General features: G+C 67.6%; 51 protein-coding genes, 1 tRNA gene and 1 other RNA gene (1 of these 53 running past the window's edge). 30 read left to right on the top strand and 23 right to left on the bottom strand.

Translation table 11 applies throughout. The annotated features are described in order from the left end of the window. Both A5701_RS00355 and A5701_RS00350 read left to right on the top strand, forming a co-directional pair. Positions 1–5464, top strand: part of the annotated coding region (locus A5701_RS00355; protein ID WP_156669844.1) for a non-ribosomal peptide synthetase (this coding region is incomplete at its 5' end). The annotated region extends 23 nt beyond the left edge of the window; 5464 of its 5487 annotated nt are in view. 38 nt (positions 5465–5502) lie between these two features. After that, complete coding sequence (locus tag A5701_RS00350) at positions 5503–6225, top strand: class I SAM-dependent methyltransferase (RefSeq protein ID WP_067747263.1); 723 nt, start codon at positions 5503–5505, stop codon at positions 6223–6225. Here A5701_RS00350 and A5701_RS00345 read toward each other — a convergent pair. Further along, a complete protein-coding gene (locus A5701_RS00345; RefSeq protein ID WP_067747234.1) occupies positions 6222–6659 on the bottom strand; it encodes an SRPBCC family protein in 438 nt (145 codons plus the stop codon). The two genes, A5701_RS00350 and A5701_RS00345, sit on opposite strands and share 4 nt — an antisense overlap. Before the next feature lie 67 nt (positions 6660–6726). Between A5701_RS00345 and A5701_RS00340 the strand changes: the two genes are divergently transcribed. Next, a complete protein-coding gene (locus tag A5701_RS00340; protein ID WP_067747232.1) occupies positions 6727–8118 on the top strand; it encodes an FAD-binding oxidoreductase in 1392 nt (463 codons plus the stop codon). Next, positions 8115–9422: a class I SAM-dependent methyltransferase gene (locus A5701_RS00335; RefSeq protein ID WP_197499007.1), complete on the top strand. Its 1308-nt coding sequence runs from the start codon at positions 8115–8117 to the stop codon at positions 9420–9422. Before A5701_RS00340 ends, A5701_RS00335 begins: the two co-directional genes overlap by 4 nt. A gap of 61 nt (positions 9423–9483) precedes the next feature. Here A5701_RS00335 and A5701_RS00330 read toward each other — a convergent pair whose 3' ends face one another. The 3 genes from A5701_RS00330 to ffs all read right to left on the bottom strand — a co-directional run bounded on the left by A5701_RS00330 (position 9484) and on the right by ffs (position 13000). Beyond that, a complete protein-coding gene (locus A5701_RS00330) occupies positions 9484–11316 on the bottom strand; it encodes a DNA polymerase III subunits gamma/tau (protein ID WP_067747258.1) in 1833 nt (610 codons plus the stop codon). Positions 11317–11478: 162 nt separating this feature from the next. Then, positions 11479–12771 (bottom strand): aminotransferase class I/II-fold pyridoxal phosphate-dependent enzyme, encoded by a 1293-nt coding sequence (locus A5701_RS00325; RefSeq protein WP_067747231.1) that lies wholly within the window; start codon positions 12769–12771, stop codon positions 11479–11481. A 134-nt stretch (positions 12772–12905) separates the two neighbouring features. Next, positions 12906–13000, bottom strand: an RNA gene (ffs, locus tag A5701_RS00320) — signal recognition particle sRNA small type. 65 nt (positions 13001–13065) lie between these two features. Between ffs and A5701_RS00315 the strand changes: the two genes are divergently transcribed. Then, a tRNA-Ser gene (locus tag A5701_RS00315) sits at positions 13066–13151 on the top strand. A 93-nt stretch (positions 13152–13244) separates the two neighbouring features. After that, the gene (locus A5701_RS00310) at positions 13245–14045 is read left to right on the top strand and encodes a hypothetical protein (protein WP_067747230.1); all 801 of its coding nucleotides are present in this window, start codon (positions 13245–13247) and stop codon (positions 14043–14045) included. A gap of 10 nt (positions 14046–14055) precedes the next feature. Here A5701_RS00310 and A5701_RS00305 read toward each other — a convergent pair whose 3' ends face one another. Both A5701_RS00305 and A5701_RS00300 read right to left on the bottom strand, forming a co-directional pair. Beyond that, complete coding sequence (locus A5701_RS00305; RefSeq protein WP_067747256.1) at positions 14056–14799, bottom strand: enoyl-CoA hydratase/isomerase family protein; 744 nt, start codon at positions 14797–14799, stop codon at positions 14056–14058. A gap of 14 nt (positions 14800–14813) precedes the next feature. Further along, complete coding sequence (locus A5701_RS00300; RefSeq protein ID WP_067278284.1) at positions 14814–15194, bottom strand: hypothetical protein; 381 nt, start codon at positions 15192–15194, stop codon at positions 14814–14816. A gap of 146 nt (positions 15195–15340) precedes the next feature. Between A5701_RS00300 and A5701_RS00295 the strand changes: the two genes are divergently transcribed. The 3 genes from A5701_RS00295 to A5701_RS00285 all read left to right on the top strand — a co-directional run bounded on the left by A5701_RS00295 (position 15341) and on the right by A5701_RS00285 (position 18958). Continuing rightward, positions 15341–15820: a lipoprotein LpqH gene (locus A5701_RS00295; RefSeq protein WP_067747255.1), complete on the top strand. Its 480-nt coding sequence runs from the start codon at positions 15341–15343 to the stop codon at positions 15818–15820. 94 nt (positions 15821–15914) lie between these two features. Then, entirely contained in the window at positions 15915–17615 is a 1701-nt protein-coding gene (locus tag A5701_RS00290) for a hypothetical protein (RefSeq protein ID WP_067747229.1), read from the top strand. Further along, on the top strand, positions 17612–18958 hold the full coding sequence (locus A5701_RS00285) for a CHAT domain-containing protein (RefSeq protein ID WP_067747254.1): 1347 nt from the start codon (positions 17612–17614) through the stop codon (positions 18956–18958). The genes A5701_RS00290 and A5701_RS00285 overlap by 4 nt, the downstream gene beginning before the upstream one ends. 3 nt (positions 18959–18961) lie before the next feature. Here A5701_RS00285 and A5701_RS00280 read toward each other — a convergent pair whose 3' ends face one another. Further along, positions 18962–19300 carry a hypothetical protein gene (locus A5701_RS00280; RefSeq protein ID WP_067747228.1) on the bottom strand — a complete coding sequence of 113 codons (339 nt, stop codon included), beginning with the start codon at positions 19298–19300 and terminating at the stop codon, positions 18962–18964. Between the two features lie 44 nt (positions 19301–19344). Here A5701_RS00280 and A5701_RS00275 point away from each other — a divergent pair, with 44 nt between their 5' ends. From A5701_RS00275 to A5701_RS00260, 4 genes are read left to right on the top strand one after another with little or no spacing between them, the layout of a single operon-like run. After that, on the top strand, positions 19345–20658 hold the full coding sequence (locus tag A5701_RS00275; RefSeq protein ID WP_067747227.1) for a hypothetical protein: 1314 nt from the start codon (positions 19345–19347) through the stop codon (positions 20656–20658). Next, positions 20655–21785: a hypothetical protein gene (locus A5701_RS00270; protein WP_067747222.1), complete on the top strand. Its 1131-nt coding sequence runs from the start codon at positions 20655–20657 to the stop codon at positions 21783–21785. Before A5701_RS00275 ends, A5701_RS00270 begins: the two co-directional genes overlap by 4 nt. Positions 21786–21814: 29 nt before the next feature. Further along, on the top strand, positions 21815–22882 hold the full coding sequence (locus tag A5701_RS00265) for a dihydrodipicolinate reductase (protein WP_067747219.1): 1068 nt from the start codon (positions 21815–21817) through the stop codon (positions 22880–22882). After that, on the top strand, positions 22879–23517 hold the full coding sequence (locus tag A5701_RS00260) for a cutinase family protein (RefSeq protein WP_082969643.1): 639 nt from the start codon (positions 22879–22881) through the stop codon (positions 23515–23517). The genes A5701_RS00265 and A5701_RS00260 overlap by 4 nt, the downstream gene beginning before the upstream one ends. Here the strand turns inward: A5701_RS00260 and A5701_RS00255 are convergent. Both A5701_RS00255 and A5701_RS27855 read right to left on the bottom strand, forming a co-directional pair. Further along, a complete protein-coding gene (locus A5701_RS00255; protein ID WP_067747218.1) occupies positions 23512–24786 on the bottom strand; it encodes a serine hydrolase domain-containing protein in 1275 nt (424 codons plus the stop codon). The genes A5701_RS00260 and A5701_RS00255 overlap by 6 nt on opposite strands. Before the next feature lie 69 nt (positions 24787–24855). After that, complete coding sequence (locus A5701_RS27855; RefSeq protein ID WP_197499110.1) at positions 24856–25008, bottom strand: hypothetical protein; 153 nt, start codon at positions 25006–25008, stop codon at positions 24856–24858. 60 nt (positions 25009–25068) lie between these two features. Between A5701_RS27855 and A5701_RS00250 the strand changes: the two genes are divergently transcribed. The 5 genes from A5701_RS00250 to A5701_RS00230 all read left to right on the top strand — a co-directional run bounded on the left by A5701_RS00250 (position 25069) and on the right by A5701_RS00230 (position 29695). Beyond that, on the top strand, positions 25069–25242 hold the full coding sequence (locus A5701_RS00250; RefSeq protein WP_055403166.1) for a CsbD family protein: 174 nt from the start codon (positions 25069–25071) through the stop codon (positions 25240–25242). Beyond that, entirely contained in the window at positions 25242–25949 is a 708-nt protein-coding gene (locus tag A5701_RS00245) for a cutinase family protein (protein WP_369807373.1), read from the top strand. Before A5701_RS00250 ends, A5701_RS00245 begins: the two co-directional genes overlap by 1 nt. Positions 25950–25976: 27 nt before the next feature. Continuing rightward, positions 25977–26960 carry an NAD-dependent epimerase/dehydratase family protein gene (locus tag A5701_RS00240; protein WP_067747214.1) on the top strand — a complete coding sequence of 328 codons (984 nt, stop codon included), beginning with the start codon at positions 25977–25979 and terminating at the stop codon, positions 26958–26960. A gap of 155 nt (positions 26961–27115) precedes the next feature. Further along, positions 27116–28519 (top strand): wax ester/triacylglycerol synthase family O-acyltransferase, encoded by a 1404-nt coding sequence (locus A5701_RS00235; protein ID WP_067747212.1) that lies wholly within the window; start codon positions 27116–27118, stop codon positions 28517–28519. Positions 28520–28531: 12 nt separating this feature from the next. Further along, entirely contained in the window at positions 28532–29695 is a 1164-nt protein-coding gene (locus A5701_RS00230; protein ID WP_067747210.1) for a zinc-binding dehydrogenase, read from the top strand. Here the strand turns inward: A5701_RS00230 and A5701_RS00225 are convergent. Then, positions 29679–30065 (bottom strand): PPOX class F420-dependent oxidoreductase, encoded by a 387-nt coding sequence (locus A5701_RS00225; RefSeq protein WP_067747251.1) that lies wholly within the window; start codon positions 30063–30065, stop codon positions 29679–29681. The genes A5701_RS00230 and A5701_RS00225 overlap by 17 nt on opposite strands. Before the next feature lie 110 nt (positions 30066–30175). Here A5701_RS00225 and A5701_RS00220 point away from each other — a divergent pair, with 110 nt between their 5' ends. Further along, the gene (locus A5701_RS00220; protein WP_067747208.1) at positions 30176–30757 is read left to right on the top strand and encodes a TetR/AcrR family transcriptional regulator; all 582 of its coding nucleotides are present in this window, start codon (positions 30176–30178) and stop codon (positions 30755–30757) included. On the opposite strand, the gene A5701_RS00215 is transcribed toward A5701_RS00220, so the two are convergent. Continuing rightward, on the bottom strand, positions 30737–31939 hold the full coding sequence (locus tag A5701_RS00215; RefSeq protein ID WP_067747206.1) for a cytochrome P450: 1203 nt from the start codon (positions 31937–31939) through the stop codon (positions 30737–30739). The genes A5701_RS00220 and A5701_RS00215 overlap by 21 nt on opposite strands. A gap of 8 nt (positions 31940–31947) precedes the next feature. After that, a complete protein-coding gene (locus A5701_RS00210; protein ID WP_067747249.1) occupies positions 31948–32781 on the bottom strand; it encodes a mycofactocin-coupled SDR family oxidoreductase in 834 nt (277 codons plus the stop codon). A gap of 110 nt (positions 32782–32891) precedes the next feature. Here A5701_RS00210 and A5701_RS00205 point away from each other — a divergent pair, with 110 nt between their 5' ends. The 3 genes from A5701_RS00205 to A5701_RS00195 all read left to right on the top strand — a co-directional run bounded on the left by A5701_RS00205 (position 32892) and on the right by A5701_RS00195 (position 35669). Further along, entirely contained in the window at positions 32892–33521 is a 630-nt protein-coding gene (locus A5701_RS00205; RefSeq protein WP_067747204.1) for a cysteine hydrolase family protein, read from the top strand. 73 nt (positions 33522–33594) lie between these two features. Next, a complete protein-coding gene (locus tag A5701_RS00200; RefSeq protein WP_067747201.1) occupies positions 33595–34911 on the top strand; it encodes a diaminopimelate decarboxylase in 1317 nt (438 codons plus the stop codon). After that, entirely contained in the window at positions 34911–35669 is a 759-nt protein-coding gene (locus tag A5701_RS00195; RefSeq protein WP_067747247.1) for a rhomboid-like protein, read from the top strand. The genes A5701_RS00200 and A5701_RS00195 overlap by 1 nt, the downstream gene beginning before the upstream one ends. Before the next feature lie 3 nt (positions 35670–35672). Here A5701_RS00195 and A5701_RS00190 read toward each other — a convergent pair whose 3' ends face one another. Both A5701_RS00190 and ligD read right to left on the bottom strand, forming a co-directional pair. Then, positions 35673–37673 (bottom strand): glycoside hydrolase family 172 protein, encoded by a 2001-nt coding sequence (locus tag A5701_RS00190; RefSeq protein ID WP_082954815.1) that lies wholly within the window; start codon positions 37671–37673, stop codon positions 35673–35675. 1526 nt (positions 37674–39199) lie between these two features. Beyond that, a complete protein-coding gene (gene ligD / locus A5701_RS00180; RefSeq protein WP_067747197.1) occupies positions 39200–40237 on the bottom strand; it encodes a non-homologous end-joining DNA ligase in 1038 nt (345 codons plus the stop codon). Between the two features lie 26 nt (positions 40238–40263). Between ligD and A5701_RS00175 the strand changes: the two genes are divergently transcribed. Further along, the gene (locus tag A5701_RS00175; protein ID WP_067747193.1) at positions 40264–41334 is read left to right on the top strand and encodes an ATP-dependent DNA ligase; all 1071 of its coding nucleotides are present in this window, start codon (positions 40264–40266) and stop codon (positions 41332–41334) included. A 25-nt stretch (positions 41335–41359) separates the two neighbouring features. Here A5701_RS00175 and A5701_RS00170 read toward each other — a convergent pair whose 3' ends face one another. Then, positions 41360–41650 (bottom strand): hypothetical protein, encoded by a 291-nt coding sequence (locus A5701_RS00170; RefSeq protein ID WP_067747192.1) that lies wholly within the window; start codon positions 41648–41650, stop codon positions 41360–41362. A 151-nt stretch (positions 41651–41801) separates the two neighbouring features. Between A5701_RS00170 and A5701_RS00165 the strand changes: the two genes are divergently transcribed. Continuing rightward, a complete protein-coding gene (locus tag A5701_RS00165; RefSeq protein ID WP_067747243.1) occupies positions 41802–42170 on the top strand; it encodes a hypothetical protein in 369 nt (122 codons plus the stop codon). Positions 42171–42396: 226 nt separating this feature from the next. On the opposite strand, the gene A5701_RS00160 is transcribed toward A5701_RS00165, so the two are convergent. The 5 genes from A5701_RS00160 to A5701_RS00140 form a co-directional block, all read right to left on the bottom strand. Further along, positions 42397–43446 (bottom strand): hypothetical protein, encoded by a 1050-nt coding sequence (locus A5701_RS00160; RefSeq protein ID WP_067783090.1) that lies wholly within the window; start codon positions 43444–43446, stop codon positions 42397–42399. Positions 43447–43585: 139 nt separating this feature from the next. Further along, positions 43586–44812, bottom strand: coding sequence for a cytochrome P450 (locus A5701_RS00155; protein WP_067747188.1), 1227 nt, complete (start codon positions 44810–44812; stop codon positions 43586–43588). A 45-nt stretch (positions 44813–44857) separates the two neighbouring features. Then, the gene (locus A5701_RS00150; RefSeq protein ID WP_067747186.1) at positions 44858–45343 is read right to left on the bottom strand and encodes an NUDIX domain-containing protein; all 486 of its coding nucleotides are present in this window, start codon (positions 45341–45343) and stop codon (positions 44858–44860) included. 7 nt (positions 45344–45350) lie between these two features. Beyond that, complete coding sequence (locus A5701_RS00145) at positions 45351–46706, bottom strand: wax ester/triacylglycerol synthase family O-acyltransferase (protein WP_067747184.1); 1356 nt, start codon at positions 46704–46706, stop codon at positions 45351–45353. 42 nt (positions 46707–46748) lie between these two features. Further along, entirely contained in the window at positions 46749–47825 is a 1077-nt protein-coding gene (locus A5701_RS00140) for an SDR family oxidoreductase (protein WP_067747182.1), read from the bottom strand. A 338-nt stretch (positions 47826–48163) separates the two neighbouring features. Here A5701_RS00140 and A5701_RS00135 point away from each other — a divergent pair, with 338 nt between their 5' ends. Further along, a complete protein-coding gene (locus A5701_RS00135; protein ID WP_067747180.1) occupies positions 48164–48661 on the top strand; it encodes an adenosine-specific kinase in 498 nt (165 codons plus the stop codon). Between the two features lie 25 nt (positions 48662–48686). On the opposite strand, the gene A5701_RS00130 is transcribed toward A5701_RS00135, so the two are convergent. Then, the gene (locus A5701_RS00130; RefSeq protein WP_082954814.1) at positions 48687–49079 is read right to left on the bottom strand and encodes a DUF1330 domain-containing protein; all 393 of its coding nucleotides are present in this window, start codon (positions 49077–49079) and stop codon (positions 48687–48689) included. A gap of 2 nt (positions 49080–49081) precedes the next feature. After that, complete coding sequence (locus A5701_RS00125; protein WP_067747177.1) at positions 49082–49939, bottom strand: SDR family NAD(P)-dependent oxidoreductase; 858 nt, start codon at positions 49937–49939, stop codon at positions 49082–49084. A gap of 100 nt (positions 49940–50039) precedes the next feature. Between A5701_RS00125 and A5701_RS00120 the strand changes: the two genes are divergently transcribed. From A5701_RS00120 to A5701_RS00105, 4 genes are read left to right on the top strand one after another with little or no spacing between them, the layout of a single operon-like run. Continuing rightward, positions 50040–51119 carry a dihydrodipicolinate reductase gene (locus A5701_RS00120; RefSeq protein WP_067747174.1) on the top strand — a complete coding sequence of 360 codons (1080 nt, stop codon included), beginning with the start codon at positions 50040–50042 and terminating at the stop codon, positions 51117–51119. Then, the gene (locus A5701_RS00115; RefSeq protein WP_067747171.1) at positions 51116–51616 is read left to right on the top strand and encodes a VOC family protein; all 501 of its coding nucleotides are present in this window, start codon (positions 51116–51118) and stop codon (positions 51614–51616) included. The genes A5701_RS00120 and A5701_RS00115 overlap by 4 nt, the downstream gene beginning before the upstream one ends. Further along, positions 51613–52386, top strand: a complete 774-nt coding sequence (locus A5701_RS00110; protein WP_067747169.1) for an SDR family NAD(P)-dependent oxidoreductase — start codon at positions 51613–51615, stop codon at positions 52384–52386. Before A5701_RS00115 ends, A5701_RS00110 begins: the two co-directional genes overlap by 4 nt. Then, the gene (locus A5701_RS00105; protein WP_067747168.1) at positions 52383–52985 is read left to right on the top strand and encodes a TetR/AcrR family transcriptional regulator; all 603 of its coding nucleotides are present in this window, start codon (positions 52383–52385) and stop codon (positions 52983–52985) included. Before A5701_RS00110 ends, A5701_RS00105 begins: the two co-directional genes overlap by 4 nt. On the opposite strand, the gene A5701_RS00100 is transcribed toward A5701_RS00105, so the two are convergent. Beyond that, positions 52986–53972 carry a D-2-hydroxyacid dehydrogenase family protein gene (locus tag A5701_RS00100; RefSeq protein ID WP_067747163.1) on the bottom strand — a complete coding sequence of 329 codons (987 nt, stop codon included), beginning with the start codon at positions 53970–53972 and terminating at the stop codon, positions 52986–52988. A gap of 235 nt (positions 53973–54207) precedes the next feature. Between A5701_RS00100 and A5701_RS00095 the strand changes: the two genes are divergently transcribed. Beyond that, positions 54208–57591 carry a pyruvate carboxylase gene (locus tag A5701_RS00095; protein WP_067747239.1) on the top strand — a complete coding sequence of 1128 codons (3384 nt, stop codon included), beginning with the start codon at positions 54208–54210 and terminating at the stop codon, positions 57589–57591. Positions 57592–57671 lie beyond the last annotated feature (80 nt).

Raw genomic sequence — 57671 nt, 5'->3', positions numbered from 1 at the left:
GTTCTTCGACTTGGGCGGCGACTTCTTCTTTTCTATGCTGGTGGTGTCGCGGGCCCGCGCGGCCGGCCTCAGCTGCCGGCCGCGCGACATCTTCGTCGAGCAAACCGTGGCCGGACTGGCCCGGGTGGTCGGCGTGGCCGACACGCACCGGCCCATCGACGAGGGAATCGGCGACGTGGCGGCGACACCGATAATCCGCTGGCTGAGCAGCGTCGACGGCCCCGTTGACCAGTTCAACCAGACCATGGTGTTGCAGGCACCCGCGGGTGTCGAACTGGCCGACGTCACGGTCGTGCTGCAGGCCCTGCTGGACCGGCACGCCATGTTGAGACTGCGCGTCGACGACGGGCCCGGCGGCTGGAAATTGACCGTGCCAGAACCGGACTCGGCGCACGCCGCAGCGCTACTGCACACCGTCGACGCGCTCACCGACGAGACGATCATCGCCGCCCGGTCCCGGCTCAGTCCGGCCGGCGGGGTCATGCTCAGCGCCGTGTGGGCGAGCACCACCAGGCAGTTGGCCCTGATCATCCACCACCTGGCCGTCGACGCGGTGTCGTGGCGGATCCTGCTCGAAGACATCAACATCGCCTGGGCCCAACACCACAGCGGGCACCCGATAGCCCTCCCCCCGGTGATGACGTCATTCCAACGGTGGGCCGCACTCCTCGCCCAACATGCCGACGACCCAACGGTATTGGCGCAGAGCGAAGCCTGGCAGCAGGTATTGGCGGCGCGACCCGCCCTGCCGGAGGCGCCAGACACCTACGCGAACGCCGGGCACCTGACCGCGTCGCTGGACGGTGAGACCGCCCGCCAGCTGATGAGCGACGTGCCCGCGGCGTTCCACGCGGGAATCCAGGACATCCTCCTGATCGCGTTCGCATTGGCCTGCGCCGAGTTCCTGGGCACCGGCGACGCCGCGATCGCTCTCGACGTCGAAGGCCATGGCCGCGACGAAGAGCTGGCCGCCGACGTGGACCTGTCCCGCACCGTGGGCTGGTTCACCACCAAATACCCCGTCGCGCTGAGCTCCGGCGCGCTGCCCTGGGCGCTGGTGGTGGCCGGCGACGCCGACCTCGGCCCGATCATCAAGCGCGCCAAGGAACAACTCCGCGCGCTCCCCGATCCCCTGACCTATGGGCTGCTGCGCTACCTCGACACCACGCTCATGGGCGCCGAACCCACGATCGGATTCAACTATCTGGGACGTCTTGGCGCACACGGCTCCGAGCGGTCGGACGATCTGTGGCTGATCAGCGCGGACGGATCTGCGTTCACCGCGGCCGCGTCTGCGGTGAACATGCCGATGATGCACACCGTAGAGCTCAGCGCCGTCGCCGTCGAAACCGATTCCGGCCCTGCGCTGAACGCCACCTGGACCTGGGCGCCCTCAGCGCTCGACCACGCCGGCGTCAGCCGACTCAACCGGTTGTGGTTCGAGGCCCTGGCCGGTGTCTGCGCCCACGTCGCGCGGGGTGGCGGCGGTCTGACCCCCTCCGACATCGCACCCGCGCGGCTCACCCAGCGGGAGATCGACGCCCTCCAACAGCAGTATTCGGTCGCCGACATTCTGCCGCTCACCCCGCTGCAGCAGGGCCTGTTGTTCCATGCCAGCACCACCCAGGGTCTCGACGATCTGGCCGAACTCTATTCCGTCCAACTGGATTTCACCGTGACCGGGCCGCTGGACCCCGACCGGATGCGCGCCGCGGCACAGACCGTGGTCGATCGCCACCCCAACCTTGCGGCCCGCTTCTGCACCCAAGGCGAACCGGTTCAACTCATCCCTGCCGATCCCGCGGCGGCATGGCAGTACGTCGAACTGGACAACATCGACGACACCGATACCCGAATCCGGCAGCTGTGCACGGCCGAGCGCGTCGCCGTCTGTGACCTGGCGAATCCGCCGGCCTTCCGGGTGGCGCTCATCCGCACGGCACCGGACCGGCATCGGATCGTGGTCACCAATCACCACATCGTGCTCGACGGCTGGTCGACGTCGATCCTGTTGCAGGAGATGTTCGCCGCCTACTACGGGCAGCGGCTCCCGGCGTCCACCTCGTATCGCAGGTTCGTCACCTGGCTGGCCGATCGCGACCTCGATGCCGCCCACACCGCATGGCGCGAGGTTCTCACCGGATTCGAAACCCCCACCCTCGTCGGCTCCGCAAACAGGACGGGGCCCGGGCGCCGAGGCGAGGCCTCGTATCGGTTCTCGGAGCGGACGACTCACGCGCTCACCGAACTGGCGCGCTCGCATCACACCACCGTCAACACCGTGTTGCAGGCCGGTTGGGCGCAACTGCTGATGTGGCTGACCGGCCAACACGACGTCGTCTTCGGCGCCGCGGTCTCCGGACGCCCGACCGAGCTTCCCGGCGCGGAATCGGTTGTCGGGCTGTTGATCAACACGGTGCCGGTGCGCGCCACCATCGGCGCGGACACCACCACCACGCAGTTGTTGCACCACCTCCAGCAGGCCCACAACCAGACGCTGGATCACCAGCACCTGGCGCTCACGGCGATCCACCACATCACCGGCCACGACCAATTGTTCGACACGCTCTTCGTCTACGAGAACTATCCCGTCGACACCAGCGCGATGGCGGGTGCCCGTGAGTTCGCGGTCACCGACATGACCACACACGAATCCACCCATTACCCGCTGACATTGGAAGCTCGCACGGGTGAGCAGCTCGGCGTGCGCCTGGAATACGACACCGGCATCTTCGACGCCGACACCATCCACATACTCATCACGCAGCTGGAACGCGTGCTGAAGGCCATGACCGCCGACCCGACCGCCCGACTGTCCACCTTCGACCTACTCGACGAGCCGGAACACGCCCGCCTCCGTGACTGGGGCAACCTGGCAACGCTGGACCGGCCCGCGACACCGGTCTCCATTCCGGCGTCCTTCGCCGCTCAGGTCGCGCGCACCCCCGATGCCGTGGCGGTCACCTGCGCCGGTTGCTCGATGTCCTACCGCGAACTCGACGCGTCGGCGAACCGCTTGGCGCACCTGTTGACCGAACGGGGGGCGGGACCCGGACGTTGCGTGGCGCTGCTGTCCGCCCGCACGGCGGACGCGATCGTCGGCATCCTTGCGGTGTTGAAGGCCGGTGCGGCCTATCTGCCGATCGACCCGGCGCTGCCGCGGGACCGGATCGAGTTCATGATCGCCGATGCCGCACCGGTCGCCGCGATCACGACCGGAGGCTCGGCAGACCGGCTGGACGGGTCCGCGCTGCCGGTCATCGACGTCAACGACCCCCGGGTCTCGACATGCCCCATCACCGCCCTGCCGCTGCCGGATCCCGATGAGCTCGCCTACATCATCTACACCTCGGGAACGACCGGCGTACCCAAAGGGGTGTCGATCACCCACCACAACGTGACGCAGCTGGTCGGGTCGCTCGATCCCGATCTGGCCGCGCCACAACAGGTATGGACGCAATGGCACTCCTACAGCTTCGACATCTCGGGCTGGGAGATATTCGGCGCCCTGCTCAATGGCGGACGGCTGGTCGTGGTGCCGGAGTCGGTGGCCGCATCCCCGGCCGACTTCCACCAGCTCCTGGTCACCGAAGAGGTCACGGTGTTGTGCCAAACGCCGACGGCGGTCAGCACGCTCGCGCCCGAAGGATTGGAGTCGGTGGCGTTGCTGGTCGGCGGTGAGCCCTGCCCGCCCGACGTCGTGGAGCGGTGGGCACCCGGCCGGGTGATGATCAACGAATACGGCCCGACCGAGACAACCATGTGGGTGACCTTGAGCGCGCCCCTTACCGCCGGATCGGATGTCGTACCGATCGGTGCGCCGGTGCCCGGCGCCGCGCTCGTCGTTCTCGACGGCTGGCTGCGCCCGGTCTCGGCCGGTGTCGTCGGCGAACTCTACGTGGCCGGGCGCGGTGTCGGAGTGGGCTATTGGCGTCGGCCCGGACTGTCCGCTTCGCGGTTTGTGGCGTGCCCGTTCGGACCGCCCGGAACGCGGATGTATCGCACGGGGGATAGGGTGCGCTGGCGCGCCGACGGGCAACTCGAGTATCTCGGACGCACCGACGATCAGGTCAAGATCCGCGGCTACCGGGTCGAACTCGGCGAAATCCGCACCGCGCTAGCCGAACTCGAGGGCGTCGAGCACGCGGCCGTGATCGCCCGCGAGGACCGCCCCGGCGAAAGGCGCTTGGTCGGTTACATCACCGGCACCGCCGACCCGGCCGCCGTGCGCGCGGAACTGGCCCGACGGCTACCGGCCCACATGGTCCCGGCCTCGGTCATGGCACTGCAGGCGCTGCCCCTGACCGTCAACGGCAAGCTGAACACGCGGGCGCTGCCGGCGCCCCGGTACGCGGACGGCGACCGGTACCGGCCCCCGGCGAATTCGGTCGAGAAGGTCCTGGCTGACATTTACGCGCAGGTGCTCGGTGTGGAACGAGTCGGGGTCGACGACTCGTTCTTCGACCTGGGCGGTGACAGCATTTCGGCGATGCGGGCAACCGCGGCGATCAATGCGGCCCTGGGCGCGGGCCTGGCGGTGCGCACCCTGTTCTACGCGCCGTCCGTTCGGCGCCTGAGCCGGCAACTGGGCACGCCCGCGAGCGCCGAGGAGTTGGTGCCCGTCGAGACCCTCAACGAGGGCAGCGGTGTACCACTGTGGTGCATCCATGACGGCTTCGGACTCAGCTGGCCGTACCGAGCGTTGGGCCGGTACCTGGATTGCCCAGTCATCGGAATCAACCGCGTCCCACAAAACGGCGAGGGCGAACCCGAATCGATTCGGGCGATGGCGGCCAGATACGCCGACACGCTCCAAGCGCTCTATCCCGACGGGCCGTACAAGCTGCTGGGCTGGTCCTTCGGCGGCGTCGTCGCCCAGGAACTCGCGATCGAGCTCCAGAGACGCGGATGCGTGGTCCAAAGCCTGGTGTTGCTCGACGCTCCCTATTCGGCTACCAAGGGCGTAACCAGGCTCGGCGCCAACAAGATTCGCGCATCGGCCGAGAGTCAGATCCTTCAGCGAATTCTCCGCGCCAACGGCATAGACGCTCAGCCGGGTCCCCTCACCTATCAGCGCGCCGAAGAATTGATTCGCCAGAAGCTGGGCAGCTCCATCCTGCCGCCGAAAGAGCTGTTGGAGTTCATGGTCAAAAGCGCCAACGCCAGCCAATCGTTCCTGGCCGAGCACGTGCCGGAGGTGTTCGACGGCGACATGGTCGTGTTCTCCGCCGCCCGCAACGGACACCGAAATGGCGGCGACCCAACGCTATTGGCGCAAATGCACAAGATGGGAACTCACCTGGCGGCCAGGTCGCGGCTGAAGAAGTGGAAATCGCATACCGCCGGTTCCTTCACGGCATACTCGATCGACTGCTCGCACTACGACATGTTGAGCACCGCGTCGCTCAACATGTATGGCGAGCACCTCAAATTTGCTCTGGAGAACGCGAGGCGGTCACGGTGAAGAAACGGCAAACGGTTGATTCGGTCGACTTTGCGCGCATGCCCAGGGGCGGGCCGGACGCCTCCTGGCTGGACCGGAGGTTACAAACCGACCGGCTTGAATACCTGGACCGCGACGACGTCGACGATCTCAAGCGCAGGGTGATCGCCGCGCTCGACCGCGCCGAACGACGACGGTCGCGCGCGCACGAGGGGTTGGCCCGGGTGGCGCTCGCCGAGGTGGCTGATGTGCCCTCCCCGAAGATCCTCGAACTCGGGGCCGGATTCGGCGGTCTGTCGCGCAGGCTGCTGGCCAACCACCCCACGGCGCATGTCACGGTCACCGACGTCGATCCCGCGTTCGTCGCCGAGGTCGCCGCCGGCGACCTGGGCGCACACCCGCGGGCGACGGTGCGGCAGATGGACGCCACCGCGATCGACGCCCCGGACGGCCACTACGACCTCGCGCTGTTCGCGCTGTCGCTGCACCATTTACCCCCCGAGCAGGCCGCCCGGGTGTTCGCCGAGGGAACCCGCGCCGCGAAGAAGTTGCTGATCATCGACCTCCGCAGGCCTCCGGCGCCGCTCCACGTCATGGTGCTGGCGGCGGTGCTCCCGTTCACTCGGCTGATCCCGTTGGCACACGACGGGGTCATCAGCTCGTTGCGGGCGTACAGCCCGTCGGCGCTGACGGCGCTCGCAAGGCATGCGGATCCGTCGATCAATGTCGAGTTCCGCACTCGGGCGCTCGGGCCGACGGTGGCGGTCGCCAGTCGCGCCTAGCCCTCCAATTCCCGCTTGAGGTTGGCCAAGACCTCGCCCTGAATCCTCTTCAGTCCCAATGGTGCAAACGTCTTCTCGAAGAATCCCTTGACGCCGCCCGCGCCGGTCCAGGTGGTCTTCACGGTGACGCTCGAGCCGGGCCCGGCGGGCGCCACGGTCCAGTTGATGATCATCGACGAGTTCGCGTCCTTCTCGATGACCGAGTGGCCGGCGACGTCGACGTTGACCTGCACGTCGCGGACTCGGGACTTGGTGGCCTGCAACTTCCACTTGGCGACCGTGCCGGCCCCCTGGCCGCCCTGTAACACCTGGTAGCCGCTGTACTGCGGGGACAGAATTTTCGGACGGACCGTCTCATAGTCCGCAACCGCCGCCAAGGTGGCGGCCGGCTCCACATTGACCAAAATCGTGCTGGCAGCACTCACCTGTCCCAAAACAACTCCTGAAGCTATGCCCGCCCGCGCTCGGGTGCACGGGCTGTGGTCGAAGACTAGGGTATATGTGGTGCCTGTCCCTGGATCTGCACTGTCGGCGCACAAGTCGGGCGTTGACCGGTTGATGGCGAGTTATCGATCCATCCCCGCGACGTCCGCCGTCCGGCTCGCCAAACCAACGTCAAATCTGTTCCGCGCCCGCACCAAACGTGACGCCCCGGGCCTGGACACATCGGGGCTGACCGGCGTGCTGGGTGTGGATCCCGAATCCCGCACCGCCGACGTCGCCGGCATGTGCACCTATGAGGACTTGGTCGCCGCGACCTTGCCTTTTGGCCTTTCGCCGCTGGTCGTCCCGCAGCTGAAGACCATCACGCTGGGCGGAGCGGTCAGCGGCTTGGGCATCGAGTCGGCGTCGTTCCGCAATGGCCTGCCGCACGAATCGGTGCTGGAGATGGACATCCTCACCGGTGCCGGCGAATTGCTGACCGCATCCCGCACCGAGCACGCCGATCTCTTTCGCGCCTTTCCCAATTCCTATGGGACGCTCGGCTATTCGACCCGGCTGCGGATCGAGCTGGAGCCCGTCGCGCCGTTTGTGGCGTTGCGGCATGTCCGCTTCCGCTCGTTGCCCGAGCTGGTCGCGGCCATGGAACGCATCATCGACACCGGCGGCCAGGGCGGCACACCCGTCGACTATCTCGACGGCGTGGTGTTCAGCGCGGACGAAAGCTACCTGTGCGTGGGCCGGCGAACCACCAACCCGGGGCCGGTGAGCGATTACACCGGGAAAAACATCTACTACCAATCGATTCGGCACGACTTCCCAGGCGTGGAAGCCACCAAGGACGACCGGCTGACGATGCACGACTACTTCTGGCGCTGGGACACCGACTGGTTCTGGTGCTCGCGGGCATTCGGTGTGCAGAACCCCCGATTGCGGCGCTGGTGGCCGCGCCGCTACCGGCGCAGCAGCGTCTACTCGAAGCTCGTCGCCATGGACCAGCGGTTCGGTATCGCCGATCGGATCGAGAAACGCAAGGGGCGTCCGCCGCGGGAGCGGGTGGTCCAAGACGTGGAGGTTCCCGTCAAACGGACCTGCGAATTCTTGGAGTGGTTCCTGGGCAGCGTGCCCATCACCCCCCTCTGGCTGTGCCCGCTGCGGCTGCGCGACCACGAGGGCTGGCCGCTGTATCCGATGCGGCCCGACCACACGTACGTCAATATCGGCTTTTGGTCTTCGGTGCCGGCGGGCACCACGGAAGGTGGAACCAACCGGAAGATCGAAGCGAAGGTGAGCGAATTCGACGGGCACAAGTCGCTATATTCCGACTCGTACTACGCCCGCGAGGAATTCGACGAGTTGTACGGCGGCGAGGCCTACAACACGGTCAAGAAAACCTACGATCCCGATTCCCGTCTCCTCGACCTCTACGCAAAGGCGGTACAACGGCGATGACGACGATCAAAGAACCCCACCGCACCACCGGCAAGCTCAGCATGGCGGAGATCCTGGAGATCTTCGCCGCGACCGGCCACCATCCCCTGAAGTTCACGGCCTACGACGGCAGCATCGCGGGCAGTGCGGACGCCGAACTGGGCCTGGACCTGCGAACCCCGCGCGGCGCCACCTACTTGGCCACCGCTCCAGGCGAACTCGGCCTCGCCCGCGCGTATGTGGCGGGCGACCTGGACCTCTACGGCGTCCACGCCGGTGATCCCTACCAGCTGCTCAAGACGCTCACCGACCGCGTCCAATTCAAGCGGCCGCCGGCTCGCGTCCTCGCGAACGTGGTGCGTTCGATGGGGCTCGAGCGGCTGGTGCCGGTCGCCCCGCCGCCGCAGGAGACGCCACCCCGGTGGCGCCGGATTGCCGACGGGCTGATGCACACCAAGACCCGCGACGCCGAGGCCATCCACCACCACTACGACGTCTCCAACACCTTCTACGAGTGGGTGCTCGGCCCGTCGATGACGTACACGTGCGCGGTCTACCCCGACGCCGACGCGACGCTGGAGGAGGCCCAGGACAACAAGTACCGGCTGGTCTTCGAGAAGTTGAGGCTGCAGCCGGGCGACCGGCTGCTCGACGTCGGCTGCGGGTGGGGCGGCATGGTCCGCTTCGCCGCCCGACGCGGCGTCCGGGTGATCGGCGCCACCCTGTCGAGTGAGCAGGCCAGGTGGGCGCAGCGGGCGATCGACGAGGAGGGACTCGCGGGCCTCGCCGAGGTCCGCCATTCCGACTACCGCGACATCGCCGAAGGCGGGTTCGACGCAGTGTCCTCGATCGGGCTGACCGAACACATCGGCGTGAAGAACTACCCGGCCTACTTCGGGTTCCTGAAGTCGAAGCTGCGCACCGGCGGCCTGCTGCTCAACCACTGCATCACCCGCCACGACAACAAGTCGACGTCGTTCGCGGGTGGTTTCACCGACCGCTACGTCTTCCCGGACGGCGAGCTGACCGGCTCGGGCCGCATCATCACCGAGGTCCAGGACGTGGGCTTCGAGGTGCTGCACGAGGAGAACTTCCGGCACCACTACGCGATGACGCTGCGGGACTGGTGCCGCAACCTGGTCGAGCACTGGGACGAAGCCGTCGACGAGGTCGGCCTGGCCACCGCCAAGGTGTGGGGCCTGTACATGGCGGCCTCGCGGGTGGCCTTTGAGCAGAACAACCTGCAGCTGCACCACGTGCTGGCGGCCAACGTCGACGCGTGCGGCGACGATCACCTGCCGCTGCGGCCCTGGTGGGCGCCCTAGCCTTATGGCGGCGACCCTCCGCGCCCGGCCCCGCCGCGCTTGCGATCGCCGCTAGCCGGCGTCAGGCGTTATCGATCCGGCGCGCGCCCAGCTCGTTCTGTAGCAGCTCGAGCGCGACCTCCTCGGGGTCGCGGCGCGGCTCCGACGCCTCCGTGCGGCCGGCTTCGGCGAGCATGTGCTCCTCTTCGTCGCGCTGGGCCAGGTCGGGCGGGGGCTCGGCCGCCGGCGGTGCCGGCGGCGCCGACTCGACCGGTGTCGCGGCGCCCACCTCGCAGCGCACCCGCCAGTTGACGCCCAGGGCATCCTTGAGCGCTTCGGCGATGACGTCGGCGTTGCGCTGTTCGCACAGCCGCTTGGCCAGCGGCGCCGACGAATGCGTCAGCACCAGCGTGTTTTCCTCGATCGCCCGGACGGTCGCGCCCGCCAGCATCACCTCGGTAGTGCGGCTGCGCTGACGCACCTTTTCGCGCACGGTCGGCCACATGGTTCGCACCGCGGCGGCGTTGAGTTCGCCCGGCGCGGCCACCGGTTCGGCGACAGGCGGCGCCGGGACCGGCTCGGGGACCGCGGGCGCCGGGACCGGTTCGGGGACGGCCTCCGGCATGGGTACGGGCGGCGCCGACCTGGGCGGGGCTGCCTCCCGGGGCCGGGCGGCCTCCCTGCGCGGCCGCACTGGAGCGGCGACCGGCGGCGGGTGCGCGACGGCGGCCTCGGAGGCGGGAATGGACATGTCAAGCCGGGTCTCGATCCGCTCGACGCGCTGCAGCAGGGCCGACTCGGTGTCGCTGGCCGAGGGCAGCAGCAGCCGCGCGCAGACGACCTCCAGCAGCAGGCGCGGGGCCGTCGCCCCCCGCATCTCGCCCAGCCCGGCCTGCACGACCTCGGCGTAGCGGGTCAGGGTAGCCGACCCGAGGCGGGTCGCCTGGTCGCGCATCCGGTCGAGCACGTCCTCGGGGGCGTCCACCACGCCGCGGCTGACGGCGTCCGGAACGGCTTGGAGCACGAGGAGATCGCGGAACCGCTCCAGCAGGTCGGTCGCGAAGCGCCGCGGGTCGTGGCCCGCGTCGATCACCGATTCCACCGCACCGAACAGGGCCGCGGCGTCCGACGCGGCCAGGGCGTCCACCGCGTCGTCGATCAGCGCGACGTCGGTGGCCCCCAGCAGTCCGAGCGCGCGTTGGTAGGTGACGTGGGGCCCCCCGGGACCAGTCTCAGAGCCCGCCAGCAGCTGATCGAGCACCGAGAGCGTGTCGCGCGGTGAGCCACCGCCGGCACGGATCACCAGCGGGTACACCGCGTCGTCGACGACGACGCCCTCCTGTTCGCAGATCCGGCCGATCAACGCCCGCATGGTCTTCGGGGGTAGCAGCCGGAACGGATAGTGGTGGGTGCGCGACCGGATCGTCGGCAACACCTTCTCCGGTTCGGTGGTGGCGAAGATGAAGATGAGGTGCTCGGGCGGTTCTTCGACGATCTTGAGCAGGGCGTTGAAACCCGCGGTGGTCACCATGTGCGCCTCGTCGATGATGAACACCCGATAGCGCGACTGCGCCGGCGCGTAGAACGCGCGGTCCCGTAGTTCGCGCGTGTCGTCCACCCCGCCGTGGCTGGCGGCGTCCAGCTCGACCACGTCGATGCTGCCGGGGGCGTTCGGGGCCAGCGCCGTGCACGATTCGCAGACCCCGCACGGGTTGGCGGTGGGACCCTGCGCGCAGTTCAGCGACCGGGCCAGGATGCGCGCCGAGGACGTCTTCCCGCAGCCCCGGGGGCCGGAAAACAGGTAGGCGTGGTTTATCCGGCCGGCCTCCAGGGCGATCGACAGCGGTTCGGTGACATGCTCCTGCCCCACCACTTCGGCGAAGGTTGCCGGACGGTACTTGCGGTAGAGGGCCACGGTCAGCAGGCTACCGGCGCGGTCCGACCACGATGCGGGCACGGCAGGGCCCGCTGAGACGCCGGACAGTAGGCCCGGTGACTAGAGCGCGACGGGCTTTGAGTGTGCATCAGCGGCTTTCGGTGTGAGCCCTGGGCGATCCGGCTCGGCGTGTCGTCGCCCTCAGCTCACACTCGATGCGGCGGAGACGAGCAGCGACTCCGAGGCCGCCAGCAGCGCGCAGGTGGCCAGCCCGTCGACCGCGTCGCGCAGGTCGGGCAGCGACGGGAATGTCGGCGCGATCCGGATGTTCTTGTCCTCCGGGTCTTTCCGGTAGGGGAACGACGCCCCCGCCTCGGTCACCGCGATGCCCGCGTCCTTCGCCAGCGCCACGGTCCGGCGCGCCGTCCCGGGCCACACGTCGAGGCTGATGAAGTAGCCACCCTGGGGTTCGGTCCACGTGGCGATCTTGGAATCGCCCAGCCGCTTGTCCAGGATGTCCAGCGCCAGCTCGAATTTGGGCGAAAGTATCTGCTGGTGCCGCAGCATGTGCAGGCGCACGCCGTCGGCGTCGCGGAAGAAGCGCAGGTGCCTCAGCTGGTTGACCTTGTCCGGGCCGATCGACTTCTTGCCCGCGTATTGCAGGTACCACGCGATGTTGCCCAGCGAGCCGCCCAGGAAGCTGACGCCGGCGCCGGCGAAGGTGATCTTGGAGGTGGACGCGAAGACGTAGGGCCGGTTCGGGTTGCCGGCCTTGGCCGCCAGCCCGAGCACGTCGACCTGCCGGATGAAGTCGTGCGTCAGGGTGTGCACCGCGTAGGCGTTGTCCCAGAACAGCCGGAAGTCCGGCGCGGCCGTGCGCATCTGCACCAGCCGGCGCACGGTTTCCCACGAGTAGGTGATGCCGGTGGGGTTGCCGAACACCGGCACCGACCACATGCCCTTGATCGCCGGATCGGCGACCACCAGCTCCTCGATGAGGTCGACGTCGGGCCCGTCGGCCAGCATCGGGACGGGGATCATCTCGATGCCCATCGTCTCGGTGATGGCGAAGTGCCGGTCGTAGCCGGGAACGGGGCACAAGAACTTGACGCTCGCCTCGTCCTTCCAGGGGCGCTGCGAGTCGACGCCGCCGTACAGCATCGAGAAGGCGACCAGGTCGTGCATCAGCTCCAGGCTGGAGTTGTTGCCGGCGATCAGGTTGGGCACCGGGATACCGAGCAGCTCGCCGAAGATGGCGCGCAGCTCGGGCAGGCCGTGCAGACCGCCGTAGTTGCGGGTGTCGGTGCCCTCGCTGTCGCGGTAGTCGTCGCCGGGCAGGCTCAGCAGCTGGTTGGACAGGTCGAGTTGCTCCGGCGCCGGTTTGCCGCGGGTCAGGTCGAGGGCCAACTTCTTGGCCTGCAGAGCCGCGTAATCCTGCTGGTTGCGCGCGTGCGCGGCGGCGAGCTCTTCCGGGCTGAGGGAATCCAGCGACACGGCGGACCCTTTCGCTGTTCCTGGCGGCGATCGCACGCGCGGCTAAGCCGGGCGCAGCGGGTCGCCACTCATCAAACCTGGCGGCGATCGCAAGCGCGGCGGAGCCGGGCGAAGCGGGTCTGCCACTCAATGGACATAGGGGACCCCGCGCACCCGACAGAGCCCATTGACCCTTGCTGCCTTCCGGCCCTGGGGGAGTTCACAGGATAGACGCCGCGCGGGGTCCACCGCGAGTGTAATACCTGGCGCGGAGCGCGTGGTGGCCGCTATGGCGGCCTCGGTTACCATGGCCACGGAGGATTCGCCTAGTGGCCTATGGCGCTCGCCTGGAACGCGGGTTGGGTTAACAGCCCTCGCGGGTTCAAATCCCGCATCCTCCGCAATTGGTCCGCCATGCGGACAAAGCACGAATTGGTATGGATTCGGGTTGGCCGCCTTTAGGCTGGCGTGAACTCAACAGCACGAGGAGGGGTATGGGGCGCAAGATTGCCGTGCCGTGGCACCTGCTGTTCTCCCTCGTCGCCGGCGCCCTGTACTTCTTTTTCGTGTTGCCCCGTTGGCCGGAGCTGATGGGTGACACCACGCATTCGTTGGGAACGGCGCTGCGTATCACGACGGGTGCGCTGATCGCCTTGGCCGCGCTGCCTGTCGTTTTCAACCTGCTGCGGGTGCGCAAGCCGGAGCTGGGGACGCCTCGGCTCGCCCTGACGCTGCGGGTCGCCTCGATCGTCTGCCATGTGCTGGCGGGTGTACTGATCATCGGAACGGCGATCAGCGAGATCTGGCTGAGCCTGGACACCGCGGGACAGTATCTGTTCGCCATTTATGGGGCGGCCGCGGCGATCGCGCTGCTCGGTTTCTTCGCGTTCTACCTTTCGTTCGTCGCCGAGTTGCCGCCCCCGCCGCCGAAACCGATCAAGGTGAAGGAACCCAAGAAGCGCCGGCTGCGCGGCAAGAAGTCCGACGAGGCCGAAACCGACGAAGACACCGAAGCCGCCGACGAAGACACCGCGGCCGAGACCGAAGAAGCCGAGGCCGGCGAGCCGGAGGAGGCCGAGACCGTCACGGCCGAGAGCTCCACGGCCGCCGAGCCCGAAGCCGCGCCGGAACCCCAGGCTGCGACCGAAGAGCCCGCGGAAGAGGCCACCGAAGAGCCCGCCGAGGAGACCGAGGAAGGCCCGGCCAGGTTGCGCAACCGTCGCCCGACGGGGAAGGGGTCGCACCGGATGCGGCGCCGGCGCACCAGGGGCGGGGTCGCCCTCGATGAGGAATAGCCGGACCTGATCAGTCGCGCCGCCGCAGTCGCTCCACGTAGGCGGCGATGCGTTGCCGGGTCTCGTCCGCGCCCCACATCTGGCGGACCTCGTCGTCGATAGCGCCACCGTCGCGGATCCGCGCCATCGCCGGGGCCCGCAGCTGGGTCTTGGTCCGGCGGTAGGCGGCGGCGGGGATGCCGCCGAGATCCGAGGCCTCGGCCACAGCCTCCTCGAGGAGATTGTCGGCGACGACGCGATGGGCGAGTCCACGAGCGACGGCCTCCGGCCCCCGATAGTTGCGTCCAACCAGCAGCACTTCCTCGGTGTGGTCCCCGCACGCGTAGCGCATCACCTCCAGCGCCGCGACCGGGAACGGCACGCCGACGCGCACCTCGGCCGCTCCGATGGGCGCCTCGGGCCCGATGAGGCGGCGGTCGCAGGCACACGCGAGCACGCACCCGCCCGCGATGGCGGCGCCGTTGATCGCCGCGACGGTCGGTCCCGGATAGGCGAACACCGCCTCGAACGCCGCGGACAGCGCCGGGACCAGCCGATCGGTGTAGGCGGCGCCCCCGTCGACCACGCGGTTGAGGTCGACCCCGGCACTGAACGCCCGGCCCGCCCCGGTGACAACCAGCGCGCCGGGGTCCGAACGGCCCAGGTCGCGGACCGCCGAGGTCAGCGCCTCGAGCAGCTCGACGTCCTGGGCGTTGACGGGACCCGAGGACATGGTCAGCACCCGCACGGATTCGACGGTCTCGATGTTGATCATCGTCACATCCTCGGTCAGCGGCTCACGGCCGCGATGACGACCGGAATGTCGGTGTTCTCGTCGGTGTGGTAGCTGGCGCACACGCGGTGGTAGCCGTCGGCGATCTGCAACGGGGCACCGGTCGGGAAGTCGCCGCGCACCAGCAGGATGGGCGACAGCGGTTGCCCCTTCTCGATTTTGGTGAGGTCGGCCGCGACGTGCGGATTGTCGACGGGCAGTAGGCCCAGGCGTGCCGCACGCAGGATGTCCTTGGCCTTCCGGTGCGTGACCGTGCCGGCCTTCAACTTTTTGATCACCTTTTTCACGGTCGCGGGGTCCGCGAGCATGGTGAGGTAGTCCGCGGCCGCCGGAAAGTCATGGGCCTCAGGCTTTTCCAGCCACTTCACGCTCAGCATCGCGTGCCTCCCTTTTGTCAGCGCCGACCCCGACGCAGCCTACCGGCTCGACGCCGCGAAATTTGGGATCGGTAGCGAATCCGGGGGTCTGTACTTGCGCCATGACGACGCCATCGGGGCGGCGCATGGAGGAAGGAAATCGCAAAGTGAAACGACTTCTCGCGGCTGCGATTGGGACACTGGGCGCCGCATCGGTGCTCGTGGGGTGTTCCAGCGGCGGCCACACGGCCAGCCCGGCATCGAGCACGGCGCCCAGCGTGGCCCACGGCGGCGGGGCACAGGTCAAGGTGGGTGGCACCGACCTGGCGGGCCTGGACCCCGCCTCGGTGACCTGCGTGAAGACCGGCGGCAAGATCAACATCGGCAGTGGCTCCAGCGGCGGACGGCAGGCCCTCGCCGTCGTGATGACCGACGAGTCCACCCCGAAGGTCGAGTCGCTGGCAATGGTTGTCGACGGCAACGCGCTGTCGGTCAGCAACAACATGGGTGCGAAGGTCGGCTCGGCCGACGTGGCGGTGGACGGTAAGACCTACACCATCACGGGCCAGGCGCAGGGCGCCGACCTGAAGAATCCGATGGCCGGAATGATCACCAAGGACTTCAACATCAAGGTGACCTGCGGCTGATCGGTCGCGACCGGGCGGCGGACGTGCTCACTCACGCGTCCGCCGCTCGCCGCTTTCCCTGCCCGGACCACATCCGCGGACTTATGATGCAGCCGTGTCGATCCCCGACGAATTGGAGAACGCGCGCCGCCTGGCGCATGCGGCCGACGAAGCCGGGGCCCGTGATCTGTTGCTGTCCTTGATACCGGGCATCGAGCGGGAAGACCGGGACGATCTGATGCTGGAAGTCCTCGCCCAGCTCGGCGAGATCTACCTCGACCGCGGCGCGAATGACGGCGTGCGCGAATCCATCCGGCGCATTCAAGACTGCATATCGATCTATGCGAGCATGCCCGCCGACGCCGCCATCACGCACATGATCCGCCGGTACTCCCGGCGGGCTCAGTTTCTGCAGGCCGGCCTCGCCGCGGCGATCGGCGACCACGAAGGCGCGGCCGCGGCGTTGGCCACGCTGGACGGCGACGGCTCGGACGAAGACCTTCCCGACCTGGCCGACGAACACGCGCGCCTGCGGATCCAGGCCCGGGTCCTCTGCGCGACCGCGCTCTGCGACGACGACCTACATGTCCGGTCGGTTCCGCTGTGGCAGAACGTCGTCGGCGCGATGGAAGACTACACCGGTACGGGCGCGGACGCTGACCACGTTCGGGTCGTCGCCGGTACCGGCTACGGAAGGTTCTGCGTCGAAACCGGCCGGCTATCGGAAGCGGATCCCTGGCTGCGCCGCGCGGAAGCCCGGGCCCAGGCCAACGGCTGGGAACTTGCCACGGCGCGAGCGCAATTGGAGCGGGCGGCGGCGTGCTGGGCGGCCAACAACCACGCCGGCACCGAGCAACTGGTTTCCGAGGCCTACCCCGTCATCGCCCGTCACGACCGGGCACACGACGCCGCCCGCTGCTGGCTTTTCATGGGACTCACCCGGCTGGGGGCCGGCAAGCTGGAAGCCGCCGACGAATGCTGGGAACACGCAGAGCGGCACTGGCGGGAATTGGGAAAGCCGCTGTATCTGCACCGTATCCTGTTGCAACGTAGCTGGATAGCGATCTTCTGGAGCCGCTTCGCCGACGCGGTCGAGCTGATCGCCCAGGCCCGTGAACTGCTCGACTCGTCGCCGCGCAGCAGCTGGCTGCAGTACGCGCTGCTCGACAATCATCTCGGAACCGTGTGGCGCGCCGACGCGTTGGCCGACCTCGGCTTCGACAGCTCGGGCGATCCCGACGAGACGCTGCAGGAGACGGAGGCGCGCCAGGCGGAGGGGCTCGGCATCCTCCACGGCGAGGTCGGCACCGAAAAATACCGGCGCGGCATGACCAAACTCCAGCAGGCCGCCGAGCTCAAGGTTCCCGCAGCGCTGGCCGTTGACTCGGTGCGGTATTCGATCGCCGACGCCGACGCGAGATCCCGCTGGGCCACCACCGTTTCCGGCCCCGTCCTGGCCGGCGCCTTCGCCGTCGCCTGGGAATGGGAGAACACCGAGCTGATCAGCCAACTGGTCGAATACCACAGCGCGCGGGGGACTTTCGATACCGGTGACCAGCGGCCGTGCACCGGCGAATGGGCATCGACGGCCACCCCAGCGGTCCCGGTCGATCCCGATCTGGAGCCCGCGCCCGCGCTGGCGGCGGCCGGCTCGCCGGCTACCGGTGGCGCATCGCTGACCCGGCTCGGGCCGTTGCCGCCGCTGCGCATGCAGCCCGAAGCGGAGCCGATCCTCAGCCAGTATCGTGAGCTGGCTCTCCAGCGCTACGGCCGCGCGGTCACCGCGGCCGAGGCGGCCTGGTCGACGTGGCCATGAGCGAGACCGATCGAACCACGCTGATCCTGAGGTATGCCGACGTCGGGATCGCCACCTACGCCAGCTTGCGGGTCGTCGGGGAGCCGTCGCGGACCGTCAACTGGGTCATCGAAGAGCCGCTGCTGCTGGCCGCGCTCGACGAACTGGTGAGCGCCCTGCCCGAGCCGTACGGCACCGAGGGACGGCGCGACGCCATCGAGCGCGCGCTGACCACCGGGCCCTTCGCGGCGCCGGACAGAGAGCTGACGCTCGCCTACATCCTCGGGGTGCTGTTGATCGGCTCCCCCGGCTGGCAGCTGTTGACCGAGTGCGTGACCCAGCCGCGGGCGGTGCTGTTCGTCTCGCCCAGCGCGCGGCTGGCTCGGGTTCCCTGGGGACTGCTGGCGTTGCCGAAATCGGGGCCCAGCAAGGAAGAATTGGTGCGCGCTCGCCAGGAAGCCATCACCGCAAGCGGCCGGACGGCGGCCCGAATCCCGTGGCAGCTCGCCGATATCGAAAAGCACACCGACGGTCACCGGCTGATGGAACTGGTCGACGTGTTGCTGGCGGTCCCGCCGAATATCGTGCACTCGCCGCGGGTGACGGTCTCCTGGGGCGCGAGGAAGGACGGTCCGCCGCTCCTGGTGCTCGATCCCCGGGTGCCGGGACAGCGCCCCGACTCGGCGCTGGGGTCGGTGCTCGGCAGGCCCTCGCCTGCAACGCCATTGGCGCAATACTTCACCGACGTGCTGGAGCACCGGCCGGTGCTGCCGTCCGTGGACGCCGCGGTCGAATTGTTCCGTCGCCAGGATGCCGACCGCACGTGGCTGGCCAAGCTGTTGACCCTTGCGCCGAGCAGGCTGCTGTATGTGGGCCACGCCAGTTCGGCCGACGGCCAGGCCGATCGGGCCGCACTGCACCTCGCCGACACCGCCGAGATACCCGGCGACGCCGAGGCTATCGGCGACCACCGCCCGCTGGCCGCCTCGGACCTGATGTCCTTAGCGCTGCCGATGCCGCCGCGGGTGGCCCTGCTCGCCTGCGGCTCGGGTGGGGACTACCAATTCGACGAGGCGACCGGGCTGGTGGCGGCGGTGATCCTGGGCGGCGCCCAGCTGGTGACGGCCACCCTGTGGTCGCTACCCACGTCCGCGGCATATCGCCAGTTCACCACGGCCACCGCCGATCCGATGGCCGATGTCGTTGTCGCCGTGGATCGCGCCCATGGCGCCGACGGGGACGCCGGGTGCGCGGTGAACCGGTGGCAGCGCGAACAGATGCGGCGCTGGCGCGACGGCGATACCACGGCCAGCCCGCTGTATTGGGGCGCCGTCGTCAGCTTCGCGGTGGACGGCGCCCGGTAGCGCTCACAGCGACGCCACCCACGCCGCGTGCACCGCAAGCACATCGTCGGGCAGCGAAAGGCTCTCCCGTGCAGCGGGATCGAAGGCCACCAGGACCACCAGACCGGGCCGCAGCACCGAGAGGTCGAGATCGTCGCCGCACCGGGCCAACTTGCCGATGAACGTCTCACCGGAGACGGCGACCACCTCGATGAAAACCTGGCGCTCGACCGCGCGCACGGTGCCGACCCCGACGGCGCGGTCCCCTCCGCCCCGACGCCGGGCGGACCGGACCCGGTCGACCAGCACTGACAGCTTGTTCATGCCACCAGCGTGCGGCCGGCGGCCGGCTACCGAACCCAAGTTTTCGGCTGCCGCGTTCGGCGCGAAGCCCCTATTCTGTGCAGATGAGCGCGGATTCACAGCTGGCCGTCGCGGTCGGCCACCCCCGCCGGTCGGTGATCGACGCGGCGTGGCGGGCGATCGGCCCCGGTGTGGAGGTGCTCAGCAGCGACGACGGCGGCCCGCTGAGCCGCACCGTCAAACGCATCATCGACCCGCTGGTGCTCCGGTTGCGTTCCAACCCGCAGTATTCGGCACCGGTCGTCAACCCGGAGACGGCCGACGCGATGCGTGAGCTGATCGTCGGCAGCGCAGCCGAATTGCGTTCGGCCGCTGCCTGGTTCGAGGTACTCAAGATGGAGCGGCGGCGGCGGCGCATCCGCACCGGAAACGCCCAGGAACTGTACTTCCCGGTGTGCTTCGAGCTCGCGGTGACGAAAGGCCAACCGGCGGCCGAGGATCAAGAGACGGCGGCCGCGGTGCTGGAAGACGTCCACCAGGGTCGCGACCGCACCGCGATCGAGGTGCTGCATCAGTACGTGGCCGACCCCGAGGCGGTGGCCAAGTTGGCCGACCAGCTCGACCGCAGCTGGCGCGACGTGCGGGCGGGCGCCACCGTCACCGGCCCGTTCCTGGCCGAACTCGCCACCGTCCTGGGACCGGCCAACAGCCACCGCACCACGACGGCCCGGCAGCGCGTCTGGTCGGCGATGATCGCCGACGCGACGCCCTACAACCTGGGCGCGCTGGCCCGCGTCGAGGCGGCGCAACTGCCGTGGTCGATAATCGAGCTGGGGCTGAGTTCGGTTGCGCCGCAACAACGACCGCGCGTGGCCGGCGGGGCCGACAGCGACCGGCCGCTCGACCGCAGCGTGGTGGACCGGGTGCGCGCCACCCTGCGCCGCGCCCTGGACCGCGACGCGCTGCCCGACATTCCCCTGCTCTGCGAGGAGGAAGTCGACCGGGCCTGCGCGCCCTGGGGCCTGCTGTCGGAGGACAAACAGGCCACGCTCGTCGCGGGCATCGAGATCGCGACGGAGTTGGCTCCGCTGGACCCGTCCGTCGCCAGCCGCTACGCCCTCGCGGCGCAGATCCAGGCGCGGCTGCGCAAGGAGGCCTACGTGCTGCACGCCCGCCGTTACCTCGCCGAGGGCGGCCCGATCCATCCACGCCAGCGGCAGGTGGTCGACGACCTCGCCGCGTACGCGCAGCCCTACCTGAGCCGGCTGTGGGCGCGGCTGCACGGTCGCGACGTCTGGCAGGAGCCCTGCGACGACGTCGATGACGTGCGGTCGCTGCTCGAGGGGGTCGCGCGGTCGGTGAGTCTGGATCACCGGCAGCGAATCAAGTCGATGCTGGAATTGCAGGTGGCGGGATGAGATTGGTCGCCGATTCCGGTCTGTGGACTACCGGCCCCACCACCGAGACGACTCCGCTGGCCGCGGTGCTCGAGGTCAGCGGCGCGGTGCTGTCGTGGACCCTGGACGACCCCAACGACGCCAAGGCCCACATCACATTCACCGATTTCGGCCGTGCCGACTGGCTCTGGCGGGTGCTCGGCGAATCCGGGCATGTCGCACTCGCTTCCGCGGTGGGCGGGGCGGACGAGCCAAGCAGCATCGACCTCGCCGGGGTGGACATCCTGCCGGGGTCGGTCGGGCCGCTACGCCGGTTGGCCGTGGGCCACTGGCTGCGGCGCTGGTGGCCCGCGAGTCGACAGGACGGCATCGCCGGCCTCGACCGCGCGCTGCTGGACCTCGAGGTCGCGGTGTTGACCGCCGGCGCGCAAGGCTTCTTCGCCGATGACACCCTGGATTCCGACGTCGCCGGCTTGCTGGCGCCGCACGCCACCGCCCTGGCCGCGCATGTCGCGGACGGTGATCCGCGCGCGGTGGATCTGGTGCGAGCCGGCGCCGGCCTGGCCGACGAATTGGGTGTGGACGGCCCCGGCTGGCCCGAACTGTTTGCCGCGCTTGACGATTCGGCTGCGGTGTTGGTCTTTCCGAGCGGCCGCCGCGACGACTACGCGCTGGCCGCCGGCGCGGACGCGGGCAGGCCCTCCACGGCCCCGATCGCCCGCGGCGTCGGGTCAGTCCACTGGGGCGGGGTTCCGCCCGGGATCTTCGACGCCGGCGAGAACACCGTCGACTGGACGATCGAGGCGGCCGGAACCGCGGTCGTCGCCCACGTGCGGGTGGCCGTCATCGGCCCGGACCCAGCCACCGGCATCGGGGTGCGGCTGCGCTCGGGATCGATTTCCGGCGCCGGCGCCCTCGACGCCGACGGCCGCGCGACCCTCCCCCTGGCCGAGGCCGGGCAATGGCCCCTTTCGGAGTCGGCGGCCTGGGATCACGATTGGTCGGCGGCCTCCGTGCTCATCGGGGCCGAGAACGCGGAGTCGGCCGACACCCGCGAGCGGGTGCGCCGGTGGGCGCGGGCGCGGCTGGACCGGCCGGCGGACGACGCCTTTCTCGCCGAGATATTGGCGGCCGAATCCGCCTACTAACCCGGGGCGCGATTCCCTATGCTGAGCGAGTGCCAAACACCTATCGCGTGGTTCAGTGGAACACCGGCAATGTCGGCAAGAGCTCGCTGAAGTCGATAGTCACCAACCCCACCCTGGAGTTGGTGGGTTGCTACGCCTGGTCAGCCGAGAAGGTGGGGCGCGACGCCGGCGACCTCGTCGGCATCGCACCGCTCGGCGTGGCCGCCACCGACGACGCCGATGCACTGCTCGCGCTCAAACCCGACTGCGTGGTCTACAACCCGATGTGGATCGACGTCGACGAGCTGGTCCGCATTCTGTCGGCGGGCGTCAACGTGGTGACCACGGCGTCGTTCATCACGGGGCACAATCTCGGCAACGGCCGCGAGAAGATTTCGGAGGCCTGCGCCAAGGGCGGCTCGACCATCTTCGGGTCCGGCGTCAGCCCGGGCTTCGCCGAGCTACTGGCCATCGTGTCGGCGATGGTGTGCAACCGGATCGACAAGGTCACGGTCAACGAGGCCGCCGACACCACCTTCTATGACTCACCGGAGACCGAGAAGCCGGTCGGCTTCGGCCAGCCGATCGACCACCCGGACCTGCAGGCGATGGCGGAAAAGGGGACGGCGATCTTCGGGGAGGCCGTCCGGCTGGTGGGTGACGCGCTCGGCGTCGAGCTCGACGAGGTGAAGTGCGTCGCCGAGTTCGCCCAGACCACCGCGGACCTCGAGATGACTTCGTGGACCATCCCCGCGGGATGCGTAGCGGGCGTGTACATCAGCTGGCAGGGCATCGTCGGCGACACCACGTTGATCGACTTGAACGTGCGGTGGCGCAAGGGCCAGACGCTCGAGCCCGACTGGAAGATCGAACAAGACGGCTGGGTCATCCAGATCGACGGGCAACCGACGGTGACCACGAAGGTGGGCTTCCTTCCGCCGCCGTACTTTGCGGCTACCACGCTCGAGGAGTTCATGGACCTCGGCCACATCATGACCGCGATGCCCGCGATCAACGCGATCCCGGCCGTCGTCGCCGCGGCGCCGGGCATCGTCACCTACGCCGACCTTCCGCTGACGCTGCCGCGTGGGAACGCCTATGTCAGCATGGAGCGGTGATCGGGGAGCGCATCTTTCGCGTCGCCGGTCTCGCGGTCCCGGTGTGTGCGGCTCTGCTGAGCGGGCCCATCGGCATTCCTTCCGTCGAGGCCGATCCGTGCCCGGCCGTGGAGGTGGTGTTCGCCCGCGGCACGGGACAGTCCTCCGGCGTCGGCCAGGTGGGCCAGGCGTTCATCGACTCCCTGGGTGCGCAGCTCGCCGGGCGGTCGATACGCATTTACGCGGTGAACTACCCGGCGACAACGGCTTTCGCGACGAGTGCCCAAGCCGGTGCCGACGACACGGTCGCTCACGTGCAGGACATGATCGCCCGGTGCCCCAACACGCGGTTGGTGCTCGGCGGGTTTTCTCAGGGGGCGGGTGTGATGGACCTGGCCACCAAGGCCCTACCGCCGCAAGCGGCAGACCACGTCGCGGCGATCGCAGTTTTCGGCAACCCGACCAGCCCACTGGCCGGCACCCTCGCCGGTACGGTGTTCCCGCCGATCGGCCCGCCGTACAGCGCCAAGACCATCGACGAGTGCGCCGACGGTGACCCCGCGTGCTCCGGCGGTGGCAACGTGTTGGCGCACGGCTCGTACGTCCAGTCGGGGATGACGGCTCAAGCCGCGAACTTCGTCGCCGCCCGGCTATAGGGCCGCCTTGCGCCGGGCGGCCTTGGCGTAGGCGGCGCCCAGCTGCGGCACCGGCAGCGGACCCTGGTCGCGGGCGGCCAGGATGGCGTTGCGCAGCGGGCGGGCAAGTCCCGCAAAGGATCCCATGTCGAACAGCAGCGGCGTGAGCAACCGGTTGTGCACGAAGCCGAAGGACCCGCCCGCCTCGGGGTCGGCCCAGCCCAGCGTTCCCCCGAGGCCGACATGGCCGAATCCGCGCAGCAAGCCCGGCACCGGCGACTCGTGGTAGCCGAGGTGAAACGGCATGGGCACCACCATGTTCGCGTCGGGCCACTTCCGCCGGGCCTGCCCCGCCAGGCCGCGCGTCAGCTCCTCGGACAGATACTTCTTGCCGTCGATGCGGCCGTCGTTGGCCAGCACGGCATACATCTTCGCCAGCCCGCGGCCGGTTACCACGCCGTTGGCGGCCGGAACCTCACCGTCGAGGAAGGGGGTGTCCCCCTTGATCAGGGAGACGACACCGGGGAAGTACATCGCGCCCAGGGCGCCGGAGAACGGGAGGCCGGCCATCTTGGGGGCGATGAAGTTGAACACCGGGGCGCGCAGCCGGCCCTGCGGAATCAAGATTTCCGCGGCCTGGGTCGGCGAGCCTTCCGGAGGCCGGCCGAGGTGTAAGCCGTCGGTGTTGAGGGGCCGGGCGACCTCCTGGCGGATCAGCTCCCGCATGCCCTTGCCGGTCACCGCCCTGGCCAGCCCGGACAGCAGCCAGCCGTAGGTCAAAGCGTGATAGGCCTGGACGCCCCGCAAGTGGTCGACGGGCGCGGCGGCGAGGCGCTCCTCCATCAGCGCGTGGTCCATCAACTGGGCCTTCGTGACGCCGCGCAGATGCGACAACCCGGAGCGGTGCCGCAGCACGTCACGCACGGTGATCTCTTCCTTACCGTTGGCCGCGAACTCGGGCCAATATTCGGCTACGGGCTCGTCGTACGACAGCAGGCCGCGGTCGGCCAGCCGGTGGATCACGGTCGAGGCGACACCCTTGGTCGCCGAGAACACCATCGCCCCGGTGTCGGCGGTCCAGCGCTGGTTGCCGGCCCGGTCCGACCATCCGGTCCAGACGTCGACCACGGGCACGCCGTCGACATAGACGCTCAGCGCCCCGCCACCGAACCGGCGGCCGGGGAACAGCTGCGCGAACAATTTCACGACGTTGGCGAAGTGTGGATCGGCGGCGCCGGAGACGCCGCGCGGCAGGCCGTCGTCGGTGACCAGAAGCACTGACGGTTTCACGGTGCCGCGCCGCCCCGCTACCACGAGGACGAAGCTATCAGCCGGCCCCGCGCAACGGTCCCGTTTCCGCTAGCTGAGCCCGTCCGGCGGCTCGGGGCCGGGTGGGGGCGCGGTCGGCGAGTCCCGCAGATACCGCCGCAACCGGAGCAGCTGATTGACCACCATGCCGATGCCGAGGAGCATCAGCCCCACGACTATTGCGACCACGATTGCGGCGCTCACGACCTCCATCATGGCAGGGCGGGGTTTCAACCTGTGGCAAAGCGGGGTAGCCACAGCGGCATGAGCAACGAGGACAAGCTGAAGAACAAGATCGAGGACCTGGGCGGCCGCGCCAAGGAGGCCATCGGCAAGGCGACCGGCGACCACGAGACCAGGGACGAGGGCCGGGCGGACCAGGCGAAGTCCAGCCTCAAGGACGCCGGTGAAAAGGTGAAAGACGCGTTCAAGAAGTGATCAGGCGTTCCGGGCTGCGCCGGCTGTCGGTGCTCGCTGGACTGGCGGCACTGGCGGCCGGCGCCCTGGTGGCCAGCGCGCCCAGCCCGTCGGCGTCCGCGGATCCGGCGTGTCCCGACGTGGAGGTGGTATTCGCGCGCGGGTCGGGCGAGCCGCCCGGCGTCGGGGGCATCGGCGGGTCGTTCGTGGACGCGCTGCGTTCGCAGATCGGATCCCGATCGCTCGGCGTGTATGCGGTCAATTACCCTGCGAGCACCGACTTTTCAAATCCGAACTTTCCCCAGACCGTGGTCGACGGCATCCGTGACGCCAGCTCGCACGTCGAGGCCACGGCGAAGAACTGCCCCAACACCCGCGAGGTGCTCGGCGGGTATTCGCAGGGCGCCGCGCTAGCCGGGTATGTGACGTCGGCAGCCGTTCCGGCGGGCGTGCCCGCGTCGGCCGTGCCGCCGCCCATGCCGGCGGACGTCGCCAACCACGTCGCCGCGGTCACCCTGTTCGGGACGCCGTCGGGTGACTTCCTGCAGAAGTACCACGCCCCGCCGCTCGCCATCGGCCCGCTGTATCAGCCGAAGACGCTGGAGCTCTGCGCGCAGGGCGATCCGATATGCGGCAGCGCCGGCGGCGACGGCTTCGCCGCGCACACCTCCTACGGCATGAACGGGATGACGGGCCAAGCCGCCAACTTCGCCTCCAGTCACCTGTAGGCCACCCGGTCCTGCAAAGATTCCACCATGCGCGTTCTGATCACAGGCGGTACGGGATTCGTCGGCGGCTGGACGGCCAAGGCCATAGCCGACGCCGGCCACGACATCCGGTTTCTGGTGCGCACCCCCGCCAAGCTGAAGACTTCGGTGGCGGAGTTGGGTGTCGACGTGTCGGACTATGCCGTCGCCGACATCACGGACCGCATGGCGGTGCGCCAGGCGCTGGACGGCTGCGAAGCCGTCGTGCACAGCGCGGCCCTGGTGGCCACCGACCCGCGCCAGACCGCGCAGATGCTCACCACCAATATGCAGGGGGCCCAGAACGTCTTGGGTCAGGCCGTCGAACTCGGCCTGGACCCGATCGTCCACGTGTCCAGTTTCAGCGCGCTCTTCCATGCGGGCCTGGAAGAGCTGTCGGCGGACCTGCCGGTCGTCGGAGGGGCGGACGGTTACGGGACGTCCAAGGCGCAGGTCGAGATCTATGCCCGCGGTCTGCAGGACGCGGGCGCGCCGGTGAACATCACCTACCCGGGCATGGTCATCGGTCCGCCGGTGGGTGACCAGTTCGGCGAGGCCGGCGAAGGCGTCAGGGCCGCCCTGCAGATGCATGTGATCCCGGGCCGGAGCGGGGCCTGGTTGATCGTCGATGTGCGCGATTTGGCAGCGTTGCACGCGGCGCTCCTCGAACCCGGCCGCGGCCCGCGCCGGTACATGGCGGGCGGCCATCGCGTTCCGGCGGCAGAGTTGGCGAAAATGCTCGGCGAGGTGTCCGGGTCGGCGATGGTCTCGGTTCCGATCCCCGATACCGCCCTGCGCGTCGCCGGCGCGGTGATGGATCGCGCCAGCCGGTTCGTACCCTTCGATACGCCCTTCACGTGGGCCGGGATGCAGTACTACACGCAGATGCCGGCGTCCGACGATTCACCGAGCGAGCGGGAACTCGGCATTACCTACCGGGATCCGCAGGAGACTCTGGCTGACACGTTCGAAGCCCTTCGTGCCGTGAGCTGAGCGGGGCGCCGCGTGCCAGAGCTGAGGGACTAACGGCTGCCATACCGGGGCCCTAGTGCCCTCGTCGGCCGTGGTCCACGGAGAGAACATCGCCGTAATATTCGGGCTTCCGCGCACCCAAGCCGGGTGACGGGACATCCGATCGGAGGTACGGCATGACCAAACCGATTCCGCCGCTGGACCTTTCATGGCTGTTGATCGAGTCGCCCTCCGGCACGACGCACGTCGGCGCGATGCTGTTGTTCAAGAAGCCGGCCGGCCGCGCGCCCATAGTGCGCGAAATCGTGGAGGCGTACCGTGCGTGCACGCCGGCGCCGCCCTTCAACTACATTCCGGAGCTGCTCGGCCGGGGCGCCCCCCGGTTCCGGGAGATGACGCAGTGGGACCCGCACTACCACGTCGGACACCTGGCCCTGCCCGCCGGCTCCTCCTACGACGACCTGCTGCGACTCGTCGCCGATCTGCACGAGCCACAACTCGACCGCGACCGCCCGCTTTTCCGGTGTTGGGTGATCGATGGGGTGCCGGGCGGCATGTTCGCGATCTACACCAAGACTCATCACTCGATCATCGACGGCGAGTCCGGTCTGAGGCTTCTGTATGCCGGGTTGAGCATGACGGGGGAACGCGTCGTCCCCGCACCCGCCTTTGCGCTCGGCGCGCCACCGACCAAACAGCACCCACCGACGCCCGTCACGGCGCGCGTGGTCGATTCGATTCGCGGGGCGATCACGCAGGTCGGGGTGTTGAACCAGCTTTCGGTCGGCGCGCTGCGCAAGGTGCTCGCGAGCCGTTTCCGAACGCATCTCGAGGGCAGCCTGCCGTTTACGGCCCAGCACGCCCCGACCAATGCCCCGTTGCAGATCGGGCGGAGCTTCGCGACGCTTTCCTTGCCGCTGGAAGAGATGCATGAGATCGGCCGGCGGCTCGGGGCGACCCTGAACGACGTGGCGGTGACGGTCGTCGACGGCGGGCTGCACGCCTATCTCCGGGAGACCGGCCGGGACTTCGCGCACCCCTTCATCGCGATGTGTCCGGTGTCGCTGCGCGACGCCGGGGACACGGCGATAGGCACCCGAGTGTCGGCCCTGTTCCCACGCCTCGGAGAGCCGGGGGCGAGCATGGCGGAACGGATCCATCAGGTCGTGGACTCGGTCGCCGTCTGCAAGAAGGAACTCGCCCGCATGTCCAACGAGGCCGCTATGACCTACGCGGTCGGGTTGGTTGCGCTCGCCGGCCTGGGGGCCTCGACGCACCTCGACCGTGTCGCCCGTCCGGCATGCAACCTCGTCATTTCGAACGTGGCGGGGGCCAGGGAGATCCGGTACCTCAACGGTGCGCGCCTGCTCGGCATCTATCCGATTTCCGCCATCGCCGCCTCGATCGGACTCAACGCCACTTTCGCGTCCTATCACGACAGCATGGACTTCGGCTTCGTCGCCAATGCCGCGGCACTCGACGACATGCCCCACCTTTCCCGGTGCACCCGGCGGGCCTACGACGAGTTGAAACAGGCGGCAGGACTGCAACCGGTTGGTCCTAGATCGGCGACCGTGTAGCAGGATCGAAGAATGAAGAGCGTCACGTGCACCAACGCCAAGCTCGACGTGGTCGACGTCCCGGCGCCGACCCCCGCCAAGGGGCAGCTATTGCTCGAGGTGCTCAGGTGTGGCATCTGCGGATCCGACTTGCACGCCCGCCGCCACTGCGACGAGCTCGCCGACGTGATGGCCGAGTCCGGGTACGACGCGTTCATGCGGTCGGATCAGCGCGTCGTGTTCGGTCATGAATTCTGCGGCGAGGTACTCGATTACGGACCCGGCACCCGGAAGGCCCCACGGCCCGGCACACGGGTCGTGGCCCTGCCGCTGCTGCGGCGCGGCAAAGAGGTACACGGGATCGGACTCTCGACGATGGCGCCCGGCGCCTACGCCGAACAGTTGCTCGTTGAGCGGTCGTTGACGTTCGCCGTCCCCAACGGGCTGTCCCCCGACGTCGCCGCGCTGACCGAGCCGATGGCCGTCGCCTGGCACGCCGTCCGGCGCGGCGAGGTGGGCAAAGGCGACGTCGCGATCGTCATCGGTTGCGGGCCAATCGGTCTCGCGGTGATCTGCATGCTCAAGTCGCACGGTGTACGCACCGTGATCGCGAGCGACTTCTCACCTGGCCGCCGGGCGCTGGCGACGGCCTGCGGGGCAGATATCGTCGTCGACCCCGCACAGGAGTCGCCATATGCCACGGACGCGGGCCGCAAACACCTGCACGGCATCCTGGAGGCGTTCGATCTTGCGGTCGGAACGATCGAACGGCTGCAGCGCCTTCGGCTGCCGTGGTGGCATCTCTGGCGCGCCGCCGAGGCCGCCGGCGCGGCGACGCCCAAGCATCCCGTCATCTTCGAGTGCGTCGGCGTGCCCGGGATTATCGACGGCATCATCGCCGGCGCGCCGCTGTTTTCGCGCGTCGTCGTCGTCGGCGTCTGTATGGGTGCCGACCACATCCGTCCGGCGATGGCGATCAACAAAGAGATAGACCTGCGGTTCGTGCTCGGCTACACGCCGCTCGAGTTCCGCGATACGTTGCATATGCTCGCCGACGGCAAGGTCAACGTCGAGCCGCTGATCACCGGGACGGTCGGGCTGTCGGGCGTCGAGGCCGCGTTCGACGCGCTCGGTGACCCCGAGGCGCACGCGAAGATCCTGATCGATCCCAAGAGCGACGCTAAGCGGCCGGCCTGATTTCCAGGCCGACGTGCACCTTGTCGATGCCGCCCCGCACGATCGAATGGGCATAGAACCACCAGGCGTGATACCAGTACCGTTTGAGCACGGCGTTGTAGACGCGCCGCGTCTCGGACTTCGGCAGGACCCGGGCCACGCCCTCGACCGGTTCGCTCTTCGGCTTGCCGAGCGATCCGCTCCTGGCGATCGTCACCCGCGGCGTGTTGTTGATCCGCTTGACCTTCCAGGAGCCGTCGTCGGTGATGACCAGAAGCTTGTCGCCTTCTGGCACACCCCAGATCGCCGTCGGTTTCGGGCGGCCGTCCTTGGTGAACGTCGTCAGGAGCAGGTACTTGGACTGGATGATGTCCCGGAAGCTGGCGGCCACGCTGTGATCCTTCACTTTCTGAAATGTTCGGTCAAACAGTTCCCCGCCGCTCCATCTTCTAATCATGGGCGTTGTTGATTCCCGGTGACCGCCCAACTTAGGGTCCGGTGATGGCCAGGGACTCGACGACCCGCGACTTGCTCATCGACGCAACGATCCAGATCATGGTCGACGAGGGCTATGCGGCGGCGACTTCGCGCCGGGTGGCGGCAAAGGCCGGCGTGAAACCGGCCCTGGTGCATTACTACTTCCCCACCATGGACGAGCTGTACCTCGACGTGTTCCGCCGCGGCGCGGCGGCCTATCTCGAGCGCCAAGATCAGGCGCTGGCCTCCGACCGTCCCCTGCATGCCCTGTGGCGAACCCTCATCGAGCCGAAGGACGCCCGGCTGCTGCAGGAGTTCATGGGCCTGGCCAACCACCGCAAGGACATTCGGGCCGAGATCGCGGCGTGGTCCGAACGGTGGCGGAGCCGGCAGATCGCCGCACTCAACCACGTTGTCCGCGAGAATGCGCTGGATGTCGCGGAATTCCCGCCCGCCGGCCTCGCGGTTGTTATTGCCGCCGTCGGCCAGACCCTCATCATGGAAGGTTCCCTCGGCGCGACGCGCGGCCACGACGAGGCCATCGCGCTCGTCAGCCGGCTCATCGACCGGTTCGAGGCGCCTGACTCAGGGCAGCACCACCTCTAGCCGCTCCCAACCGCGCACCGTCGAGGTCGGTGCGAGTTTCGCTGTCTCGTAGTCGATTCCCCATTCGGGCCAGCGGTTGAGCATCTCGTCCAGCGCGACTCGGCCCTCGAGACGGGCGAGGTTGGCGCCGAGGCAGTAGTGCACACCCTTCCCGAACGTGATGTGCGAGATGTTGTCCCGCCGGATGTCGTAGCTGTCCGGGTCGGCGTAGCGGCGGGGGTCGCGATTGGCGGCGCCGAAGAGCAGCAGCATGGCGCTGCCCGCCGGAACCGTCGTGCCGTAGCACTCGAAATCCCTGGCCATCCAACGCGCGACGTGCGGTCCCGTCGGTTCGAATCGCAGCGTCTCGTCGACGGTGCGGGTCAACAGCGACCTGTCCTCATAGACCGCGCGGCGCTGGTCGGGATGCTCGGCGAGCACCTTGGCCAGCCAGCCGATCAGCCGGCCGGTCGTCTCGTTGCCGGCGCCGGCGACCACCTGCGTGTAATGCAGCACCTCCTTGCGCGTCAGTTTGCGGTGCACCCCGTCCTCGTCGTCGAACTCGACGTTGAGCAACGTCGTCATCAGGTCATCGGACGGGTTCTTGGACCGCCATTCCACGTAGTCGGCGTAGATCCGGCCGTCAGCGATCGAGTCGGCGTCGGCGACCTTCAACGGAGCGCCCGGCTTGGTTCGCAGGTTGGCGTCGTTCGCGTCGCGCACCGAGACCTGTTCGGATTCCGGGATTCCCAGCAGCATCCCGATCACCCGCATCGGCATCATCGAGGCCAGCTCCGCGATGATGTCGAAGCTCGACGAGCCGACGAGCGGGTCCAGGCACCGCACGCAGTATTGCCGGATCTGGTCCTCGAGTTCGGCCATCCGGCGGGGCGTGAACACGCGAGACATCAGTCCGCGCAACCGTGTGTGTTCGGGCGGATCCTGGAACATCATGACCCCGCCGGGCATCTCGAATTTCGACTGGATCAGCTCGAGGATGTCGCTGCGCCGGTTGGAGAACGCCTCCCAGTTGGCCAGCGCCCGTTCGACGTCGGAATGCCTTGACAGCGCCCAGAAGTCGTAGCGGTCGTTGTAATAGATGGGCGCCTCGTCGCGCAGCCGCGCGTAGGTCGGATACGGATCGGCGATGATGCCGGTGTCGTAAGGGTCGTAGTAGACGGACGTCTCGCTGGTGACGGTCATTCGTTCCTCTATTTCAGGCAGCTGCCGGCATCCACCGGCAGCGCGACGCCGGTGATGTAGCGCGCTTCGTCGGAGGCCAGGAACAGCACGGCGTTGCTGATGTCCTCGGGCGTCACCCAAGGGATGGGCAGGTAGTGGAAGCTCTGGCACACCGGCGCGAGGTCGTCGGGTCCGGGGTTCTCCAGTTCGGGCCGGAAAGCGCGGTACGTGGCCTCGTTCAGCAGAAGGGGCGAGCTCGTGTGAGTCGGGAGGACGGCGTTGACCCTGATCATGTGCTGGCCCAATTCGACTGCGAACGAACGCATCAGGCCGATGACCCCATGTTTGGCCGCGACGTAGTGGCCGACGTGTGGGTAGGCCTTGGCCCCCGCCACCGACGACGTCAGGACGATGGAGCCCCCGCGGCCACCGTTCAGGACGTGCGGAACCCCTGCCTTCACCGTCTTCCAGACGCCGCTGAGGTTGACGTCGATCATCTCCTGCCACAGCGGCTCAGGGGTCTTGTGCAGCTTTCCCGCCGTCGTCCCGATGCCGGCGTTGGCGACTATGACATCGAGGCGTCCCAGCTGTTCGACGCCGCTGTCCACCGCGGCGCGCAGCCCGTCGAAATCGCGGACGTCGACTTCGGCGGTGACGATCCGGCCTCCGGCGTCCTTGACCAAGCCGGCGGTCTCGTCGAGATCCTCGGGGGTGGCGCCCTCCACGGGTGACGCCTCGAACTTGCGGCAGATGTCGACGGCGATGATGTCCGCGCCTTCGCGCGCGAGCCGGACGGCGTGACTCCTGCCCTGTCCGCGCGCCGCGCCGGTCACGAACGCGACTTTGCCGTCCATCCGGCCCATCGTCACCTCCAAGCGCCGCCTTTTTGGGCGATCGCCCAAATTTGTGGCGCAACCATGTGTAGCAGCAGGCAGATCGGTCAGTCAAGGCGTCCACGAGGGATGATGACCGCGTGACGTACAGCAAGGACACGACGGGGCTGGTGTTGATCGATCCTTACAACGACTTCATCTCCCCGGGCGGCAAGGTCTGGGAGCGCCTGAAAGGCGTCATCGAGGGCAACGGCTGCGTCACCCACATGAAGCGGGTGCTCGACGCGGCCCGCGGGGCGGACATCCGCGTCTTTTATGCGCTGCATCGCCGATACCGCCCCGGCGATTACGAGACGTGGAAACACATCGCGCCGGTGCAGAAGGCGGCGTGGTCACGCAAGACCTTCGAATTCGGCACCTGGGGCGGTGAGCTTCGCACCGGGTTCGAGCCGCAGCCCGGTGACGTCGTCGCCCACGAGCATTGGTGTTCGAGCGGTTTCGCCAACACCGACCTGGACCTGCAGCTCAAGAGGCACGGCGTTCATCGGCTCATCGTCATGGGACTCATCGCCCACACCTGCCTCGAAGCCACGGTTCGCTACGGCGCGGAGCTCGGGTACGAGGTAACGGTGGTGCGCGACGGGACGGCGGACTACTCGGAGGTCGAGATGCGCGCCGCACTCGAGGTCAACATTCCGAACTACGCGACCGCGATCGTGTCCGCGGACGAGGTGATCGCCTCGATCGCGGCCAGTGTTCCGAATCTGTGAAGATTTGCCGCACGGGTGTGAAGGCTTCGTTAAGAACGCGGCACGCGCCGGGCCGGACCGGCACCGTAGAGGCATGACGCTCTTCGAGCTGCTTCCGTCGCTGAGGCACGGGCTGAACCCGCATCTCGATCGCGCGATCTGGCCGCTGAGCGCCTACGTTGACGACCTGGGCCGGCTCTGCGTGGGCGACGTGGCCGCCGACGACCTCGCCGCCGAATTCGGCACGCCCGCGTACGTGGTGGACGAAGAGGATTTCCGGGCCCGGATTCGGGGCTATCGCGCGACACTGCCCGACGCCGAGCTGATCTACGCCGGGAAGGCGGTGTTGAGCGTCGACGTGGCCCGCTGGGCCGCGGACGAAGGGGCCGGCGTGAACGTCGCCTCGGCCGGTGAGCTGGCCACCGCGCTGGCCGCCGACGTCCCCCCGTCGCAGATCATCCTGGATGGGGTGATCACCGCGGCCGAGCTGTGCGACGCGATCGCCGCCGGTGTCGGACGGATCGTCATCGATACGCCCAGCGAGGTCTCACTCCTGGCCTGCCGGGTGCGTCACCGTCAGCGCGTCCTGGTGGGGGTCATCCCCGACGTCGGGGCGATCGACCAGAAATTCGGCTTCGCGCTATCCGGCGGCCAGGCTGCCGGCGCGCTGAGGCGTGTCCTGGATCAGCCGTGGCTGGATTTGGTGGGGCTGCACTGCCGGCTCGGGTCACAGCTCACCGACGCCTCGCTCTACGGTGAGGCGATCCGCCAGATGATCGGTGTGATGGCCGAGGTCCGCGACCGCCATCAGGTCGTGCTCAGTGAACTCAATCTGGGCGGTGGGCATGCAGTCCCGTACCTCCCGGGCGACCCCGAACTCGACGTACGTGCGCTGGGAACCGTCATCGACGGTGCGCTGGAATCGGCTTGTGGCGAGCACGAATTCCCTCGCCCGCGAATTGTGATCGAGCCGGGCCGCGCCATCGCCGCGCGGGCCGGGATGATGCTCTGCCGGGTGATCGCCGTAAAACGTCAGCCCGGAGGGCACACCTTCGTCGCGGTGGACGGCGGGTCGAGTGACATCCACGGCATGGAGCGGCCCGGCGCGAAATACACGGTGGCGCTGGCCAATCGGCACCCTCCAAGCGTCACCGCACCGGTCACCGTCGTCGGCCGGCACGGCGACGGTCGCGAAATCGCCCGCGACGTCGAGCTGCCCGCGGACATCCGCCCGGGAGATCTGCTGGCCGTCGCGTGCACCGGTGCCTACCAGCACTCGATGGTGCCGAGCCACAGCATGGTGGGCCGCCCGCCCCTGGTCGCGGTCTCCGGTGGCAAGTCGCGTGAACTTGTGCGTAGAGAAACCGTCGCCGACCTGCTGGCGCGCGACCGGGGCTGGACCGGTCAGTGATGGTGTCCCGCACGGACCTTCGTGCGCGCCCCGACCGGCTGCGCGTCACGGCGGCGTATACCGTCATGCTGCTCGCCGTCTCGGTCACCCTGTCGGCGCTGGGCGGGCACACCCGCGCCGCGGTGGTAAGGGATATGAGCACCAACCTGCACAACCTGGCGCACGGCAACCTGGGCAGCCTGGTCGGCAGCGCGTTCGTCAGCGACGGCGGCGATGTCTTCCTCTGGCTGCCGGGCCTGGTGTGCCTGCTGGCGCTGGGTGAACTCATCTGGCGCGGGCGAGGTTTGCTGATCACCTTCGCCGTCGGCCACATCGGCGCCACCGTGATCGTCGCGGTGGGGCTGGTGGCCGCGGTGGAAACGGGATGGCTCCCGTTCTCGGTGGCGCGCGCCACCGACGTCGGGATCAGCTACGGCGCGGTGTGCGTGCTGGGCGCCCTGACCGCATCGATACCGGCCCGCTGGCGCCCGGCCTGGATCGGGTGGTGGCTCGGCGTCGCGTTGATGGCGACGCTCGACGCGGATTTCACCGCGTTCGGTCACGTTCTGGCGCTGCTCCTTGGCATGGGGTTGGCGTTTTGGTTGCCGGCCATCGAGCACTGGACGCCCGTGCACGCGACCCTGCTGGCCGTCGGCGCCGCCTTCGGCTATTTCGTGTTGTCGGGATGGTCGTCGTCGGTGGCTCCCGTCGCCGGATTGACGGGTGTCTTGATCGCCTCGCTCCTGGCCGCCAGGGTGATGCGGCCTACCGCTGCTTAGTGATCAACCGGTCACCGTTTCGACCTGGTAGCGGCTCGCCGTCCAGGGCGGGGAATCGGGCGCGGGCGTAAGGGTGATGGTCAGTTGCGCCTTGCCGGCAGTCACCGGTGGCGGCAAGAGGTAGGTGTCGTCGAGCCAGCGGTGAATACCGTTGTTCCGCGGCTGAAGCCAGGTCCCGACGGGGACGCCGTCGACCGCGACGTCCGCGCGTTGGAATCCGTTCGCTTGGTCGGATGTGCGACGCAGCAGGATGCCTCGGTTGTCCGGGTCGGTTTCGACGTGGAACGTGATCGCGGCCGCGGTGGCGCGCACCGACCCGATGACCGGACGGGTGTCTTCGCTGCCCTCGTATTCGCTGACCAGTAGTTGATCGGCGGCGTCGGCGTCAGCGTAGCCGTGCAGCAGTCGGCTGACCGGATCGCTGGGTCGGACATCGTCCCCGGCGGTCAGGGCGTCGTTGGGTTGCGTGTAAAGGAAAGCGGTTGAGCTGTAATCGGGTTGGACCATGTTCCGCTTGCCGTGCTCGATGCCGAAGCGGATCGCGGAGTGGTAGTCGACGGCGTCGGCCAACATGAGCCGGTAGACGGCGACGCAATAGTCGGCGCAGCCGCCGGCCACCGTGCGTTGGTCGGGTTGACCCGTGAGCGGGTCACTGAATCGAGTGCCGTCCTTGAAATACCAGCCGCCCTCGTAAAGGTCCTCGGTGCCGGTGCCGTACCACTGGGGCGACGCGGCACCGTCGGTGTAGACACGCTCCGCCCCTTCGAGGAAGTATGGGGCGCTGTCACTGAACGCGGTTTTGATTCGGGAACCGCGAATGGTGTGGCTGACGCCGACGAACTTCCCGTGGCCCTGTTCGTCGGCGAACAACCAGTCCTGGCCGAAGGTGGTCGGCGCGGCGTGGGAGCGGGCGGTGAAGTAGCCGGCGCGTCCGCCCGCCAACGCGGACTCCCACTCGGGGTCGGGCTCGGTTGCCACGTCGCTGCCGATTTTGGCCACGGGGTCGCCGGTGGTGTTCACGAGCGTGATGCGAGCCGCATGCGCGAATGGCATCGGCCACCACGCGGACAGCGACAGCGATCCCCCGGGTTGCGGAACCGCGGAGAACATCAGCGACCGTACCGTCACGGCGCCCAACCCGGCCCCGAAGAACTCCCCGAGCGGGGAGTCGACCATGGTCCGGCCATCGAATTCCATCTGCAGCCGCACGCCGTTCAGGAGCTGATCGGTCGGTTCCGGCAGCTGCAGTTGCAACGCCGAGATGCTACCCGGGCCTGCAGATTCCGCGATGGTCGCCGCGGCACCGGGGAGAAGATCGACAACCCGGTTGTCGTGAACCGGACTCGCCGCCGAGGGTTTGGGATCGGCGGTGCCCGCCGCGCGCAGTGTGGCGAGCACGTCGATTGCGCGATCGGCGGGTGAGAAGGTGGTGACGCCCTCGGCGGTCGAGAATTGGCGATAGTCGACGTGGTAGTACTCGAGATTGGATGTGACGCTGATGCGCATCGATTCGCGGTAGGGCATCGGCACCTTGATATACACCCCGCCCGGCGACTGCGCCGCGTTGGCCACCAGCGGCCATTCGAACGGCGCACCCAGCGCGCCATCGACCACCGATTGCAAGGGCGCGTCCAATACCGTCCGGCCGTCGAGCTCGACACGGATGTTTCCGATCCGGGTCACCTTGCCGCCGTCGCGGGTGAACCAGATCGAATCCACCTCGCCGGCACCGCGATCCTCCGCGACGACGCAGCCCGCGCCGCCCGACGCCAAACATCCGCCGGTGCCGTTGCGGTTGCCGGTGGAGAAGTCGAAATCACCGCCGCTGCGGTCGAAGCTCGACAGCTGCAACGCCTGCGTGCCGGTGTGCAGATAGGGCAACAGATCCAGCCGACGGTAGGTGTCCCATCCGACCAGGCGGTCGGCGGCGTCACCGCCAACCGGCTGGGCGCGTGCGACGGTTGCGGCGGTGACACCGGCCGCGACAGAAAGCGCGAGGGCCAACGCCGCGCACAACACGCGAGCCGCCAGCCGTACAGCGGCAAAGCCTACTTTTCCCGGTCGGGTTGACCGGATTTGAAATCTTAAGCCCGCAACGCTCGCAGGCGCTGTTGCGTGAAATGCATTCAAAGCGTTGGCGGTTCGTAAATGGGGCCCGGAATTGGCACGTGCGGATCCGCCGGCGCGGTCAATGTTGGTCGTTGGGTCAGCTTACCGAGCTCACCGACAGGATTGCAATGGGCATGACGATATCGGGAGACACGAACGAAGGCCGTGTTCCATCGGTTAGAGCCGTATGTCGTTTCCCCCGAACACGTTCCACATCGCCCTGCATTGTTTGAAATGCAGGTCGGATCGCGCGCGTCCTCATCTTATCGCGCGTTCCGAGCCCGCGGGACGATTTCGAGAATGAATGCAAAGCGGACGCCGGCGACGCATTAACCCACGCCGGGACGCCGCTCGGCGGCGGCCCGTGACCCCCTTCAATCAGCTGACGTAGATCGCCGCAAATTTAGTGAATGCCATAGCATTCCGCATTGCACTCACGTAATATAACCCTCCTCGGGCGTAACATTTCTCCTCAGGGGATGGAGTGGTTCATGTCTCGTTGGAAGTACAAGGTTGTTCTCGGCCTGGTCCTGGCCTTCACCGCATTAACAAGCTCGGGTTGCACCGTGCCGTTGACCATCTCGTGCACCGGCGGCCTCGTCTGCACGCCGTAAAGCCACCCGGCAGCCGTTGAGGGGGTTGCGCTACTGGCGGCCTTCACCTGTTGGGTCGACATCGAGCTATCGACTGCATCGTCGAGGGCATGGAGCCCGCCAGTCAGCGCAACCACTTAACCGGTGCACTTTGCTATGAAACTGCCTGCTCTTCAGGCTCTTTCATATTGAGCAGCGTGTCGCGTACGCACCTTTTGCTGTGCAACCTTGCGCAATCCCTCATCGCCAGACGTCTTCATGCTGCTGGGATTCTCACGGTTCGGAGTTGACTTAGTCTTTGTGACACAACAAGTTTCAGCCGCGTTGGGCCTTTCACGCCATTTGATACGACATAATGAGCGCAAATATGTTGAACGCCATAGCGTTCCGCATTGCGCTCACGTATAATAACCCTCCTCGGGCGAAGCATTTCTTCTCAACGAACGGAGTGGTGATGTCTCGTTTGAAGTACAAGGTTGTTCTCGGCTTGGTACTGGCCGCCACCGCATTAACGAGCTCCGGATGCACGCTGCCTACCTTCTCGTGTAGCGGTGGGGCCACCGGAATTACCTGCACACCGTAGGTGGTCTTCGCGCTGACTGGCACGCTTTAGTTGGCAAGCAATACTTTTGGGCCTATCGGCGTGCCAGTCAGCGCGTACCGGCGCGCTTAGTCATACGGCGGTTTTGCACTGTTGCACATCAAGTCGATTCGGGCTGCCTTGAATTAGCAGAGGTTCCAAGACCAGAGACCCAGCTGCGCTGGGACGAGCTTGGACCACCCAGCCGTCACTGTGACAAATCGCATGGGAGTGCTCCACGAGCGAGGTCACTTCGACTTGTTGTCTTTCTTCAAGTCCGTATCCCGGCTGGGCTGAACGCGTTTGGGTTCTCCGGGCATCTTGGGGTAGTTCGGCGGATAGGGCATGTCCCCAAGGCCGCGATCTTCGTCGGCGTCGGCCATCTCGAGCAGGGGCGCGATCGACTGTGCCACGTCATCCATTGCCGCCCAAGGGTCCTGGCGGTCCTTCACCAGGTCGGGAACTGTCGCCATCGTGTAGTCGTCCGGTTCCGCGCCGGCCAGCTCTTCCCACGTCATCGGCGTCGACACCGTCGCTATCGGAGTGCGCCGCACCGAATACGCGGAGGCCATGGTTCGATCCCGAGCGTTCTGGTTGAAATCGATGAAGATGCGCTCGCCCCGTTCTTCTTTCCACCACGACGTGGTGACGGCCTCGGGCGCGCGGCGTTCCACCTCACGGGCCAGGGCGATCCCCGCTCGGCGCACCTCGACGAAATCCCAGTCCGTGGCGATCCGCAGAAAGACGTGAATGCCGCGGCCGCCGGACGTCTTGGGGTACCCGACCAAACCGAGCTCATCGAGCAGGGGCCGCAACACGTCGACCGCGACCGTCCGCGCCTGCTCGAACGCGACTCCGGGTTGCGGGTCGAGGTCGATGCGCAACTCGTCGGGATGGTCGGTGTCCGGGCAGCGTACCTGCCACGGGTGCAACGTGACGGTGCCCATCTGTGCCGCCCACACGATCGCCGAGGGGTGGGTCACCCTCAGCGCGTCGGCGGTGCGTCCGGACGGGAACGTCACCCGGCAGGTCTGCAGGTAGTCGGGGTGGTGCTGCGGAATCCGCTTCTGGTAGATCTCCTCGCCATCGATGCCGTCCGGGAAGCGCTGCAGGTGGGTGGGCCGGTCGCGGAGCGCGTCCAGCATCGGGCCGCCCGCCACGGCCCTGTAGTACTCGACGAGCCGCCGCTTGGTGCCTTTGGTGCCCAGCTTGGGGAAGTAGACCTTGTCCGGATTGGTCAGACGCACCGCGACACCGTCGACGTCGAGCTCTTCTGCAGCAGCCATACCAACGATTCCAGCACAATCGGCCTATGGACTTACCCGTCATGCCCCCGGTGTCGCCAATGCTGGCCAAGTCGGTGCGATCGATCCCGCCGGATGCGTCGTACGAACCCAAATGGGACGGATTCAGGTCCATCTGTTTCCGTGACCGCGACGAAGTGGAGCTGGGCAGTCGCAACGAGCGGCCGATGACGCGCTATTTTCCCGAGCTGGTGGCCGCGGTGCGTGCTGAGCTGCCCCAGCGCTGCGTTATCGACGGTGAGATCGTCATCGCCACGGAGCACGGCCTGGATTTCGAGGCGCTACAACAACGGATCCATCCGGCGGATTCGCGGGTGCGCATGCTTGCCGAGGCGACGCCCGCGTCGTTCATCGCGTTCGACTTACTCGCCCTGGGGGACGACGATTACACGCGGCGACCGTTTGCCGAGCGGCGCGCCGCCCTCGTCGACGCGTTGGCGGGCTCGGGCCCGTCGATCCATGTCACGCCGGCCACCACTGACATCGAGCTCGCGCAGCGTTGGTTCGATGAATTCGAGGGGGCCGGCCTCGACGGTGTCGTCGCCAAGCCACTGACCGTGACCTATCAGCCCGACAAGCGCGTCATGTTCAAGATCAAGCACGAGCGCACCGCCGATTGCGTCGTCGCCGGGTATCGCGTGCACAAGTCGGGCGGCGATGCGATCGGATCGCTGCTGCTCGGGCTCTACCAGGACGATGGTCAGCTCGCCTCCGTCGGTGTGATCGGCGCGTTCCCGATGGCTGAGCGGCGACGCCTATTCACCGAATTGCAGCCGCTCGTCACCGATTTCGACGGTCACCCGTGGAACTGGGCCGCCCACGAGGCCGGCGAACGAACGCCGCGCAAGAACGAATTCTCCCGCTGGAACGCCGGCAAGGATCTTTCGTTCGTGCCGCTGCGGCCGGAACGCGTGGTCGAGGTCCGCTACGACCACATGGAAGGCCGGCGCTTTCGGCACACCGCACAGTTCAACCGGTGGCGTCCGGATCGGGAACCGCGCTCGTGCACCTACGAACAACTCGAACAGCCGGTCACCTTCAGCCTCGGGGACATCGTGCCTGGCCTGGGGTCTGGCTAGCGAAGACCTTTCGCCGCCTTTGGGTTCAGCCGTCGATGTGCGTCGGCGGGTCGGCGAAGGCCAGATCTCCAGGGTGTTGGTCCGGCCCCATCAGATCGCAGCGCTTATCCGGCACCAGGTAGGAGCTGGCGCCGTTCCAGATCAGGTGCGTGAATCCCACGCAACGCTGCCAGGTGCCATCTGGCTGGACGGGTCCATCGCATTTGCTGAGGAACGATCCTCCGTACTGGCAGCCGGCGCTGGCCGGCGGCGCCACGGCGATCAAACCTCCGGCCGCCAGCACGGCGGCCAGTCCTCCGACGATGCAGTGCTTCATGGTGGTCTCCCGTTCACATCGCCGCTGGTGCGTCGCGCAAACACCACCGACAGCACAGCCAGCACCAATGACGCTACCGCTTATCCGCCGGTTCGGCGGGCCAATGAAGGTGGGACGTTTAACGGCCGCCGGGACGGGCACGCGCACCTACATGTCAGTGACAGCGTTTCAGGATCTGCCCTTGGCCGACCGCGACCGCAAATGGGACGGTGACGCGGCCGAGAAACGGGTGCGCAAGTGGGCCGCAGCCGAAGACGCGCCGAACCAGAAGTATCGCGACGCCCATGTCTGGTACGACAACGGGAAGAAGGACAACTTCACGGCGTACAAGTTGCTGATCGCCGATGTCGTGGGTGGCGATCTCCAGGCGGTGCCGCGCGGGGTGATGGCAGCCGGCGCCATCATGGACGGTGCACGCGGCGGTATCGACCTGCCGAAGACGGACGTGGACCGGGTCAAGAGCCACCTGGCCAAGTACTACAAGAAGATGGGCGAGAGCCCGCCGTGGGAGCGCGGCTGAGCTTTCCCGCCGCCTCGCGCCGCGACGATCCCCGCTGCGCGACGGCGGTCGGTGCTTCGGCCTGCTGTCGGCCTGGCGTTGGGGCAGAGCGCCGTTATCGCCGATCGGCCGCCATGGGTTTCGGGCCGGCCTTGGGGGCGCCCGGGCAGTGCAGAGCGCCCCGACCAAAGCCCAAGTGCCCCAGCGCCGGACGGCGGCCCGGCACCTCCGCTGTGCGGTCGGCCCGTCAGAGGAACGGCAGCAACCGGTCTGGCCCGTCTGGCTTCGTCACATCGGCGAGCCCGGACTTGAATCCGTCCAGACCACCACCTTTCGCCCTCGCGTCGGCGATCCGCCGCTGGGCATCGTCGGGCAGGCGGTCCCTTCGGTCGGGTCTGTCCCACAGCTCGATGGTTTGCACGACCCAGTAGATGGCGAACTCGATGATCAGGAGTGCCTCGACCAGCAACACCCATAATTCCCAGCCGCGGTGCACGAGATGTGCTGTGACGATTGCGATCAACGTCACGAGCATCACCACCGCCATACCTCGGTAGAACCGCCGGTACGCACGGTGATGGGATGATTTCGACTCATCTTCTCGCTTGACGAGGTATCCGGTGCAGAACACGGTGGCGATGAATGTCGAGAGGAGCAGGAACCCGGCTGCGCCGTGCGCCTGCGCCAGGAAAAACTTGTGATCGAAGATGAAGGTGAGCAGGCCTACCACCATGGTCAGCCAGAACAAACCCAGCGCCAGTACGCCGCCCGGGCTTCTTGTCCGCTCGGTGCGGTTGCGCGGGGATTGCCACAAAACAATGCCCCAACCCAAAAGCAGTCCGATGACCACCGCCCAGACGTTGGGCCGAGTGACGGCGTCGACGTTGTATTCGGGCGGCAGGTCAGCCCGTCCGCACAGTGACGAGGGCCGACCTTGGGGCACGATCGCTGCTATCAATGCGGAGACTCCGGCCAAGCTCAACAGAGCATCCTCGGTGTCGCTGCTTCCCTTGTACATGATGAAAAGGGCGCCGAGCGCCAGAAGCGCGGCGATGACGATGCTGTGCGCGGAGGTGTAATAGTAAGCGCTGATGGCGAATTGCCAGCACGTGGCCGAAAGCCTTTCGATTATCACGGCCGCGGCGAGCATCACCATGATGACCACCATGCCGACACGCAAATCACGGTAGACGGCGAGCGTGATCGGAACCAGACGAGGACCCGGTCCGTTTGATCCATTTCCGCCTCCCTTTCCGGGACCGGAAGTGCTGTCGCCCTTTTCGTTCTCTTTGGTCATGTCCGTTACCTGCTTGACTGCGTCGTGATACGGCTGACCAGGGGAGTTTAGGACTATTGATATGCCGCCGCGCGATAATCCGGTTTTGGTCGAGGTGCGGCCACGATGACTTGCCCTGGGTTCGCGCGCGACGCGGCGGTCAGACCGTGACCATGAGCCGTGACAATCCCCGCAGCGTGACGTTGGCCTTATACTCCGGCTCGCTGTCCAGCCCCGCGTTGGGGAATCGCGCCGTAATAGCCGATAGCGCCACGCCTGCTTCCAGCCGGGCCAGAGGTGCTCCCAGGCAGTAGTGGGCTCCCCGGCCAAAGCCCAAGTGCCGCAGGGGCGTCCGGTCCGGATCGAAGGTGTCGGGCCGGTCGAACTCCGCCGGGTCGCGGTGGGCGGCGGCGATCAACAACATCATGACATCGCCCGCGGGCACCTCTACGCCGCCAATGGCCATGTCGGTGAGGGAAATTCGCCCGACCAGTTGCACCGGCGGGTCGTAACGCAGGGTTTCTTCCACGATCGCCGACGCTCGGCCGGGATCGGCGCCCAGAGCGGTCCACTCGATGGAACGCCGCAGCATTGCCAACACGGCGTTTCCGATGAGGTTCACCGTGGTCTCGTGTCCGGCGATCAATAGGAGATTGCAGGTCGCGACGATCTCGTCCTCGGTCAGTTGGTCTCCGGACTCCTCCACCGCGATCAGACCCGACAGCAGGTCGGCACCGGGTTGTGAACGACGGCGCTCGATCAGGTCGTGAAAGTATGCGCGCAGCCAAGCCCCGGCCTGTTGCCGCTCGTTCGCGACGTCCGGTGGCACGCCGGTGATTGTCGAAAACGGGTCCAGTGCCTGGGCCAGCAACGCCGACGCCCGGCTGAACTGTGGCTCGTCGTCGAGCGGCACGCCGAGCAGCCGGCAGATCACCGCCACCGGCAGCGGATAGGCGTACTCCTCGACAACGTCAAAGCGTCCCTTTTCCGCGATTCGATCGAGCATTCCGTCGACCAGCGACCGAATGTCGGGCTTCAGCGCGCTCACCACCTTCGGCGCGAACGCCTTGCTGACCAGCCTGCGCAGCCGCGTGTGATCGGGCGGATCGAGAAACAAAAACCCCGGCGGCCCCTGCCTCTGGGGGGCCGTGCCGGCCTCGGCCTGCCGCTTGGCGACCGTCGAGTTGACGTTGTCGCTGCTTGACCAGGGGTGCCGCAACACCTCGTCGCAATCGCGGTAGCTGGAGAACACCGCCAGGTTGGCCTCCGGCAACTGCAGCGCTCCGCCGTCGCGAAACCGCGCACAGAGTCGATACGGGTCGGGCCGGTTGGCCGGATCCAGCAGCTGCAGCAGCAGCCCCTGGGATTCGGTCGGTGCGGTCGTCATGCGGCCATTGTGCCCGTCGTTGGGCCCTGTCGATTTCCACGCATGTCACGCGCCTTCGCGTAATCCCGCCAGATGCGGATCCGCCATCAGCCGGTCCAGGAAGGCGAGCTGCCCTTTCAGCAGCTTGACGCGCGCCTGCGCCACCGAAAACCAGCCCACCCGATCGACTTCCGGGAACTCGCGCAGCCTGCCCGACCCCTTCGGCCACTCCAATTCGAAGGTGTTGCTGCGCGCCTCGGTCACGTCGAGGTCGGCGGCGACGGCGAAGGCGGTGACCACCTTGCCACCGGATTGTTTCAGCTGGCCGAGGTCCAGCCGGGCCCCGGACGGCACCGGAAGCCCGAGCTCCTCGGCGAACTCGCGTTGCGCGGCGGCCCAGGGATCCTCGCCATCGGCGTACTCCCCTTTGGGAATCGACCAGGCGCCGTTGTCCTTTCGCGCCCAGAAGGGGCCGCCCGGGTGCGCGATCAGGACCTCGGCGACGCCGACGCGGGTCCGGTACAACAGCACGCCCGCACTGAACTTCGGCATCGGCGGATCAGGCTCCGGCGGCGCGTTCCAGGTCTTTGAGGGAGGACTCCAAATGCGCGAGCAAGCGCTGCAGGTGTGGGACGCTGCGCCGGCATCCCACCAGGCCGAAGTCCAGGTTGCCGGCGTTGTTGGCCAGCGTGATGTTCAGCGCCTGCCCGTCCAGCGCGATGGACAGGGGATAGTTGCCGTCGAGCCGGGCGCCCCCGTAGTAGATCGGCTGGGTAGGCCCCGGGACGTTCGAAATGATGATGTTGAACGGTGGCGACGTCGACGCCACCCAGCCCGGGACCGCCGCCAACGCCAGGGCGGAGGTGTTGGCCGCGGACAGCGCCAGCGCCTGGAACCGAGGCAGCTGCGAGAACACCTGCTTGTTGCTCCGCATGGACTCGCTGATGGTCTGCAGTCGTTGTGCGGGGTCGTCGCTGTCGGTGGCCAGGTTGCACAGGATGGCGCCGACGAGGTTGCCCCCTGCGTCGGCCTCGTCTTCGGTGCGAAGGCTCACCGGGACCATCGCGATCAGCGGCGTGTCCGGTAGCGCGTTCTGCTCGAGCAGGTAGTAGCGCAGCGCGCCCGAACACATCGCCAAAACGACGTCGTTGACCGTCACACCGGCGGCCTTCTTGACGCTTTTGATCCGGTCCAGCGACCAGGACTGCGCGGCGCAGCGGCGAGCGCCGCCGATCTTGACGTTCAGCATGGTGCGCGGGGCGCCGAACGGCAACGTCAGCTGCTGCTCGAACAGCGCCGCCCGCGCCAGCGAAAGCGATGAAGGGGCCAGTGCCGCAATGGATCCCGCCGCACTCAACGCCGAGCGCAGTGGGCTTACCGGGCTGCTCTTGCGCTTGCTTTTGGGCAAGCTCCAGGGCGCGCGCATCTCGGTGTCGTCGGGGTCGGTCGACAGCGCGCGCTGCATGAGTTTCTGCGCGGAGACACCGTCGATCAGGGCGTGGTGGATCTTGGTGTAGATGGCGAACCGGCCATCCTTGAGGCCCTCGATGATGTGGGTCTCCCACAGCGGACGGTGACGATCCAGCAGGCTGCTGTGCCACCGCGAAGTCAGCTCGAGCAGTTCACGAATGCGCCCGGGCGACGGTACCGCCGAACGCCGGACGTGATAGTCCACGTCGACGTCTTTGTCGTAGGACCAGCCCAGGTTGGCGATGCCGCCGACGAACGTCGCCGGATGCTTGCGAAATGTCGGCTGGAAATCATCCTGCGCCACCAAACGGTCGTAGAGCTCCCGGACGAAGCCGCTGCCCGCGCCGCTCGGCAGCTCGAACAATTGCAAGCCGCCGACGTGCATGGGATGTTCCCGCGACTCTCCCAGCAGGAATATCGCGTCGGTGGGCATCATCAGTTCCATCCACCAATTAGACCGCGACTGGCGTCGGGACGAAGGCGCTCTTCAGAACATCGCGGCCGAGCCGACGTTCGGATGGCGACGCATGTATTCGACGAGCCGATCGACATAGCTGCCGAACGCGGGCGCCTCGATACCACTGCCTGCGAGATCAGCCCGGCAATGATCGGTCAGGTAGAAGGTGGGTTGGACGAAGTAATCGACTGCTTCGGGGGGAATTCGCATCAAGCGGTAGAGCCCCGGGACGTGTGCTAATGCGGCTTTGGTCATTCTCAGGGGCAACGAAACCTTGAGGAGTTCGCGGCCCGTCGCCTGGGCCAGCGCATCCGTCATCTCCTCGACCGTGAGCGGACGCGGATCCGCCAGCTGATAGGTGCGCCCCTCGGAGCCGGGCAGGCCGCTCAGATATCCGACCGCGTCAACGACGAAATCGCGCGGGACCACGTTGACGCGCGTAGTCGCGGGGTCGCCCACCATCGGGAGGACCGCGTACCGGGGCTGTCGCAGCAGCCACTGCATGACGAAGTAGGGCCCGTCGAATTTCTGGGTCTGCCCGGTATGGCTGTCGCCGACAACGATCGCGGGCCGATAGATCGTCGCGGGCATGCCCGCGGACATGTGCCAGCGCACGTCCGCCTCGGCGAGGTGCTTGGTCTCTTCGTAGTGGTTGTTGAACGGCGCACCGACTTCGAGGTCGTCCTCGCCGAACGGGCCGGCGTAGCGGCCGCTGACGTAGCAGGTGCTGAAGTAGTGCAAGCGCGTCAACCGGGGACAGTGCTCGAGCGCGCCCAGGACGTTTCGGGTGCCGTTGACGTTGACCCGGACCGCCACCTCGCGGGGCACCGCCAGGTCGTATGCAGCCGCCAGGTGCCACGCCTCGGTGACCTCGTTGAGGTTATCTGCGGCGATGCCGAGCCCCGGCTGGGTGATGTCGCCTTCCACGAGCTGAATCCGCCCCTCGAGGAAGGGTTCCGCCGAGCTCAATTCCGCCACGCGTCGCTGCGCCAGTGCGCCGAACTTGGGCTGCACCACACAGATTGCCGAGTCGCCGGTGCGCTTGAGGATGCCCGGCAGCAATGCACTGCCGAGAAAGCCGGGAAATCCGGTCATCAAGACGGTCATCGCTATACTCCTTGGCCGGTCGAATTCGTCAAAGTAATTGCGGCGGGGAGACTGTGCGCTTCGTCGCGGATGGGACGGCTCTGGTCAAGCGGGACGCGCGAGGAACGTCTGGACTCGACGAAATTGAGCGAGGTTTTCATCGCTGATCCCCCACCGAAAGGGTTCCGTAGAAGAGCGACGCTATCGAATAACGGGGGCGTTAGGGCGGGTCTTTCGACCCTCGACGACCGCCATTGGTCCTCCGTTGGGTCGCGTGCGCCGACTACCCCCGTTGGGCCGAGGGGCGCTGCCGCCGGACGCGCCTTCCGGCAGGACCTCAGGGGTGGCAGCATGAGTTCGTGGCGACAACAACGTTGACGTGGGACGTGGTGGCCGTTGACAAGCCGGACGATGTCAACGTGATCATCGGTCAGGCGCACTTCATCAAGACGGTCGAAGACCTGCACGAGGCGCTGGCCGGGGTGAGCCCGTCGCTACGGTTCGGAGTGGCTTTCTGCGAGGCTTCCGGGCCGCGGTTGGTTCGCCGCAGCGGCAACGACGCCGATCTGGTCGAACTGGCGACGCGCACCGCGCTGGCGATCGCGGCCGGGCACAGCTTCGTGGTCTTTCTGCGTGACGGCTTTCCGGTGAATGTCCTCAATCCGGTGAAGGCGGTTCCGGAGGTCTGCGGGATCTACTGCGCCACAGCCAATCCGGTCGATGTCATCGTTGCGGTGTCTCCGCGCGGTCGCGGCATCATCGGCGTCATCGACGGGCAGACTCCCGTCGCGGTGGAAGGTGATCGTGACGTGGCCGAGCGCCACGCTCTACTGCGCGCGATCGGTTACAAGCTCTGAGGTCTCAGCAGTCTCGTGGGCCCGCTCAGTCGAGCGTAAGCGACCACGTCGAGGTCGCGATCAGGTCGCCGCGCTCCAGCGCCTCGATACGGTGCTCGTGGGCCATGAGATATCCCGGGTCGGTCACCATATCGATGAACGCCTGCGGAGTCGGGTACTCGACGATGAGAATGGCGTCCCACCAAGGCCGTTCGCCCTCGCCGGTCACGACGGTCGGTGCTGTCCCGGCGTAGCGGACGACGGCGCCCGCGTGCTCCAGGTGCGGTATCACCGCCACGCCGTAGCGCTGGTAGGCCCCCACCCCGCCGGGGGTCTTGAACTTCAACAGGTTGACCATCACCACCGGTTCATTCGCCGGACGCGCGGCCAGGGCGGCGAACTGCTCGGCGGTCGGCTCCAGCGGATTGCTCGTGGCCACGATTAGAGCAGATCCGTAATGGTCTTGAGGCCGGCGTCGTACAGCACGCCCGGCAGCATCCCGCCGTCGTGCTCGATGGTGGTGCCGTTGACGAAGTCGGCCTCCCCGCCGGCCAGGAAAACGCACACCCTGCCCACCTCCGCGGGCTCACCCGCACGGCGCAGCGGGACGGCCGCGAAATACTTTGCGCCCGTTGGATCGTCCTTGGGCAGCACGAAGGACCGGAAGTTCTCGGTCATCGTCGGTCCGAGCGCGATGCAGTTGACCCGCACCTTGGGGCCCCACTCTTCGGCCAGCGAGCGGGTGAGGTGGTTGAGGCCGCTCTTGGCCGCGCCATAGGAAACCAGCGTCGGTGATCCCGCAGGATGCCCTGCCCCGCTGGAGATGTTGATGATGCAGCCGACGCCGTCCTGGGTGCGCATTTGCCGGTAGGCGCGGATGGCGAACCACAGCGGGCTGATCAGGTTCATCTGGACCGCGAACGCGTGGAACAGCGCCGTGCGCTCATACTCGTCGTCGCTGCCGGGGGCGCCCTGAATGCGTTGCACCAGTTCGGGAATGCTCTCGACGTGCGGCGCCGGCACCGTTCCGCCGGCGTTGTTCACCAGGATGTCGATCCGGCCATGCTCGGCGACGACATCGGAGACGAATGAGTCGATCGCGCGGTAGTCGCCTTGGTCGCACACCTTCTGGAAGGCCCGGTCCGCCCAGTCCGGCTCCACACCGGGAATGGCGCCGAGGGGTGAGCGCGAACAGCCGACGACGGTGGCTCCGGCCCGGAGCAGTTCGTGGGCGATCCCGACGCCCACGCCGCGGCTGGTACCGGTGACGACCGCGACCTTGCCGTCCAGGACACTCATGCGCAGGCCTTCCTACCCGAAGCCATTGTTGACAGTCACTGTCAGCGGGTCATACTGTGCCATTTCGGTCATCGGCGTGTAAAGCATCGGAGGTCAGGCGATGAGTAGTCCGTCCAAGCTGCGCGTCATCCAATGGGCGACCGGAGGAGTCGGCAAGGCGGCCATCGCTTCCGTCCTGAATCATCCCGAGCTGGAGCTGGCCGGCTGTTGGGTACACAGCGCCGAGAAGAACGGCCTCGACGTCGGACGGATCCTGGGCACTCACGACCTGGGCGTCACCGCCACGTCCAGCGCCGACGAGATCCTGGCGCTGGATGCCGACTGTGTGGTGTACAGCCCGTTGGTGCCCAACGACGACGAAGTCATCGCGATCCTGCGGTCCGGCAAGAATGTGGTCACCCCCGTCGGTTGGGTGTACCCCGACCCGAACAACTCGCGGCACAGGGCCGTCGCCGAAGCCGCGGCCGGCGCCGGAGTGACCCTGCACGGTTCGGGGATCCACCCCGGGGGCATCACAGAACGATTCCCGCTCATGCTGTCCTCGCTTTCCTCGGCCGTCACCCACATCCGCGCCGAGGAGTTCTCCGACATCCGGACCTACAACGCCCCGGATGTCGTGCGCCACATCATGGGGTTCGGCGGCACGCCCGAGGAGGCCATGCAGGGCCCGATGGCCGGCCTGCTCGAGGCGGGCTTCAAGCAGTCGGTGCGAATGATCGCCGATCACATGGGATTCCGCATCGACCCGAACATCCGGACCATTCAGGACGTCGCCGTGGCGACCGCCGACATCGACTACGCGCCGTTCCCGATCACCACAGGAAAGGTGGCGGCGCGCCGCTTCCGCTGGCAGGCACTCGTCGACGGCGAACCCGTCATCACGGCGGCCGTCAACTGGCTGATGGGGGAGGAAAACCTGGATCCCGGCTGGGATTTCGGCGGGCGCGGCGAACGCTTCGAGGTCGAGATCACCGGCGATCCGACCGTGAGCCTCACCTTCAAGGGCCTGCAGCCCGAAACGATCGCCGAGGGCCTGGTGAAGAATCCGGGCGTGGTGGCCACGGCCAACCATTGCGTCAATGCCATTCCCGACGTCTGCGCCGCAGAGCCCGGCATCAAGACCTACCTCGATCTGCCTCTGTTCGCCGGGCGCCCGGCGCCCGGCCTCACCACGTCATGACCGGCGTCCTCGGCGACGTCTCGTTCTGTCACCTCGTGGTCGGTGTGACCGACATGGAGCGCGCCCTGGCCTTCTACCGCGACCTGCTCGGGATGGAGGTCGTGTTCGAAACCCTCATCTCCGGTGAGCCTTTCGATGCGGCCCTGCACGCCACCCGCAAGCAGGAGGGTCGGGTGGTGGGCGGCCTGCTGGGCGGGCTGATGGTCGAGTTGCTGTCGTTGGGTGCCGGCTCTCCCGACCAGAAGCCGGCGCGTCGAGGCGTCACCGGCATCCACAACTTTTCCCTGTCGGTGACCGATCTCGACGACACCCACCGGCGCGTCACCGCGGCGGGCTACACGCCCGACCAAGAGCCATTCGAAATCGGCGGGGTGCGAATGTTTTTCGTCAAGGACCCGGATGGGACGGCGGTCGAGTTCATCGAACTCCCCGACGGTGCCCGCAGCACCTACGAGATGCACCGCGGGGTACCGCTGCGGCTGGGGCCGGCCGAATGACCTACTCGCACCCCTCCTCGATGCAGGGCCACGTCGCCGTCGTCACCGGCGCCGCCCAGGGCGTCGGCAAGGGTGTCGCCGCCGCCCTGCTGGAACGCGGCGCCGCGGTGCTGCTGGTCGACATTCAGCACGAGTTGCTCGGCACGACAACGGCGGAGCTCTCCTCGATGGGCCCCGTCGAGAAGCTGACCGCCGACCTGCGCGACCCGGACAGCGCCCAACGCATCGTGGCCGCCGCGGTCGACGCCTTCGGCACCGTCCACGGCCTGGTCAACAACGCGATCGCCACCAACGAACCCAAGGCGTTCGTCGACATCACCACCGAGGATTTCGCGCTCGGTCACGACGTCGGGCCGCGGGCGACCTTCCTGCTGATGCAGGCCGTGCACCCCGTGATGGTCGCGGCCGGGGGCGGCTCGATCGTCAACCTGGGCTCGGGGACGGGTACCGGCGGCGAACCGAGATGGGGCGGGTATGCCGCCGCCAAGGAGGCCATCCGGGGCCTGTCGAAGGTCGCCGCCCTCGAATGGGGACGTGACAACATCCGCGTCAACGTGATCTGCCCGTTCGCCGAGTCGGACGGTGTCAAGCTCTGGAAACAGTTCGCGCCCAAGGATTATGCGAAGGCGGTGAGCCGCGTCCCGATGAAGCGCATCGGCGATGTCCGCACCGACGTCGGCGCGCTGGTGGCCTTCCTGCTGGGCACCGACGCGACGTTCATCACCGGCCAGACCATCCACGTCGACGGTGGAATCGGCTGCTTCCGGTGAGCGGGCAGTCGCTGCGCGATCGGCAGCGCGCACAGATCCGGGCCGACATCAGGCGCGCGGCGTTCCGGCTGTTCGTCGAACGCGGATACGACGCCGTGACGACCGAGGAAATCGCGGCCGCCGCGGGCGTTTCGCCGCGCACCTTCTTCCGGCACGTGCCAACGAAGGAAGAGCTGCTGCTGGCCCCCGTTCGCCACGGTGGCGCCGCGATCGTGAACCTCCTCGAACAGCGGCCCGCCAGCGAGCCCCCGGACGTCGCGTTGATCAACGCCATCGTCACGCGAACCCGGTCCTTCGAGCAGGCCGACACCGACGAATGGCGTGAGGCGCTGCTGGTGGCCCCCGACCGGCTTCGCAAGGTCACTGTGCACACCCCCGCCGACAAGGAGCGGGCGGCCAAGCTGATCGCCGAGCGCATGGGCGTGAACCCCGGCGTCGACATTCGCCCCGGGCTGCTGGTCCAACTGGCCTTCGCGGCAGCGGATTTCGGCTTCCAGCGATGGGTGCGACAGTCCGGGCGGCCCTGGCCTCTGGACCGTTATGTCACCGAGGCCCTCGAAGCCGTCAAGAGCCCGTACTGGAGACGGAAGCGCACCTGATCAACCAGGGTTGGCGATCCGCACCGGCGCCCCGTCCAGCCACGCGACCACCGCCTCCACGGTGTCGGCGTAAAAGGCGCCGAGCATTTCGCGGGTGACGTACCCCAGGTGGGGCGACAGGGTGACGTTCGGGAGTTGCCGCAACGGGTGCTCGGGCGGCAGCGGTTCGACGTCATAGACGTCGAGTCCGGCGCCGGCGATCCGCCCGGTGTCCAGCGCGGTCATCAGGGCGGCCTCGTCGACGATCGGTCCCCGTGACGTGTTGATCAGGTACGCGTGCGGCTTCATCAGGGCGAATTCGGGCTGGCCGACCAGCCCCCGCGTGCGTTCCGAAAGCACGACGTGGATCGAGACGACATCGGACTCTTCGAACAGCGCCGCCTTCTCGACCCGGCGTGCACCAGCGGCCGCGGCGGCATCCGCGGTGAGGTTCTGGCTCCACGCAATGACTTCCATGCCGAACACCCGCCCGTATTCGGCCATGCGCTTACCCACCCGCCCGAGGCCGAGCAGCCCGAGCGTCTTGCCGGACAGGGTGAGGCCGGTCGTGGTCTGCCAGGCACCGTCTCGCATGCGGCGATGTTCCTCGGCCAGATTCCGCACCGTGGCGATCAGCAATCCCCAGGCGAATTCGGGGGTCGCGTCGTGCACGGAGCGGAATCGCGGATGGGCGAAGTCGGTGTGGGCCACGAGGATCCCCCGCTCGGTGGCCGCGGCCAGGTCCAGGTTGGGCAGGCTCCTCCCGACGATGGTGATCAGTTTCAGGTTCGGCAGCCGTTCGAGCAGCGTCCGCGGCAGCGCCATCCGCTCACGCAGGGTGCAGATCACGTCGAAGGGCCGCAACGCGTCGGCCGCCTCTTCCTCGCCGAGGTGCCGGTCGAAAACGGTTATGCGGGAGCGGGTTTGCACGGGCGACCAGTCGGCGAGCCGCAGGGCCGCACCGGCGTAGTCGTCCAGAATCGCCACCTGGGGCGTGGGGTCACCCATCCCACCATTGAAGCACCGACCCTGGATCGCGGACTCGCGCGGCCGGGTGCTGCACAGGCACCCAGGGTGTGACCGCGCGCAGATAGGGCAGATCGGTGCTGCGGTGCGGACCGACCGCACCGGGTGGTCCGCTGAGCAGAAGACACACCCACATCATCGAGCCGACCGGTTTCACGCGTGATCCGTCCGGCCAGCGCATATGTCGGATCGCCGCAACGCGCTCTATCGTAACTACGTGTTCGCGAAAGTACTGGTCGCCAATCGTGGGGAGATCGCGATCCGCGCCTTCCGCGCGGCCTACGAATTGGAAATGGCCACCGTCGCGGTCTATCCCTACGAGGACCGCAACTCCGTGCACCGGTTGAAGGCCGACGAGTCGTATCAGATCGGCGAGGAAGGGCACCCGGTACGGGCTTACCTGTCGGTCGACGACATCGTCGCCACGGCCCTGCAGTGCGGAGCTGACGCGATCTACCCCGGCTATGGATTCCTGTCCGAGAATCCCGACCTGGCGGCGGCGTGCGCGGACGCGGGCATCACGTTTGTCGGCCCCAGCGCGGAGGTGCTGGAGCTCACCGGCAACAAGTCGCGAGCGATCGCGTCGGCACGGGCGGCTGGTCTCCCGGTCCTGGCCTCGTCGGCGCCGTCGACGTCGGTGGATGAGTTGGTCGCGGCGGCCGAGTCCATGACGTTCCCGTTGTTCGTCAAGGCGGTGGCCGGGGGCGGCGGTCGGGGGATGCGCCGCGTGACCGAACCGGCGGCCCTGCCCGAGGCGATCGAGTCGGCCAGTCGTGAGGCCGAGTCCGCCTTCGGTGACGCCTCGGTGTTTCTCGAGCAGGCCGTGACCAACCCCCGCCACATCGAGGTGCAAATCCTGGCCGACACCCACGGCAACGTCATCCACCTCTACGAGCGCGACTGCAGCGTCCAACGCCGCCACCAGAAGGTCATCGAGATCGCGCCCGCACCGAATCTGGATCCAGAACTACGGGAGCGGATCTGTTCCGACGCGGTGGCGTTCGCGCGAAGCATCGGCTACACATGCGCGGGCACAGTGGAATTCTTGCTCGACGAACGGGGCAACCACGTCTTCATCGAGATGAATCCCCGCATTCAGGTGGAGCACACCGTCACCGAAGAGATCACCGACGTTGACCTGGTATCCGCCCAACTGCGGGTCGCTGCCGGACAAACCCTGGAACAGATTGGCTTGAGCCAGGATTCCGTCGTCCCACACGGTGCGGCGCTGCAGTGCCGCATCACCACCGAGGATCCAGCCAACGGCTTCCGCCCGGACACCGGCCGGATCACCGCCTACCGCACCCCGGGCGGGGCGGGAATCCGGCTGGACGGCGGCACGACGCTGGGCGCCGAGATCAGCGCGCACTTCGATTCGATGCTGATCAAACTGACCTGTCGAGGGCGTGACTTCGCCACCGCCGTGCGGCGGGCGCGGCGCGCGGTCGCGGAGTTCCGCATCCGCGGTGTCTCGACGAATATTCCTTTCCTGCAGGCGGTTCTGGACGATCCTGACTTCCAGGCCGGACGCGTCACCACGTCGTTCATTGAACAACGTCCGCAACTGCTCACCGCGCGCAGTTCGGCCGATCGCGGCACCAAGATCCTGACCTACCTGGCCGATGTCACGGTCAACAAGCCCCACGGCGAGCGTCCCTCGACGGTGTACCCGCACGACAAACTTCCCGACATCGACTTGTCGACAGACCCCCCGGCGGGATCCAAACAGCTTCTTGCCGAACTCGGGCCGGAGCGATTCGCGGCGTGGCTGCGTGAATCGCGCGCAGTCGGCGTCACGGATACCACCTTTCGCGATGCGCACCAGTCCCTGCTAGCCACGCGGGTGCGCACCAGCGGGCTGATCATGGTGGCTCCCTACATCGCACGAATGTTGCCGCAGTTGTTGTCGATCGAATGCTGGGGCGGGGCGACATACGACGTCGCGCTGCGGTTTCTGAAGGAGGACCCGTGGGAGCGGCTGGCGGCCCTGCGCGAGGCGATGCCCAATATCTGCTTGCAGATGTTGCTGCGCGGACGCAACACCGTTGGCTACACGCCCTATCCGGACACCGTGACGACGGCGTTCGTGTCGGAAGCGACCGCAACCGGCATCGACATCTTCCGGATCTTCGATGCGTTGAACAACGTCGATTCGATGCGCCCGGCGATCGACGCGGTTCGTGAGACGGGCACCGCCGTCGCCGAGGTGGCGATGTCCTACACCGGTGATCTCAGTGATCCGGCCGAACGCCTGTACACCCTTGACTATTACCTGAAGCTGGCCGACGAGATCGTGTCGACGGGTGCGCACGTGCTGGCGATCAAAGACATGGCCGGGTTGTTGCGCGCGCCCGCCGCCACGACGCTGGTTTCCGCGCTGAAGTCGCGATTCGACCTGCCAGTACACGTGCACACCCACGACACCCCGGGCGGGCAGCTGGCCACCTATGCGGCGGCCTGGCTCGCCGGGGCCGACGCCGTGGACGGCGCCGCGGCCCCGCTGGCCGGAACCACGAGCCAGCCGGCGTTATCTTCCATCGTGGCCGCCGCGGCACACACCACCTACGACACGGGCTTATCGTTGGATGCCGTCTGCGCCTTGGAGCCGTATTGGGAGGCGCTGCGAAAGGTGTACGCGCCGTTCGAGTCCGGGCTGCCGGCCCCGACTGGACGGGTGTACCGGCACGAGATCCCGGGCGGGCAGCTGTCGAACCTGCGCCAGCAGGCAATCGCGTTGGGTTTCGGTGACCGTTTCGAGGACGTCGAAGACGCTTATGCGGGGGCTAACGCCGTCCTCGGCCGCCTGGTCAAGGTGACCCCGTCGAGCAAGGTCGTCGGGGACCTCGCCCTGGCGCTGGTCGGTGCAGGTGTCAGTGCGCGGGATTTCGCCGCCGATCCCGAGCGTTACGACATCCCCGACTCGGTCATCGGCTTCCTCCGCGGGGAGCTCGGCAACCCGCCGGGCGGCTGGCCTGAGCCGTTGCGCACCAAGGCGTTACGAGGTCGCGGACCGGCGAAGCCGGAACAGCAGCTCTCGGGCGCAGACGAACGGGCGTTGGCAGCGGCGGGCAGCGAGCGGCAGGCGGCGCTGAATCGGCTGCTGTTCCCCGGCCCCACGAAGGAGCTCGAGGACCATCGTGAGCAGTACGGTGACACGTCGCGCCTGAGCGCCAATCAGTTCTTCTACGGGCTTCGCCAGGGTGACGAACATCGAGTCGAGCTCGAGCGCGGCGTGGAACTGCTTATCGGCCTGGAGGCGATTTCCGATGCGGACGAGCGCGGCATGCGTACCGTGATGTGCATTCTCAACGGGCAGTTGCGACCCATCGTGGTGCGTGACCGCAGTATCGCCGCGGATGTGCCCGCCGCCGAAAAGGCCGACCGCGACAACCCCGACCATGTCGGTGCGCCGTTCGCCGGCGTCGTTACGGTGACCATCGACGTCGGAGCGGAAGTCGAAGCGGGCCAGACGATCGCGACGATCGAGGCGATGAAGATGGAGGCAGCCGTAACTACCCCGAAGGCCGGAAAGGTGGCCCGAGTCGCCGTCTCACAGACCGCCCAGGTCGAAGGCGGCGACCTCTTGGTGGTTGTCAGCTAGCTCACCATCGAGCAGTTAGCGCCCGATATGCAACCGCTGCCGGGGGTGCGCTGGGCGCTGGTGGGCGGCGGAGGCGCCGC

The sequence above is a fragment of the Mycobacterium sp. E3305 genome, from assembly GCF_001666785.1.
In the GTDB taxonomy this organism is placed as follows: domain Bacteria; phylum Actinomycetota; class Actinomycetes; order Mycobacteriales; family Mycobacteriaceae; genus Mycobacterium.
This window is presented reverse-complemented; position numbering and strand designations above follow the sequence as displayed.

Bases quoted from the DNA above. Each gene is read 5' to 3' on its own strand.
- A5701_RS00310 (WP_067747230.1), top strand. From the start codon at position 13,245: ATGGGGCGCAAGATTGCCGTGCCGTGGCACCTGCTGTTCTCCCTCGTC.
- ligD (WP_067747197.1), bottom strand. From the start codon at position 40,237: ATGGCTGCTGCAGAAGAGCTCGACGTCGACGGTGTCGCGGTGCGTCTG.
- A5701_RS00300 (WP_067278284.1), bottom strand. From the start codon at position 15,194: ATGCTGAGCGTGAAGTGGCTGGAAAAGCCTGAGGCCCATGACTTTCCG.
- A5701_RS00275 (WP_067747227.1), top strand. From the start codon at position 19,345: ATGAGCGCGGATTCACAGCTGGCCGTCGCGGTCGGCCACCCCCGCCGG.
- A5701_RS00140 (WP_067747182.1), bottom strand. From the start codon at position 47,825: ATGACCGTCTTGATGACCGGATTTCCCGGCTTTCTCGGCAGTGCATTG.
- A5701_RS00285 (WP_067747254.1), top strand. From the start codon at position 17,612: ATGAGCGAGACCGATCGAACCACGCTGATCCTGAGGTATGCCGACGTC.
- A5701_RS00175 (WP_067747193.1), top strand. From the start codon at position 40,264: ATGGACTTACCCGTCATGCCCCCGGTGTCGCCAATGCTGGCCAAGTCG.
- A5701_RS00200 (WP_067747201.1), top strand. From the start codon at position 33,595: ATGACGCTCTTCGAGCTGCTTCCGTCGCTGAGGCACGGGCTGAACCCG.
- A5701_RS00210 (WP_067747249.1), bottom strand. From the start codon at position 32,781: ATGGGCCGGATGGACGGCAAAGTCGCGTTCGTGACCGGCGCGGCGCGC.
- A5701_RS00215 (WP_067747206.1), bottom strand. From the start codon at position 31,939: ATGACCGTCACCAGCGAGACGTCCGTCTACTACGACCCTTACGACACC.
- A5701_RS00230 (WP_067747210.1), top strand. From the start codon at position 28,532: ATGAAGAGCGTCACGTGCACCAACGCCAAGCTCGACGTGGTCGACGTC.
- A5701_RS00270 (WP_067747222.1), top strand. From the start codon at position 20,655: ATGAGATTGGTCGCCGATTCCGGTCTGTGGACTACCGGCCCCACCACC.
- A5701_RS00170 (WP_067747192.1), bottom strand. From the start codon at position 41,650: ATGAAGCACTGCATCGTCGGAGGACTGGCCGCCGTGCTGGCGGCCGGA.
- A5701_RS00195 (WP_067747247.1), top strand. From the start codon at position 34,911: ATGGTGTCCCGCACGGACCTTCGTGCGCGCCCCGACCGGCTGCGCGTC.
- A5701_RS00155 (WP_067747188.1), bottom strand. From the start codon at position 44,812: ATGACGACCGCACCGACCGAATCCCAGGGGCTGCTGCTGCAGCTGCTG.
- A5701_RS00305 (WP_067747256.1), bottom strand. From the start codon at position 14,799: ATGATCAACATCGAGACCGTCGAATCCGTGCGGGTGCTGACCATGTCC.
- A5701_RS00160 (WP_067783090.1), bottom strand. From the start codon at position 43,446: ATGACCAAAGAGAACGAAAAGGGCGACAGCACTTCCGGTCCCGGAAAG.
- A5701_RS00165 (WP_067747243.1), top strand. From the start codon at position 41,802: ATGTCAGTGACAGCGTTTCAGGATCTGCCCTTGGCCGACCGCGACCGC.
- A5701_RS00220 (WP_067747208.1), top strand. From the start codon at position 30,176: ATGGCCAGGGACTCGACGACCCGCGACTTGCTCATCGACGCAACGATC.
- A5701_RS00100 (WP_067747163.1), bottom strand. From the start codon at position 53,972: ATGGGTGACCCCACGCCCCAGGTGGCGATTCTGGACGACTACGCCGGT.
- A5701_RS00125 (WP_067747177.1), bottom strand. From the start codon at position 49,939: ATGAGTGTCCTGGACGGCAAGGTCGCGGTCGTCACCGGTACCAGCCGC.
- A5701_RS00240 (WP_067747214.1), top strand. From the start codon at position 25,977: ATGCGCGTTCTGATCACAGGCGGTACGGGATTCGTCGGCGGCTGGACG.
- A5701_RS00110 (WP_067747169.1), top strand. From the start codon at position 51,613: ATGACCTACTCGCACCCCTCCTCGATGCAGGGCCACGTCGCCGTCGTC.
- A5701_RS00150 (WP_067747186.1), bottom strand. From the start codon at position 45,343: ATGCCGAAGTTCAGTGCGGGCGTGCTGTTGTACCGGACCCGCGTCGGC.
- A5701_RS00115 (WP_067747171.1), top strand. From the start codon at position 51,116: ATGACCGGCGTCCTCGGCGACGTCTCGTTCTGTCACCTCGTGGTCGGT.
- A5701_RS00120 (WP_067747174.1), top strand. From the start codon at position 50,040: ATGAGTAGTCCGTCCAAGCTGCGCGTCATCCAATGGGCGACCGGAGGA.
- A5701_RS00350 (WP_067747263.1), top strand. From the start codon at position 5,503: ATGCCCAGGGGCGGGCCGGACGCCTCCTGGCTGGACCGGAGGTTACAA.
- A5701_RS00250 (WP_055403166.1), top strand. From the start codon at position 25,069: ATGAGCAACGAGGACAAGCTGAAGAACAAGATCGAGGACCTGGGCGGC.
- A5701_RS00145 (WP_067747184.1), bottom strand. From the start codon at position 46,706: ATGGAACTGATGATGCCCACCGACGCGATATTCCTGCTGGGAGAGTCG.
- A5701_RS00235 (WP_067747212.1), top strand. From the start codon at position 27,116: ATGACCAAACCGATTCCGCCGCTGGACCTTTCATGGCTGTTGATCGAG.
- A5701_RS00335 (WP_197499007.1), top strand. From the start codon at position 8,115: ATGACGACGATCAAAGAACCCCACCGCACCACCGGCAAGCTCAGCATG.